At 67.5% G+C, this 54,283-nt stretch carries 59 protein-coding genes (1 of these 59 only partly in view); 31 read left to right on the plus strand and 28 right to left on the minus strand.

Annotated elements, in window-relative coordinates; translation table 11 throughout:
* Window positions 1–120: 120 nt before the first annotated feature.
* Window positions 121–1,536, plus strand: a complete 1,416-nt coding sequence (locus DWG20_RS05220; protein WP_115432815.1) for a DUF2252 domain-containing protein — start codon at window positions 121–123, stop codon at window positions 1,534–1,536.
* A 75-nt stretch (window positions 1,537–1,611) separates the two neighbouring features.
* Here DWG20_RS05220 and prfA read toward each other — a convergent pair whose 3' ends face one another.
* Window positions 1,612–2,688 carry a peptide chain release factor 1 gene (gene prfA / locus DWG20_RS05225; RefSeq protein WP_115432816.1) on the minus strand — a complete coding sequence of 359 codons (1,077 nt, stop codon included), beginning with the start codon at window positions 2,686–2,688 and terminating at the stop codon, window positions 1,612–1,614.
* Between the two features lie 39 nt (window positions 2,689–2,727).
* Complete coding sequence (hemA, locus tag DWG20_RS05230) at window positions 2,728–3,978, minus strand: glutamyl-tRNA reductase (RefSeq protein ID WP_115432817.1); 1,251 nt, start codon at window positions 3,976–3,978, stop codon at window positions 2,728–2,730.
* 137 nt (window positions 3,979–4,115) lie between these two features.
* Between hemA and pdxH the strand changes: the two genes are divergently transcribed.
* Both pdxH and DWG20_RS15905 read left to right on the plus strand, forming a co-directional pair.
* Window positions 4,116–4,757, plus strand: coding sequence for a pyridoxamine 5'-phosphate oxidase (gene pdxH, locus DWG20_RS05235; RefSeq protein ID WP_115432818.1), 642 nt, complete (start codon window positions 4,116–4,118; stop codon window positions 4,755–4,757).
* Between the two features lie 49 nt (window positions 4,758–4,806).
* Window positions 4,807–5,490 (plus strand): hypothetical protein, encoded by a 684-nt coding sequence (locus tag DWG20_RS15905; RefSeq protein ID WP_147289918.1) that lies wholly within the window; start codon window positions 4,807–4,809, stop codon window positions 5,488–5,490.
* A gap of 490 nt (window positions 5,491–5,980) precedes the next feature.
* On the opposite strand, the gene DWG20_RS05245 is transcribed toward DWG20_RS15905, so the two are convergent.
* The 6 genes from DWG20_RS05245 to parC form a co-directional block, all read right to left on the minus strand.
* A complete protein-coding gene (locus DWG20_RS05245) occupies window positions 5,981–6,316 on the minus strand; it encodes a YnfA family protein (RefSeq protein ID WP_115432820.1) in 336 nt (111 codons plus the stop codon).
* A gap of 26 nt (window positions 6,317–6,342) precedes the next feature.
* On the minus strand, window positions 6,343–6,486 hold the full coding sequence (locus DWG20_RS16245) for a hypothetical protein (RefSeq protein WP_220272018.1): 144 nt from the start codon (window positions 6,484–6,486) through the stop codon (window positions 6,343–6,345).
* Between the two features lie 258 nt (window positions 6,487–6,744).
* Window positions 6,745–7,353 (minus strand): nucleotidyltransferase domain-containing protein, encoded by a 609-nt coding sequence (locus DWG20_RS05255; RefSeq protein ID WP_115432821.1) that lies wholly within the window; start codon window positions 7,351–7,353, stop codon window positions 6,745–6,747.
* A gap of 48 nt (window positions 7,354–7,401) precedes the next feature.
* A complete protein-coding gene (locus DWG20_RS05260; protein WP_115432822.1) occupies window positions 7,402–8,733 on the minus strand; it encodes a sigma-54-dependent transcriptional regulator in 1,332 nt (443 codons plus the stop codon).
* Window positions 8,726–10,264, minus strand: a complete 1,539-nt coding sequence (locus tag DWG20_RS05265) for a two-component system sensor histidine kinase NtrB (protein ID WP_115432823.1) — start codon at window positions 10,262–10,264, stop codon at window positions 8,726–8,728. Before DWG20_RS05265 ends, DWG20_RS05260 begins: the two co-directional genes overlap by 8 nt.
* A complete protein-coding gene (gene parC / locus DWG20_RS05270; protein WP_115432824.1) occupies window positions 10,261–12,630 on the minus strand; it encodes a DNA topoisomerase IV subunit A in 2,370 nt (789 codons plus the stop codon). Before parC ends, DWG20_RS05265 begins: the two co-directional genes overlap by 4 nt.
* A 55-nt stretch (window positions 12,631–12,685) precedes the next feature.
* Here parC and DWG20_RS05275 point away from each other — a divergent pair, with 55 nt between their 5' ends.
* Entirely contained in the window at window positions 12,686–13,156 is a 471-nt protein-coding gene (locus DWG20_RS05275) for a GNAT family N-acetyltransferase (protein WP_115432825.1), read from the plus strand.
* 77 nt (window positions 13,157–13,233) lie between these two features.
* Here the strand turns inward: DWG20_RS05275 and DWG20_RS05280 are convergent, their stop codons facing one another.
* On the minus strand, window positions 13,234–14,007 hold the full coding sequence (locus DWG20_RS05280) for a BPSS1780 family membrane protein (RefSeq protein WP_115432826.1): 774 nt from the start codon (window positions 14,005–14,007) through the stop codon (window positions 13,234–13,236).
* 200 nt (window positions 14,008–14,207) lie between these two features.
* On the opposite strand from DWG20_RS05280, the gene tkt reads away from it, so the two are divergent.
* The 5 genes from tkt (at window position 14,208) to fba (ending at window position 20,348) form a co-directional block, all read left to right on the plus strand.
* Complete coding sequence (gene tkt, locus DWG20_RS05285) at window positions 14,208–16,196, plus strand: transketolase (protein WP_115432827.1); 1,989 nt, start codon at window positions 14,208–14,210, stop codon at window positions 16,194–16,196.
* 60 nt (window positions 16,197–16,256) lie between these two features.
* Window positions 16,257–17,270, plus strand: coding sequence for a type I glyceraldehyde-3-phosphate dehydrogenase (gene gap / locus DWG20_RS05290; protein ID WP_115432828.1), 1,014 nt, complete (start codon window positions 16,257–16,259; stop codon window positions 17,268–17,270).
* A gap of 73 nt (window positions 17,271–17,343) precedes the next feature.
* Window positions 17,344–18,522, plus strand: a complete 1,179-nt coding sequence (locus tag DWG20_RS05295; RefSeq protein WP_115432829.1) for a phosphoglycerate kinase — start codon at window positions 17,344–17,346, stop codon at window positions 18,520–18,522.
* Window positions 18,523–18,591: 69 nt separating this feature from the next.
* Window positions 18,592–19,221 (plus strand): LysE family translocator, encoded by a 630-nt coding sequence (locus tag DWG20_RS05300; protein WP_115432830.1) that lies wholly within the window; start codon window positions 18,592–18,594, stop codon window positions 19,219–19,221.
* A 62-nt stretch (window positions 19,222–19,283) separates the two neighbouring features.
* The gene (fba, locus tag DWG20_RS05305) at window positions 19,284–20,348 is read left to right on the plus strand and encodes a class II fructose-bisphosphate aldolase (protein ID WP_115432831.1); all 1,065 of its coding nucleotides are present in this window, start codon (window positions 19,284–19,286) and stop codon (window positions 20,346–20,348) included.
* A 108-nt stretch (window positions 20,349–20,456) separates the two neighbouring features.
* Here fba and DWG20_RS05310 read toward each other — a convergent pair whose 3' ends face one another.
* Window positions 20,457–21,593 (minus strand): HPP family protein, encoded by a 1,137-nt coding sequence (locus DWG20_RS05310; RefSeq protein WP_115432832.1) that lies wholly within the window; start codon window positions 21,591–21,593, stop codon window positions 20,457–20,459.
* Window positions 21,594–21,854: 261 nt separating this feature from the next.
* Here DWG20_RS05310 and moaD point away from each other — a divergent pair, with 261 nt between their 5' ends.
* The 4 genes from moaD to DWG20_RS05330 all read left to right on the plus strand — a co-directional run bounded on the left by moaD (window position 21,855) and on the right by DWG20_RS05330 (window position 24,929).
* Window positions 21,855–22,106 (plus strand): molybdopterin converting factor subunit 1, encoded by a 252-nt coding sequence (gene moaD / locus DWG20_RS05315; protein ID WP_115432833.1) that lies wholly within the window; start codon window positions 21,855–21,857, stop codon window positions 22,104–22,106.
* Between the two features lie 2 nt (window positions 22,107–22,108).
* Window positions 22,109–22,579: a molybdopterin synthase catalytic subunit MoaE gene (gene moaE / locus DWG20_RS05320; protein WP_115432834.1), complete on the plus strand. Its 471-nt coding sequence runs from the start codon at window positions 22,109–22,111 to the stop codon at window positions 22,577–22,579.
* Entirely contained in the window at window positions 22,579–23,160 is a 582-nt protein-coding gene (gene mobA / locus DWG20_RS05325; RefSeq protein WP_115432835.1) for a molybdenum cofactor guanylyltransferase MobA, read from the plus strand. The genes moaE and mobA overlap by 1 nt, the downstream gene beginning before the upstream one ends.
* A gap of 86 nt (window positions 23,161–23,246) precedes the next feature.
* Complete coding sequence (locus DWG20_RS05330; protein WP_115432836.1) at window positions 23,247–24,929, plus strand: bifunctional metallophosphatase/5'-nucleotidase; 1,683 nt, start codon at window positions 23,247–23,249, stop codon at window positions 24,927–24,929.
* A gap of 71 nt (window positions 24,930–25,000) precedes the next feature.
* On the opposite strand, the gene aroG is transcribed toward DWG20_RS05330, so the two are convergent.
* From aroG to DWG20_RS05360, 6 genes are all read right to left on the minus strand, one after another.
* Window positions 25,001–26,062 (minus strand): 3-deoxy-7-phosphoheptulonate synthase AroG, encoded by a 1,062-nt coding sequence (aroG, locus tag DWG20_RS05335; protein WP_115432837.1) that lies wholly within the window; start codon window positions 26,060–26,062, stop codon window positions 25,001–25,003.
* A 196-nt stretch (window positions 26,063–26,258) separates the two neighbouring features.
* On the minus strand, window positions 26,259–26,675 hold the full coding sequence (dksA, locus tag DWG20_RS05340) for an RNA polymerase-binding protein DksA (RefSeq protein ID WP_115432838.1): 417 nt from the start codon (window positions 26,673–26,675) through the stop codon (window positions 26,259–26,261).
* Window positions 26,676–26,854: 179 nt separating this feature from the next.
* Window positions 26,855–27,160: a c-type cytochrome gene (locus DWG20_RS05345; protein WP_115432839.1), complete on the minus strand. Its 306-nt coding sequence runs from the start codon at window positions 27,158–27,160 to the stop codon at window positions 26,855–26,857.
* 135 nt (window positions 27,161–27,295) lie between these two features.
* On the minus strand, window positions 27,296–27,880 hold the full coding sequence (locus DWG20_RS05350; protein ID WP_115432840.1) for a YggT family protein: 585 nt from the start codon (window positions 27,878–27,880) through the stop codon (window positions 27,296–27,298).
* A 1-nt stretch (window position 27,881) separates the two neighbouring features.
* A complete protein-coding gene (proC, locus tag DWG20_RS05355; protein ID WP_115432841.1) occupies window positions 27,882–28,685 on the minus strand; it encodes a pyrroline-5-carboxylate reductase in 804 nt (267 codons plus the stop codon).
* Window positions 28,686–28,705: 20 nt separating this feature from the next.
* Complete coding sequence (locus DWG20_RS05360; protein WP_115432842.1) at window positions 28,706–29,404, minus strand: YggS family pyridoxal phosphate-dependent enzyme; 699 nt, start codon at window positions 29,402–29,404, stop codon at window positions 28,706–28,708.
* Between the two features lie 160 nt (window positions 29,405–29,564).
* Here DWG20_RS05360 and DWG20_RS05365 point away from each other — a divergent pair, with 160 nt between their 5' ends.
* The 3 genes from DWG20_RS05365 to thpR are packed head-to-tail and all read left to right on the plus strand — an operon-like array spanning window position 29,565 to window position 32,368.
* Window positions 29,565–30,602, plus strand: coding sequence for a type IV pilus twitching motility protein PilT (locus tag DWG20_RS05365; RefSeq protein ID WP_115432843.1), 1,038 nt, complete (start codon window positions 29,565–29,567; stop codon window positions 30,600–30,602).
* 24 nt (window positions 30,603–30,626) lie between these two features.
* Complete coding sequence (locus DWG20_RS05370; protein WP_115432844.1) at window positions 30,627–31,763, plus strand: PilT/PilU family type 4a pilus ATPase; 1,137 nt, start codon at window positions 30,627–30,629, stop codon at window positions 31,761–31,763.
* A 44-nt stretch (window positions 31,764–31,807) separates the two neighbouring features.
* A complete protein-coding gene (gene thpR / locus DWG20_RS05375) occupies window positions 31,808–32,368 on the plus strand; it encodes an RNA 2',3'-cyclic phosphodiesterase (RefSeq protein ID WP_115432845.1) in 561 nt (186 codons plus the stop codon).
* A gap of 96 nt (window positions 32,369–32,464) precedes the next feature.
* On the opposite strand, the gene DWG20_RS05380 is transcribed toward thpR, so the two are convergent.
* The 8 genes from DWG20_RS05380 to cyaY form a co-directional block, all read right to left on the minus strand.
* Window positions 32,465–33,193: an amino acid ABC transporter ATP-binding protein gene (locus DWG20_RS05380; protein WP_115434735.1), complete on the minus strand. Its 729-nt coding sequence runs from the start codon at window positions 33,191–33,193 to the stop codon at window positions 32,465–32,467.
* A gap of 5 nt (window positions 33,194–33,198) precedes the next feature.
* Window positions 33,199–33,873 (minus strand): ABC transporter permease subunit, encoded by a 675-nt coding sequence (locus DWG20_RS05385; protein WP_115432846.1) that lies wholly within the window; start codon window positions 33,871–33,873, stop codon window positions 33,199–33,201.
* A complete protein-coding gene (locus DWG20_RS05390) occupies window positions 33,870–34,616 on the minus strand; it encodes an amino acid ABC transporter permease (protein ID WP_115432847.1) in 747 nt (248 codons plus the stop codon). The genes DWG20_RS05385 and DWG20_RS05390 overlap by 4 nt, the downstream gene beginning before the upstream one ends.
* 114 nt (window positions 34,617–34,730) lie before the next feature.
* Entirely contained in the window at window positions 34,731–35,627 is an 897-nt protein-coding gene (locus DWG20_RS05395) for a glutamate/aspartate ABC transporter substrate-binding protein (RefSeq protein WP_115432848.1), read from the minus strand.
* An 84-nt stretch (window positions 35,628–35,711) separates the two neighbouring features.
* Window positions 35,712–36,446, minus strand: coding sequence for an amino acid ABC transporter ATP-binding protein (locus DWG20_RS05400; protein WP_115432849.1), 735 nt, complete (start codon window positions 36,444–36,446; stop codon window positions 35,712–35,714).
* A 119-nt stretch (window positions 36,447–36,565) separates the two neighbouring features.
* Entirely contained in the window at window positions 36,566–37,348 is a 783-nt protein-coding gene (gene rsmA, locus DWG20_RS05405; protein WP_115432850.1) for a 16S rRNA (adenine(1518)-N(6)/adenine(1519)-N(6))-dimethyltransferase RsmA, read from the minus strand.
* Window positions 37,349–37,441: 93 nt separating this feature from the next.
* A complete protein-coding gene (locus tag DWG20_RS05410) occupies window positions 37,442–37,852 on the minus strand; it encodes a YqaA family protein (protein ID WP_245944777.1) in 411 nt (136 codons plus the stop codon).
* Window positions 37,852–38,169: an iron donor protein CyaY gene (gene cyaY, locus DWG20_RS05415; protein ID WP_115432851.1), complete on the minus strand. Its 318-nt coding sequence runs from the start codon at window positions 38,167–38,169 to the stop codon at window positions 37,852–37,854. The genes DWG20_RS05410 and cyaY overlap by 1 nt, the downstream gene beginning before the upstream one ends.
* Window positions 38,170–38,257: 88 nt before the next feature.
* Here cyaY and lptM point away from each other — a divergent pair, with 88 nt between their 5' ends.
* Both lptM and lysA read left to right on the plus strand, forming a co-directional pair.
* Window positions 38,258–38,407, plus strand: coding sequence for an LPS translocon maturation chaperone LptM (gene lptM, locus DWG20_RS05420; RefSeq protein ID WP_115432852.1), 150 nt, complete (start codon window positions 38,258–38,260; stop codon window positions 38,405–38,407).
* Window positions 38,408–38,416: 9 nt separating this feature from the next.
* Window positions 38,417–39,664 (plus strand): diaminopimelate decarboxylase, encoded by a 1,248-nt coding sequence (lysA, locus tag DWG20_RS05425; RefSeq protein WP_115432853.1) that lies wholly within the window; start codon window positions 38,417–38,419, stop codon window positions 39,662–39,664.
* Between the two features lie 294 nt (window positions 39,665–39,958).
* On the opposite strand, the gene DWG20_RS05430 is transcribed toward lysA, so the two are convergent.
* Window positions 39,959–40,762, minus strand: a complete 804-nt coding sequence (locus DWG20_RS05430; RefSeq protein WP_181880977.1) for an alpha/beta fold hydrolase — start codon at window positions 40,760–40,762, stop codon at window positions 39,959–39,961.
* A 230-nt stretch (window positions 40,763–40,992) separates the two neighbouring features.
* On the opposite strand from DWG20_RS05430, the gene DWG20_RS05435 reads away from it, so the two are divergent.
* Genes DWG20_RS05435 through fabG form a run of 13 tightly spaced genes read left to right on the plus strand, consistent with a single transcriptional unit; the run spans window position 40,993 to window position 52,062 of the window.
* Entirely contained in the window at window positions 40,993–41,250 is a 258-nt protein-coding gene (locus tag DWG20_RS05435) for a phosphopantetheine-binding protein (RefSeq protein ID WP_115432855.1), read from the plus strand.
* Entirely contained in the window at window positions 41,250–41,906 is a 657-nt protein-coding gene (locus DWG20_RS05440) for a COG4648 family protein (RefSeq protein ID WP_115432856.1), read from the plus strand. The genes DWG20_RS05435 and DWG20_RS05440 overlap by 1 nt, the downstream gene beginning before the upstream one ends.
* A complete protein-coding gene (locus DWG20_RS05445; protein WP_115432857.1) occupies window positions 41,906–43,255 on the plus strand; it encodes an AMP-binding protein in 1,350 nt (449 codons plus the stop codon). The genes DWG20_RS05440 and DWG20_RS05445 overlap by 1 nt, the downstream gene beginning before the upstream one ends.
* The gene (locus DWG20_RS05450; RefSeq protein WP_115432858.1) at window positions 43,248–43,562 is read left to right on the plus strand and encodes an ApeI family dehydratase; all 315 of its coding nucleotides are present in this window, start codon (window positions 43,248–43,250) and stop codon (window positions 43,560–43,562) included. Before DWG20_RS05445 ends, DWG20_RS05450 begins: the two co-directional genes overlap by 8 nt.
* Window positions 43,559–44,467, plus strand: a complete 909-nt coding sequence (locus DWG20_RS05455; RefSeq protein WP_245944778.1) for a lysophospholipid acyltransferase family protein — start codon at window positions 43,559–43,561, stop codon at window positions 44,465–44,467. Before DWG20_RS05450 ends, DWG20_RS05455 begins: the two co-directional genes overlap by 4 nt.
* Window positions 44,457–45,026 (plus strand): LolA-related protein, encoded by a 570-nt coding sequence (locus DWG20_RS05460; RefSeq protein ID WP_115432859.1) that lies wholly within the window; start codon window positions 44,457–44,459, stop codon window positions 45,024–45,026. The genes DWG20_RS05455 and DWG20_RS05460 overlap by 11 nt, the downstream gene beginning before the upstream one ends.
* Complete coding sequence (locus DWG20_RS05465; RefSeq protein WP_220272019.1) at window positions 45,023–47,362, plus strand: MMPL family transporter; 2,340 nt, start codon at window positions 45,023–45,025, stop codon at window positions 47,360–47,362. The genes DWG20_RS05460 and DWG20_RS05465 overlap by 4 nt, the downstream gene beginning before the upstream one ends.
* A complete protein-coding gene (locus DWG20_RS05470) occupies window positions 47,349–48,053 on the plus strand; it encodes a hypothetical protein (protein WP_115432860.1) in 705 nt (234 codons plus the stop codon). Before DWG20_RS05465 ends, DWG20_RS05470 begins: the two co-directional genes overlap by 14 nt.
* On the plus strand, window positions 48,050–48,874 hold the full coding sequence (locus DWG20_RS05475) for a polysaccharide deacetylase family protein (protein WP_115432861.1): 825 nt from the start codon (window positions 48,050–48,052) through the stop codon (window positions 48,872–48,874). Before DWG20_RS05470 ends, DWG20_RS05475 begins: the two co-directional genes overlap by 4 nt.
* Window positions 48,875–48,888: 14 nt before the next feature.
* The gene (locus tag DWG20_RS05480; protein WP_115432862.1) at window positions 48,889–50,094 is read left to right on the plus strand and encodes a beta-ketoacyl-[acyl-carrier-protein] synthase family protein; all 1,206 of its coding nucleotides are present in this window, start codon (window positions 48,889–48,891) and stop codon (window positions 50,092–50,094) included.
* Window positions 50,091–50,885 carry a beta-ketoacyl synthase chain length factor gene (locus DWG20_RS05485; RefSeq protein WP_115432863.1) on the plus strand — a complete coding sequence of 265 codons (795 nt, stop codon included), beginning with the start codon at window positions 50,091–50,093 and terminating at the stop codon, window positions 50,883–50,885. Before DWG20_RS05480 ends, DWG20_RS05485 begins: the two co-directional genes overlap by 4 nt.
* Window positions 50,876–51,346, plus strand: coding sequence for a hotdog family protein (locus tag DWG20_RS05490; protein ID WP_115432864.1), 471 nt, complete (start codon window positions 50,876–50,878; stop codon window positions 51,344–51,346). Before DWG20_RS05485 ends, DWG20_RS05490 begins: the two co-directional genes overlap by 10 nt.
* Entirely contained in the window at window positions 51,343–52,062 is a 720-nt protein-coding gene (fabG, locus tag DWG20_RS05495) for a 3-oxoacyl-ACP reductase FabG (protein WP_115432865.1), read from the plus strand. The genes DWG20_RS05490 and fabG overlap by 4 nt, the downstream gene beginning before the upstream one ends.
* Here the strand turns inward: fabG and DWG20_RS05500 are convergent.
* The 3 genes in view from DWG20_RS05500 to DWG20_RS05510 are tightly spaced (each overlapping or abutting the next) and all read right to left on the minus strand, a layout consistent with a single transcriptional unit that may run on beyond the window.
* Window positions 52,043–52,810, minus strand: coding sequence for a glycosyltransferase family 2 protein (locus tag DWG20_RS05500; protein WP_115432866.1), 768 nt, complete (start codon window positions 52,808–52,810; stop codon window positions 52,043–52,045). The genes fabG and DWG20_RS05500 overlap by 20 nt on opposite strands.
* A complete protein-coding gene (locus DWG20_RS05505; RefSeq protein WP_115432867.1) occupies window positions 52,807–53,592 on the minus strand; it encodes a lysophospholipid acyltransferase family protein in 786 nt (261 codons plus the stop codon). Before DWG20_RS05505 ends, DWG20_RS05500 begins: the two co-directional genes overlap by 4 nt.
* A protein-coding gene (locus DWG20_RS05510) for a chorismate transformation FkbO/Hyg5 family protein (protein WP_115432868.1) crosses the window boundary here: on the minus strand, window positions 53,589–54,283 show its 3' portion. It continues 307 nt past the right edge of the window; 695 of the gene's 1,002 nt are visible here — the last part of the coding sequence; the start codon falls outside the window, past its right edge; the stop codon is at window positions 53,589–53,591. Before DWG20_RS05510 ends, DWG20_RS05505 begins: the two co-directional genes overlap by 4 nt.

Below are 54,283 nucleotides of genomic sequence, written 5' to 3' on the forward strand. Positions count from 1 at the left end.
GCGCCCGCGGCCGACTCGACCCGATTCTTGCTCGGATGGCGACCGTTTCACGTGAAACGCGCGGCGTTGCCGCCGGCAAGGCCCGACGGCTAGACTGGGGAGGCCCCCCAGGAGAAGCCGATGTCATTCGAAGAAACCGAAGCCTTCCGCACCGCCTACGGCGCCGGCCAGGCGCGACGCGGCGACTGCCCGCGCTCCAGCCACGCCAAGCCGCACACCGCCGATAAGCGCGACGTGGTCGCCTGGCTCGAGGCGAGCAGTGCCGGGCGCGTGCCGGCGCTGGTGCCGATCCGCTACAGCCGCATGGTCGCCAGCCCGTTCGCCTTCTTCCGCGGCGCCGCGCTGATCCAGACCTCCGACCTCGCCGCGTCGCCGCGCTCGGGGCTGTCGTTCCAGATCTGCGGCGACGCGCACCTGATGAACTTCGGCCTGTTCGCGTCGCCCGAGCGCGAACTCTTGTTCGACATCACCGACTTCGACGAAACGCTGCCCGGCCCGTGGGAATGGGACCTCAAGCGGCTGCTGGTCAGCGCGGTGCTCGCCGCGCGCCATCTGGGCTTCAACGAGATCGTCGCGCGGCGCATCGCCGAGGAGGCGGCCGACGCCTACCGCCGCCACGTCAACGAGTACGCGCACATGGGCCGGCTCGACCTGTGGTACAGCCGGCTGTCGGTCGACCAGCTCGCCGCGGCGAGCCCGGACGGGCTGAACGACCATCTGTGGAAGATGATCAACAAGGCCAAGACGCGCACGCACGCGGCGCTGTTGCCCAAGATCACACACGAGGTCGGCGGGCGGCTACACCTGGTCGACAACCCGCCGTCGCTGTTCCACGTCCACCACGAGGACACGCTCTTGCCCGACGACGACGCGTGGCTCGCGACCGGCGACTGGCGCGCGCTGGTCGACCCGATGATGAAGCGCTACCTCGAGACGGTGGAGACCAGCCGCCGCACGCTGTTGTCTGGCTTCGAGCGGGTCGACATGGCGTTCAAGGTGGTCGGCGTCGGCAGCGTCGGCACGCGCTGCCTGGTGCTGTTGATGGAGGACGACTACGACCAGCCGCTGTTCCTGCAGATCAAGGAGGCGCGAGCGTCGGTGCTGACGAGCGTCTTGCCGCCTTCGCAATACAAGCACCAGGGCCGGCGCGTGGTCAGCGGCCAGCGGCTGATGCAGGCGGCGAGCGACCTCTTCCTCGGCTGGACGCAGGGCCCGGCCGGCCGCCACTTCTACGTGCGACAGTTGCGCGACATGAAGGCGTCGGTGACGCTCGAGAGCTTCGACGAGACGGCGCTGTCGGCGTACGGCCGTGCTTGCGCGTGGTCGCTGGCGCGCGCGCACGCCAAGGCGAGCGGCAAGGCGGCCGAAATCGCCGGCTATTTCGGTAACGGCGACGTGCTGGTCAAGGCGCTCGGCGGCTACGCGCTCGGCTACGCCGACCAGGTCGAGGCCGACTACGAGACCTTCCGCCACGCGGTGCAGCAGGGCCGGCTGCCGGTCGAGACCGACGAATTGCGCCAGGATTTCACGCCGTAAGCGTTTTCATGCATGAAAAAAAGCCCGGCCAACGCCGTTAAGGTTGGCCGAGCTTTTTTTCTTACGGAACGGGACTTATTCGGCCAGCGCCGCCAGCAGTTCCGCCTGGTGTTCGGCGGTCAGCGCGCCGGTCAGCTCGGACAGGTCGCCGTCCATCACGTAGTCGAGCTTGTACAAGGTGAGATTGATGCGATGGTCGGTGATCCGGCCCTGCGGAAAATTATAGGTGCGGATGCGCTCGGAGCGGTCGCCCGAACCGATCAGGCTCTTGCGCTCGGCCGCCTCTTTGGCCTGCGCCTCGCGCCGCTGCATGTCGTTGATGCGCGACGCGAGCACCTGCAGCGCGCGCGCCTTGTTCTTGTGCTGAGAGCGGTCGTCCTGACACTCGACGACGATGCCGGTAGGCAGGTGGGTGACGCGCACCGCCGAGTCGGTCTTGTTGATATGCTGACCGCCGGCGCCGGACGCGCGGTAGGTATCGATGCGCAGGTCGGCCGGGTTGATCTCGATCGCTTCGAGCTCGTCGGCCTCGGCCATCACCGCGACGGTGCACGCCGAGGTGTGGATGCGGCCCTGCGTTTCGGTCGCCGGCACGCGCTGCACGCGGTGGCCGCCCGACTCGAACTTCAGCTGCGAGTACGCGCCATAGCCGACGATGCGCGCGATCACCTCCTTGTAGCCGCCGAGGTCCGACTCGGACGCCGACACGATCTCGACCTGCCAGCGGTTGCGCTCGGCGAAGCGCGTGTACATGCGCAGCAGGTCGCCGGCGAACAGCGCCGCCTCGTCGCCGCCGGTGCCGGCGCGCACTTCGAGGAAGATGTTCTTCTCGTCGTTAGGGTCGCGCGGCAAGAGCAGCTTCTGCAGCTCGACTTCGAGCTGTTCGATCTTTGCCTTGCCCTCGTCGATCTCGGCCTCGGCGAACTCCTTCATGTCCAGGTCGGACAACAGTTCCTCGGCGGTGGCGATGTCTTCTTCGGCCTGGCGGAACGCGGCGTACGCCTCGACCACCGGCGTCAGTTCGGCGTGTTCGCGCGTGAGCCTGCGGTACTGGTCCATGTCGGCGGTCACGCCTTCCTGGACCAAGAGCTGGGTGACTTCTTCTAGGCGCTCGGACAGCTGCGCCAGTTTTGCGGCAATCGACGGTTTCATCGGGGCTTATTCACAATCGGCTCGGGAACGCAGGCGCTCCTAAGCATCGGGGTGCAGACGGTAAAGACGCGCGATGGTGCTCACCAGCGCGTCGTGTTCGGGGCCGGCCGCGCGCGCGAGCGCCTGCGTCGGCGCGTGCATCAGCTTGTTGGTCAGCGACTGCGACAGCGCCTCGAGCACCTTGCCGGCGTCGTCGCCGCGCGCAAGCTGCTTCATCGCCGCCTCCAGCGCGTGGCGGCGCGTGCGCTCGGCCTCGTCCCTGAGCGCGCGGATCGTCGGCACCGCGTCGCGGCGCTTCAGCCATTCGAGGAACTCTACGACGCGGCCCTCGATGATGGTCTCGGCCTCGCGCGCCGCGTCCTGGCGCGCCTCGCGGCCGACCTCGACGATGCCGGCGATGTCGTCGACGGTATACAGGAACACGTCGTTCAGCTCGCCGACCTCGGCCTCGACGTCGCGCGGCACCGCGAGGTCGAGCATGAAGACCGGCCGGTGGCGGCGCTGCTTGATCGCGCGCTCGACCATGCCCTTGCCGACGATCGGCAGCTGGCTGGCGGTCGACGTGACGACGACGTCGAACTGAGGCAGCGCGTCGTGCAGCTCGGACAGCAGGATCGCGTTGCCGCCGAAGCGCTCGGCCAACCTCTGGCCGCGCTCGAGCGTGCGGTTGGCGACGGTCAGCTGTTTAGGGTTCCGCGCGGCGAAGTGCGTCGCGACGAGTTCGATCATCTCGCCGGCGCCGATGAACAGCACCTTCAGTTCCGACACCGACGGGAAGATCTGCTCGGCCAGCTTCACCGCCGCCGCCGCCATCGACACCGACGCCGAGCCGACCGCGGTCTTGCTGCGGACCTCCTTGGCGACGGCGAAGGTCTTCTGGAACAGCGCGTTGAGCAGCGTGCCCATCGTGCCGTGCTGTTCGGCGACGCGCACCGCGTCCTTGATCTGGCCGAGGATCTGCGTCTCGCCGAGCACCATCGAATCGAGGCCGGCGGCGACGCGGAACGCGTGGCGCGCCGCGTCGCGCGCGTCGAGCTGATACAGATACGGCGCGAGCTCGCCCATCGGCATGCGGTGGTAGTTCGCTAGCCACAAGAGCGCCGCCTGCGGATCGGGGCTCGCGCAATAGACCTCGGTGCGGTTACAGGTCGACACGATCGCCGCCTCGTTCGCCACGTCAGCCGTCAGGCTCGCCAACGCCTCGGGCAGAACCTCGGCCGGAAAGGCGAGCTTCTCCCGAATCGCGAGCGGAGCGGTGTGATGGTTCAGACCAAAGGCGACCAGATGCATGAAAGCGCTAACAGCTTGGGCAAATTGGTCAATTTTAGCGCAATCGGCCGCCGCCGGGGGCGTCGGCCTCCCGACGGCCCCCGACTCGCCCGCTCGTCATGCCGGCGCTAAGATGACGGCATCAACAGGAGCAAGCCATGACCATCGATCTCGCCGCCATCCGCCAGGACTACGCCAAGCACGAACTGTCGCCCGAGGACTGCCTCGCCGACCCGGTCGCGCAATTTCAAGTCTGGCTCAAGGAAGCGATCACCGCCCAGGTGAACGAGCCGACCGCGATGAACCTCGCCACCATCGACGCCGACGGCCGCCCGAGCGCGCGCATCGTGCTGCTCAAGGGCGTCGAGGACGGCCGCCTCGTGTTCTTCACCAACTATCAGAGCCGCAAAGGCGAAGCGATCGCCGCCCACCCGTACGTCGCGATCACCTTCTTCTGGCCGGAGTTGGAAAGACAGGTGCGGATCGAAGGCAGGGTCGAAAGGTTGGCCGAGGAAGCGTCCGACGCCTACTTCGACAGCCGCCCCTACGGCAGCCGCATCGGCGCGTGGGCGTCCGAACAGAGCCGCGAAATCAGCGGCAAAACCGAAATCGTCAAACGCGCGGCGCTGTTCGGCGTGAAACACCCGCTGAAAGTCCCGCGCCCGCCGCACTGGGGCGGCCTCGCGGTGACGCCGGATCGCGTCGAATTCTGGCAGGGCCGCCCGAGCCGGCTGCACGACCGGGTGGTGTTCAGGAAGGACGAGGGCGGCGAGTGGGGGACGGTGATTTTGGCGCCGTGAGGAAGAGCTATCAACAGCGATTCTAATTAATTAGGGTTTCAACTCAACTATGAAATGGCTTCTGACCATTACCGGCCTTCTCGTCCTAATTGGGGGTTTAGTTGTAGGTTTCCTGGAACATGTCGAGGTAATGACTGCCGCTCTTTTCAGCTTCGTCGCCCTATTAATCACTGCTAATCTAGATCGCATTTCTGAGTTCAAAGCATCGAGTTCTGGAATTGAGGGCAAGACAAGAGAAATCATTGAAAGAGCCGAAAGCACTCTTTTTGAACTTCAGCTATTAGCCAAAAACATTGGCGGGCTAACGCTTTCCCTAGTCAAACGGAGTGGCCGCCTAGGGGGCTATGGCGATGATGAACAAGAGGATATAAAGAATTCCGTACTTGAGGTTCTTCGAAAAATTGGCATCAGGGATTCTGAGTTTCCGAAGATTCTCGCCGACTGGGATATATTCATAGAGTTTGATTATGCTAATGCCATTCTTGGTGGAAGCATGATTCCAGAGGGCGCCGGTGGTGCTGTGTTGGACGAGTGGAAAAGCCTGCGCCACGGCGGGATAGCACGAGTACCTCAACCAGCGGAAATTCGAGCTTTCCTCGATAAGCATGGCTTCATGTCTGACGATCGCGAAGAATACCTCAAAGATTATGAATTCTTTCATACTAATAAGGAGCACAGGCGACCTGAGGTGTGGAGGAACCGGCAGCATTGGGGACCAGTGGGGAACTCCTAGTCAATTATTCATCGTGACCTCGCATAAAGGCATACGCCTGCAACCCAATGGGTTATGTATTGCTCCACCCAACCTACTAATCGACGCACACAACGGCCCCCATCGCCCTTCCGCCGCGCCGACCGGACGACGGCTCGCGAGGTTTTAAGCCGCCGCCTGTCTGAGCGATTCGACGGTAGCGAATCGCGAGTTCGGCGGCGCCTCGCGGGGCGTTGGCCGGGCGGATTCAAGCGGCGGGGGCTCGCCTTTCTTTGCTTACTTTCTTTGGCGAAGCAAAGAAAGTAAGCCGCCCGCCGGGCGGAACCGGCAATCGCCACAAACCACAAAGGTTGGCCGAGCCAGCAACACGGTGGGTTGCGCTACGCCCCACCCACCCTACGAACGGCAAAGCTCGGCCAACATCGGCCGAGCAAAAAAAGCAAAACGGCGCGTCATCACAAAGACGACACGCCGCATCCACCTCGGCCAACCTTAAGACGACCCCACAACGTCACCCCGACGCCGTATGCCCCCACCCGGCCACAATGATCGCCATCCCGCACAAGGCGACGCCGGCGCCGACCCAGTCGTAGGCCGACAACCTCACGCCGTCGACTAACCGCAACCAAACCAGCGCCACCGCCACATACACCCCGCCATACGCCGCATAAACCCGCCCGCTCGCCGCCGGGTGCAAGGTCAGCAGCCACGCGAAGGCCGCGAGGCTCGCCGCCGCCGGCAACAGCAGCCACGCCGAAGCGCCCTGACGCAGCCAGGCGTAGGGCAGGAAGCAGCCGACGATCTCGGCCAGCGCGGTGACGACGAAGAGGAAGAAGGTCTTGAGCATGGGGAAGGTTAAGACAAAGCGTCGGCTCAGTTCCGGATCGGCGGCAATTCGGCCACGCGCCGCTGCAACCATTCGGCGGCCACGATCAGCGCGTCGAGCAAGCCGTCGTCGATCTCGAGAAAGCCTTCGTATTCGGCCAGGTTGCGCTGCTTGTGGCACTTGTCGAGCACACGCCAGACTTCCGGCCCCGCGCCGAGGGTGTGAGGCAGGCACTGGAAGACCAGGAAGCGGTTGTCCGACGGTAACCATGCCAGCGCAGCGCCGCCAGCGACAAGGCATGCGACGCGTTGTAGGCGAGGTCGAAGCGGCTAACCACGGACAGCGTGGCGTTTTGCGCATCGCGCAGGCGCACGTTGGCCGAGTGCACGAGGCCGGCAAATTCCTTGGCGCTAGGCGGCTCTTCCTTGAGCTTGCCCGGCCCGAGCAGATTAGCGAGATTGTTCGAGCTCATGTTCCGATCCGATCAGGAAAATCTTGGCCTGCTGCGCTACCCGCTGTACGAAGGTGTTGCCCTCTTCGAGCTTGCGCCGCCATTCCGGCCAGGAATAGACGGATGGATTCACCGGCCGACCGAGGAGGCTCTCCGCCTCGCCCAGTCGCGTGAAGACATCCGAATACGCCAGATCTTCGCCGATCAGCAGCACGTCGATATCGCTATGGGCGCCCTCGTTGCCCTTGGCGACCGAGCCATAGATGAAGGCGACCCCGATCTTGTCCGAAAGTGGTAACAAGGCCTGCCTGACGATATCGGCCACGCCGAAGGTCTTCACCACCAGCCCGCGCAATTCCTCGAAAACGGGCGATGCAGCATTGGCCTGATAGCGGGTCTGGTTGCCGACCCGGCTCACCGTCAGCAATCCCGCCTGTGCGAGCCGCTTGAGTTCACGGTGCACCGAACCGATCCCGATGCCCGCCAGGCGCACGATTTCGTTGGTATAGAAGCTTTGGTCGGCATGGCCGAACAGGAGGCCGAGCACCTTCTGTTGCGCAGAGGTGAACAGCGCTTCGGCGATCGTGACGCGGTCTTTCGTTCCCATACCGGGAATGATAATTCTCAATATGGGAACGATCAAGGCCGGCGGCGCCTACTTGATGCCGAGCCGCTCGAGCCGGTAGCGCAAGGAGCGGAAGCTCACGCCGAGGTTCTTGGCCGCCTGCGTGCGGTTGAAGCGCGTCGCCTCGAGCGCCCTGACGATCGCCTCGCGTTCCACCCTATCCAGATAGTCCTGCAACGCCTCGCCGCTGGCGAGCGCCGGCGCGACGTCGGGGTCGGCCGAGCTCGTCGCAAGCTGCAGGTCTATAGGCTCGATCAGCGCGCCGCCCGACAGCGCGACCGCGCGCTCGACGATGTTTTCCAGTTCGCGCACGTTGCCGGGGTAGTGGTAGGCCAACAGTGCCTGCACCGCCGCCGGCGACAGCCGCGGACGCTCGCCGCCGGCGGCGAAGCGCTCCAGCAGGTGGCCGATCAGCCGCGGCACGTCTTCGCGCAGTTCGCGCAGCGGCGGCATCTTCAGCGAAATCACGTTGAGCCGGTAGTAGAGGTCCTGCCGGAAAGCGCCGGCGTCGACGAGTTCGTTCAGCTTCTTGTGGCTGGCGCACACGATGCGCACGTCGACCGGCTCCTCGCCGTGGTTGCCGAGGCGACGCACCTTCTTTTCCTGGATCGCGCGCAATAGCTTGACCTGCATCGCGAGCGGCAGGTCGCCGACCTCGTCGAGGAACAGCGTGCCGCCGTCGGCGGCCTGGAAGAAGCCGTCGCGGTCGGCGTCGGCGCCGGTGAACGCGCCCTTCTTGTAGCCGAAGAATTCGGCCTCTACCAGTGTGTCGGGGATCGCGCCGCAGTTGACCGGCACGAAGGGGCCGGCCGCGCGCGCGCTCTCTGAGTGGATCAGCCGCGCGGCGCGCTCCTTGCCGGTGCCCGATTCGCCTTCGATGGTGATGGCGGCCTGGCTCTTCGCGATCTTGGCGATCAGCGCCTTCACCTCCTGCATCGCCGGCGCCTCGCCTATAAGACCATCCGAGGAGGCGGCGGCGGCGACCGGGTCGCCGAGGCTCAGCGCCGAGCGCACCAGGCTCCTGAGATTGGCCAGGCCGACCGGCTTGGCGAGGTAGTCGAACGCGCCGGCCTTCATCGCGGCGACCGCGTTCTCGGCGCTGCCGTAGGCGGTGATCACCGCGACCGGCACGTCGAGCCCGGCGTCGACGATGTGGCGCACGACTTCCAGCCCCTCGCCGTCGGACAGCCGCATGTCGGTCAGCGCGAGGTCGAAGTCGTGCTCGGCCAAGCTTTGCTTCGCGTCGGCGACGCAGCCGGCGGTGGTGACCTCGAGCCCCATCTTGATCAGCGTCAGTTCGACGAGCTCCCTGAGGTCGGGCTCGTCGTCGATCACCAGGACGCGGGGCAGGCGTTTACGCATGGGCTACCTTGCAGGTCAGGCGAAAGCAGCCGCCGGGCGGCCGGTAGTCGAGCGCGCCGCCGTTGGCTTCGGCGAGCTCGCGGGCGATGTAGAGCCCGAGGCCGGTGCCGGTGCTTTCTGAGGTATGGAAGGGTTCGAAAAGGTGGGGCTGGATCGCGGCCGGCACGCCGGCGCCGTCGTCGTGCACGGTAAGCGTGACGCGGCCGGCGCTCTGGCCGACGTCGATGCGCACCGAGCCGGCGGTGCGGCTGCCGTGACGCCACGCGTTGGCGGCGAGGTTCCACAATATCTGCTGCAGGTGGCCGCGGTCGAACGCCACCGCGACGCCGGCCGCGTCGAAGTGCGTCAGCACCTTGCCGGCGGCGTCCGGCTGCGACAGCGCGAACTGCTCGATGAATTCGGCGAGCACCGCCGACAGCGGCAGCGTCTCACTGCGCACGCGGTCGCGCCGGTTCAGCGCGAGCACCTCCTCGACCAGCCGGTCGATGCGGCGCGTATTGTCGCGCACGATGCGCGTCAGCCGGCGCTGTGCGTCGTTGTCGGCCGATTCGGCGATCAGGTCGGCCGCGTGCGAGATCGCCGACAGCGGGTTGCGGATCTCGTGCGCGAGGTTGGCGGTGAGCCGCCCCAGCGCGGCGAGCTTCTCGCGGCGCGCCTCGTCGGCGAGGTCGGCCGAGTCGCGTAGGAACAGCGCCATCGCGCGCGAACGCGTCTGTGCCAGCGGTTCGAGCCGGCCGGTCAGGTGCCGGCCGTGCACCGTCGCCTGCACCGCCGACGGCGCGTCGCCGCGCTCGCGCCAGCGCGCGACGAAGGGCGCCAGCTCGATCAGCATCTTGCCGCGCGCGACGTTCGGAAACAGCCTCCTCGCCTCGCGGTTGAACTGGCGCACGGTGCCGGTATCGTCGACCACCAGCACCGCCTCGCGCAGGTGCTGCAAGGCGAGCGCGTTGAAGCGGTCGAGCCGCTTGAGCTGCGCGGTGCGCGAGCGCACCAGTTGTTCGGATCGGCGCGCGAGCCCCGCCAGACGCCAGGTGACCGCCGACGTGACGAAGCAGGCGAGCACGAGAAAGGCGGTCTGCAGCACGCCGCCGGCGCCGGGGCGCGCCGTGTCGGCGAGTTCTGCGCCGACCAGCAGCACGCTCGCCATCAGCGCGTAAAGCAGCGCGTAACGGCCGGACGCCAAGAGACTGGCGACCGCGAGGAAGGGCAAGAGCAGCATGCCGTAGCCGCTGCCGACGCCGCCGTTGAGCCGCATCAAGAGCACGATCATCACCACGTCGGCGCCGACGCCTAGCGTCAGCTGCACGATGTCGGCGAGCGCCGCGCGCTTGAGCACCGACCACAGCGCGATCAGCACGCCGTAGGCCAGCGCCCAGCCGTAGAACGCCGCGCCGTCGGCCAGAGCTTGGCCGAGGTAGTCGCGCGTCAGCGTCACCAGCACGATGACCGACAGCATTACCGCGCGGAAGGCGTTGAAGAAGCCGAGCGCGCGCTCAGGCGTCAGCGTGGCGGGCAGCGGCAGGCGGATCATCTAGCGCCGGACAGCGCGTTCAGCGTTCCCTTGCGGCCGTGCGGCTTGCCGCGCCGGCCGCGCTTGCCGTCGAAGTCGGCGAGCGGCACCGCCTCGTCGGCGACGCGGCCGCGCGCGCCGGTGAAGGTGGCGGTGATCTTGTCGGTTGCCGCAAGACCCGCCGCGATCAGCGTTTCGCCAGGCTCGAGCTGCATCAGCATCAGGCCGCGGCCCTTGCCCAGTTCTTTCAGTTCCGACAGCGCGAACGCGAGCAGGCGGCCCGACGACGACGCGACGACGAGACGCAGGGTGTCGGCCGAGGCCGGCAGCGGCAACGGCAGCGGCAGCAGCAGCGCCTCGCCGGCCTCGAGCGCGATATACGTCTTGCCGGCCTTGTTGCGGCCGACCATGTCGGCGACCTTGCCGATGAAGCCGTAGCCGCCGGAATGGGACAGCACGAAGCGCGATTCGGCCGGCGCGGCGAGCAGCTGCGCGACCTTGGCGCCGTCCTGCAGTTCGACCAGGCTGCTCACCGGCACGCCGTCGCCGCGGCCGGTCGGCACGTCGGCGGCGTCGAGCGTGTACGCGCGGCCGTTGGTGTCGAGCACGATCACCGGCCACACGGTGCGCGTCTCCACCGCCGTGGCAAGACCGTCGCCGTCCTTGAAAGGGAGCGTGGAGAGGTCGTAGTTATGGCCGCTCCTCGCGCGGATCCAGCCCTTCTGCGACAGGATGATGGTGACCGGCTCGTCGGCGACGGTCTGCGTCAGCGTCGCGCGTTCGGCGGCCTTGATCTCGGTGCGGCGCGCGTCGCCGTATTTCGCGGCGTCGGCCTCGATCTCGTCGATGATCAGCGTGCGCTTGTCGGCCTCGTTGTCCAACAGGTGCCTGAGGCCGTCGCGCTCTTCGCGCAGGCCACCGAGTTCCTTCTCGAGCTTGAAGCCCTCGAGGCGCGCGAGCTGGCGCAGCCGGATCTCGAGGATGTCTTCGGCCTGGATATCGGTCAGGCCGAACGCCTTCATCAGTTCGGGCTTCGGTTCGTCGGCCTCGCGGATCACGCGGATCACTTCCTCGATGTGGATGAAGGCGATCATCCGCCCTTCGAGGATGTGGATACGCTTGTTCACCTCGGAAAGGCGGTGAGTGATGCGGCGGGTGACGGTGTCGACGCGGAAGTCGACCCAATCCTTGAGGATGGACTTCAGGTCTTTCTGCCCCGGGCGACCGTCGAGACCGATCATCACCAGGTTCAGCGACACGTTGCCTTCGAGGCTGGTCTGCGCGAGCAAGAGGTTCATGAAGTCGTCGGCGTCGATGCGGCTCGACTTCGGTTCGAACACCAGCCGCACCGGCTGGGCGCTGTCCGATTCGTCGCGCACGCGGTCGAGCTGCGACAGCATCAGCGCCTTCAGATTTTGCTGCTCTTGCGACAGCGCCTTCTTGCCCGGCTTGATCTTCGGATTGGTCGCCTCCTCGATCTCGGCCAGCACCTTCTGCGCGCTGCTGGAAGGCGGCAGCTCGGTGACGATCACGCGCCACTGACCGCGCGCGAGTGTCTCGACTTCCCACTTGGCGCGCACGCGCACCGAGCCGCGGCCCGATTCGTACGCGGCGCGGATGTCGGCCGCCGGCGTGATGATCTGGCCGCCGCCGGGGAAGTCGGGGCCGGGCATATAGGCGAGGAGGTCGGCGGCAGACAGTTCCGGCTCGCGCATCAGCGCGACGCAGGCGGCGGCGACTTCCTTCAGGTTGTGCGGCGGGATCTCGGTCGCCAGGCCGACGGCGATGCCCGACGCGCCGTTGAGCAGCACCATAGGCAGCCGCGCCGGCAGCAGTCTCGGCTCGTCGAAAGCGCCGTCGTAGTTCGGCACGAAGTCGACCGTGCCCATGTGCAGCTCGGACAGCAACAGGTCGGCAATGGGAGTTAACCGCGCCTCGGTGTAACGCATCGCCGCCGCGCCGTCGCCGTCGCGCGAGCCGAAGTTGCCCTGGCCGTCGATCAACGGGTAGCGCAGCGTGAAGTCCTGCGCCATGCGCACCAGCGCCTCGTACGCCGAGCTGTCGCCGTGCGGGTGATACTTGCCGAGGATCTCGCCGACGACGCGCGCCGACTTGACCGGCTTGGCGCCGGCGGCGAGCCCCATCTCGCGCATCGCGTATAGGATGCGCCGCTGCACCGGCTTCTGGCCGTCGGCGACCTCGGGCAGCGCGCGGCCCTTGACCACGCTCATCGCGTATTCGAGGTAGGCGCGTTCGGCGTAGGTGTCGAGCGCGACCCAGCCGTCGCCGCCGGCGGCTTCGGCCTCGGGCGCGGCAGGGGGCGGCGGCGGCGGGGTGGCGCCGGACGCCTCGTCGGGGGTGTCGGTAAACAGGTCTGGGCTATTCATGGCAGGGACGGCGCCGTGTTAAGGTGGACGCGACAATAATCGCAGGGATTGTACTATGGCGAGCTTTTTGCAGTGGCAGTGCCACCGTTTCGACGGTTTCACCCCCGTCACGCTGTACGGAATGCTGCAGCTCAGAGACCGCGTGTTCGTCGTCGAGCAGCAGTCGATCTACGGCGACATCGACGGCGTCGACCTGTCGGCCTGGCACCTGGCCGGCCGCGACGGCTCGGGCAGGCTGATCGCCTACGCGCGGCTGATCGACCCGGGCGTCAAATATCCGGACGCGGTCGCTATCGGCCGTGTCGTCGTCGCGCCCGAGCAACGCGGTACCGGGCTCGGCAAACAATTGATGGCCGAGGCGGTCACCCGCTGCGAGCGGCTGTTTTCTGCGACACCGATCATGCTGTCGGCGCAGGTCGGCGCGCAGGGGCTGTACCAGGCGTTCGGCTTCGCCGCGGTGTCGGAGGAATACGACGACGGCGGCATCCCGCACGTCGACATGCGACGCGAGGCTCACGGCGCGTAAGCCGGCGCTCCCGTCAAAAAGCTCGGCCAACCTTTGAAGGGTTGGCCGAGCTTTTTCATCGCGGGGACGGGCCCGCGTCAGGCATCGCCGAACACGTCCTTCCACGAGGTGTAGTAGCACACCCACACCACCGGCATCCACAACAGCAGGCCGAGGAACAGCGGCAGGACCGCGAGGAACAGCAGCATCGCGAGCGCGAGCGACGCGACCAGCATCGCCGGCCAGTTGGCGAGCGACGCCTTGAAGCTGAGCTTCATCGCGTCGAGCACGCCGATGTCGCGGGTGATGATCAGCGCCGGCGCGAACCAGTACGCCATGCTCGCCAGCACCACGGCGACCAGGATGGGCAGCGCGACCACCAGCACCAGGCCGAGGGACGCGGCCGGGTCGGCGCCGTCGGCCAGCCCGTCGCCGGTCAAGAGGCCGGTCCCGGCGCCGAACAGGGCCGCGAGCAGCACCGCGCCCAGCAGCGCCACCAGGATCAACAACAGATACGCGGCGCCGAGCACGACGAGCGGGCCGACGCGCGACCTGAAGCCGGCGAACAAGTCGCCGACCTCGAGCTCGCCGCCCTGTTCGGCCTTGATCGCCGCCAAGATAAAGCCGGCGACAAACACCGGCGACAACAGCGAGACCACGGCGTCGCCGACGACCGGCACCAGCCCGGCGACGATGGCGAGCACCAGGTAGGCGAGTGACATCAGCACCCAGGTCAAGGGCTGGGTGCGCACGATGTAGAACGCGTCGACAATCCAGCGCCAGCCGCGGCCGGCGGCGACGCGGCGCGGTTCCAGCGGTCGCAGGACGGGCGTCGGACGCGGCGGGGCAGGGTCGGTGAAAAAGTCGCTCATGGTGTCCTCTTAAGACCAAAAATGAAAATAGCATCGCCAGTCTACAGGGTCGGCCCGCGACAGGCCCGCCGTCAAGCACCGGCACGGCGCCGCTCGGTTGCCGCGTCGCGTCAAAATCGGCGATAATTGCATGATTTAGCGGCGCTTATGCCCCCCGGCGGGCGCTCCCGGTTCACCACCCAGTCGTAAGGTCTCTTTGCATGGTCTCCCGTACCGAGCTCGCCAACGCGATCCGCTTCCTGTCCATGGATGCGGTGGAAAAGGCCAAATCCGGTCACCCCGGCGCCCCGATGGGCATGGCCGACATCGCCGAAGTCCTCTGGCGCGATCATCTCAAGCACAACCCGGCCAACCCGAACTGGCCCAACCGCGACCGTTTCGTGTTGTCGAACGGTCACGGCTCGATGCTGCTGTATAGCCTCTTGCACCTCTCCGGTTACGATCTGTCGATCGACGACCTGAAAGCCTTCCGCCAGATGCACAGCAGGACGCCGGGCCACCCGGAGTACGGCTACGCACCGGGCATCGAAACCACCACCGGCCCGCTCGGCCAGGGCATCAGCAACGCGGTCGGCATGGCGCTGGCCGAGAAGATGCTCGCCGCCGAGTTCAACCGCGGCGGCCTGAACATCGTCGACCACTACACCTGGGCCTTCCTCGGCGACGGCTGCCTGATGGAAGGCATCTCGCACGAAGTCTGTTCGCTGGCCGGCACCTGGGGCCTCGGCAAGCTGATCGCGTTCTGGGACGACAACGGCATCTCGATCGACGGCGACGTCGACGCCTGGTTCACCGACGACACGCCGGCGCGCTTCGAGGCGTACGGCTGGCAGGTGATCAAGAACGTCGACGGCCACGACCCGGTCGAGATCGAGACCGCGATCGAAACCGCGAAGAAATCGACCGATCGCCCGACGCTGATCTGCTGCAAGACCGTCATCGGCTTCGGCGCGCCGAACAAGCAAGGCGGTCACGACGTGCACGGCGCGGCGCTCGGCGCCGCCGAGATCGCCGCCGCGCGCGAGCACCTGAACTGGCCGCACGCGCCGTTCGAAGTCCCGGCCGACATCTACGCCGCCTGGGGCGCGCGCGACAAGGGCGCCGCGGTCGAGACCGGCTGGAACAAGCTGTTCGAACAATACCGCGCCGCGCATCCGGAACTCGCCGCCGAGTTCGAGCGCCGCACCCAGGGCGCACTGCCGGCGAACTGGGCCGAAGCGCGCGCCGAAGCGATCGCCAAGATCGACGCCGCTGCGCAGACCGTCGCGACCCGCAAGGCGAGCCAGATCGCGCTCGAGGCGTTCTCGCCGCTGCTGCCGGAATTCCTCGGCGGCTCGGCCGACCTGACCGGCTCGAACCTGACCAACTGGTCGGGCAGCAAGTGGATCGACAACGAAGGCCACGGCAACTACATCAGCTACGGCGTACGCGAATTCGGCATGGCCGCGATCATCAACGGCGTCACACTGCACGGCGGCCTGCGTCCGTACGGCGGCACCTTCCTGATGTTCAGCGAATACGCGCGCAACGCGCTGCGCATGGCGGCGCTGATGAAGATCAACCCGATCTTCGTGTTCACGCACGATTCGATCGGCCTCGGCGAAGACGGCCCGACCCACCAGCCGGTCGAGCAGACCGCGACGCTGCGCTACATTCCGAACATGGACGTCTGGCGTCCGTGCGACACCACCGAGACGGCCGTCGCCTGGGCGCACGCGATCGAGCAGAAGGACAGGCCGACCAGCCTGATCCTCAGCCGTCAGAACCTGGCCTTCGTTTCACGTGAAACGCAGCAGATCGCCGACATCGAAAAGGGCGGCTACGTGCTCTCCGACGCCGAAGGCGCGCGCGCGGTGCTGATCGCGACCGGCTCCGAAGTCGACCTCGCGCTGAAGGCGCAGGCGAAGTTGGCCGAAGAGGGTATCGCGGTGCGCGTCGTGTCGATGCCGTCGACCAACGTGTTCGACCGCCAGGACAAGGCCTACCAGGCCGCCGTGCTGCCGAAGGGCCTGCCGCGCGTCGCGATCGAAGCCGGCGTGTCCGACTTCTGGCGCAAGTACGTCGGCCTGGACGGCGAAGTGGTCGGCATCGACACCTTCGGCGAATCGGCGCCGGCCCCGGTGCTGTTCGAGCACTTCGGCTTCACCGTCGACAACGTCGTCGCCAAGACCCGGTCCGTCCTGCAATAACACTACCCGCCGCCCGGCCTCACCCGGGCGGCCGTTTTTCGTTCGAGAGAGAGAAACAAGATGACCATCCGTATCGCGATCAACGGCTACGGCCGCATCGGCCGCCAGGCCCTGCGTTCCATCTACGAATACAATCTGCGCGGCGACTTCGAAGTCGTCGCGGTGAACGCTTCCGGCGACCTCGCGACCAACGCGCACCTGACCAAGTTCGACACCGTGCACGGCCGCTTCGCCGCCGAGGTGAGCCACGACGACAAGAACCTGATCGTAGACGGCGACGCGATCCCTTTCTTCTCCACCCGCAACCCGGCCGAACTGCCGTGGCGCGAGCTTGACGTCGACCTGGTGCTCGAGTGCACCGGCGCGTTCACGTCGAAAGAGAAGTGCCAGGCGCACCTGACCGCCGGCGCGAAGAAAGTGCTGATCTCGGCGCCGGGCGGCGATGACGTCGACGCCACCATCGTCTACGGCGTCAACCACGACGTGCTGACCTCCGACATGACCGTGGTGTCCAACGCCTCGTGCACCACCAACTGTCTGGCGCCGGTCGCCAAGGCGCTCAACGACGGCCTCGGCATCGTCAAGGGCCTGATGACGACCATCCACGCGTTCACCAACGACCAGGTGCTGACCGACGTGCGCCACAAGGACCTGCGCCGCGCGCGTTCGGCCACCGACAACCTGATCCCGACCAAGACCGGCGCCGCCAAGGCCGTCGGCCTCGTGCTGCCGGAGCTGCAGGGCAAGCTCGACGGCTTCTCGGTGCGCGTACCGACCATCAACGTGTCGCTGGTCGACCTGACCTTCGAAGCCGGCCGCGACACCTCGGTCGAGGAAGTGAACGCGATCGTGAAGGCCGCCGCCGAAGGCAAGATGAAGGGCACGCTCGGCTACAACACGCTGCCGCTGGTTTCTTCCGACTTCAACCACAGCACCGAAGGCTCGGTGTTCGACGCGACGCTGACCAAGGTATCCAACGGCAACATGGTCAAGGTGCTCGCCTGGTACGACAACGAGTGGGGCTTCTGCCAGCAGATGCTGCGCACCGCCCGCGCGATGTTCGCCGTCAAATAATCGAAGAATCGTCACCCGCGCCGCGCTGGTAGTCTTTAAAGACCGCCGGTGCGGCGTTGCAACGGATAGCGCCATGCAATTCCTCAAACTGACCGAACAAGACCTCGCCGGAAAACGCGTGCTGATCCGCGTCGACATGAACGTGCCGGTGAAGCACGGCGTGCTCGGCGACGACACCCGTATCCGCGCCAGCCTGCCGTCGATCGAACACGCTTTGCGCGCCGGCGCCGGCGTGATCCTGATGAGCCACCTCGGCCGTCCTACCGAGGGCGAGCCCAAGCCCGAAGACAGCCTCGCGCCGGTCGCCGCTCGCCTGTCCGAATGGCTCGGCCAGACCGTGCCGGTCAACGCCAGCTGGCAGGAACGTGAACTTGCCGTCGCGCCGGGCGACGTGGTGATGCTCGAAAACGTCCGTCTGAACCGCGGCGAGAAGAAGAACAACGAAGAGCTCGGCCGCGCTTACGCGAGCCTGTGCGACGTGTTCGTCAACGACGCGTTCGGCACCGCGCACCGCGCCGAGGCGTCGACGCACGCGGTCGCGCAATTCGCGCCGATCGCCTGCGCCGGCATCCTGCTGTCGGCCGAACTCGAAGCGCTGTCGAAGGCGCTCGAGGCGCCGGCGCGCCCGCTGGTCGCCATCGTCGCCGGCTCGAAGGTATCGACCAAGCTGACCATCCTCGAATCGCTGGCCGACAAGGTCGACCAGCTGATCGTCGGCGGCGGCATCGCCAACACCTTCCTGTTGGCCGAGGGCCACGGCATCGGCAAATCCTTGGCCGAGCACGAGCTGGTGGCCGAGGCCAAGAAGGTGATCGCCAAGATCCGCGCGCACGGCGGCGACGTGCCCTTGCCGACCGACGTGGTGGTGGCGGCCGAGTTCTCGGAAAACGCCGACGACACGCTGAAGGACGTCGACGACGTCACCAAGGATGACATGATCCTCGACATCGGCCCGAAATCGGCCGAGGCCTTGGCCGAGATCGTCGCGCAGGCCGGCACCGTCGTGTGGAACGGCCCGGTCGGCGTATTCGAATTCGACCAGTTCGCCGGCGGCACCGAGACGCTGGCGCACGCGATCGCCGAGTCCGATGCGTTCTCGATCGCCGGCGGCGGCGACACGCTGGCGGCGATCGCCAAGTTCGGCGTCACCGACAGAATCTCGTATATTTCCACCGGCGGCGGCGCCTTCCTCGAATTCCTCGAAGGCAAGGAGCTGCCGGCGGTCGCGATCCTGAGCGAACGCGCCCGCTAAAGCCGCGAGGCTCGGCCAAGCCTTACCCAGGGTTGGCCGAGCCCTGAACGATCCCACAAGGAGAGCGCGATGCCGCTCGATACCTGGCTGTTGTTCGTCGTGACGGTGTTCTTCGTGTCCGCGGCGCCCGGCCCGAACATGCTGTTGGCGATGACGCACGGCATCCGCTACGGCGTGCGCTCGACGACGCCGACCATGCTCGGCCTGTTGAGCGCGCTCGGCATCGTGATGGCCGGCTCGGTCGCGGGCCTCGGCGCGCTGTTGGCGACGTCGGAGACGCTGTTCGCCGCGGTCAAGTACGCCGGTGCCGCCTACCTGGTCTGGCTCGGCGTCAAGACCTGGCGCGCCAGGCCCGAGACGCTGACCGCGCCCGCCGAGGCGGCCATCGGCACAACCGCGTGGGCGAAGTTCCGCACCGGCTTTCTGGTCGCGATGAGCAACCCGAAGGCGTTCATCTTCTTCACCGCGCTGTTCCCGCAGTTCATGGACGCGCGCGCGGCGCAGCTGCCGCAGTTGATGACGCTGGCCGCGACCTTCTACGTGATCGAGAGCGGCTGGCAGTTCGTCTACGCGAGCGGCGGCGCGCGTCTCGGCTCGTGGCTGGAAAGCCCTGCACGCCAGCGCTGGGTCAACCGCTTCGCCGGCGGTGCCTTCGTCGGCGCCGGCGTCGCGCTGTCGGGCGTCAGCCGCCACGGTTAACAAGCTCGGCCAACCTTATTTACATCACGCTGCCCGATGGCGGCGTCTCTGGAGAGACACACATGGCACTCGTTTCGATGCGTCAGCTCTTGGACCACGCGGCCGAGTTCGGCTACGGTCTGCCGGCCTTCAACGTCAACAACCTCGAGCAGATGCGCGCGATCATGGAAGCGGCCGACAAGGTCGACGCCCCGGTGATCGTGCAGGCGTCGGCCGGCGCGCGCAAATACGCCGGCGCGCCGTTCCTGCGCCACCTGATCCTCGCCGCGGTCGAAGAATTCCCGCACATCCCGGTGGTGATGCACCAGGACCACGGCACCAGCCCGGACATCTGCCAGCGCTCGATCCAGCTGGGCTTCAGCTCGGTGATGATGGACGGCTCACTCGGTGAGGACGGCAAGACGCCGACCGACTACGAGTACAACGCGCGCGTAACCCGCACCGTCGTCAACTTCGCGCACGCCTGCGGCGTGTCGGTCGAAGGCGAGATCGGCTGCCTGGGTTCGCTCGAGACCGGCATGGCCGGCGAGGAAGACGGCGTCGGCGCCGAGGGCGTGCTCGACCACAGCCAGCTGCTGACCGACCCGGAAGAAGCCGCGCAGTTCGTGAAGGACACCGGCGTCGACGCGCTGGCGATCGCCATTGGCACCAGCCACGGCGCGTACAAGTTCAGCCGTCCGCCGACCGGCGACATCCTCGCGATCGAGCGCATCAAGGAAATCCACGCCCGCCTGCCTAACACCCACCTGGTGATGCACGGCTCCTCGAGCGTGCCGCAGGAATGGCTGGCGATCATCAACGAATTCGGCGGCGCGATCCCGGAGACCTACGGCGTGCCGGTAGAAGAGATCGTCGAAGGCATCAAGTACGGCGTGCGCAAGGTCAACATCGACACCGACCTGCGCCTGGCGTCGACCGGCGCGATCCGTCGCTTCCTCGCGCAGAACCCGTCCGAATTCGACCCGCGCAAGTTCCTGAAGGTCAGCACCGACGCGATGCGCGACATCGTGATCGCGCGCTACGAAGCGTTCGGCGCCGCCGGCCAGGCGAGCAAGATCCGCCCGGTCAGCCTCGACACGATGGCTGGGCGTTACGCGAAAGGCGAACTCGCCGCGGTGGTGAAGTAAGCCTCCCCACTACAAAGTTGGCCGAGCCGTAGCTTTAAGAGGCTCGGCCAAGCTTGAAACAAAAACCCCTGCCTTTTGGCAGGGGTTTTTGTTTGCGCGGCGTTGATCTCAAACGGCAAGTGCGCCTTCATAAAGCGCGCCGATCAGCTCGCTCTGGCTGACGATGCCGGCGAGCCGCCCTGCGGCGTCGACCACCGGCACATGGTGGCGGCCGGCGCCGGTCAGCACCGGGATCAGCTCGGTGACGTGCGCGATGTCGCGCACCGCGTCGACCGTGCTCGCCATCAGCGACGCCACCGTCTGACCGCCGCCGCGTTTCAACCGGCGCGCGAGCCGCGTGCGCAGGCTCGCCGGATCGCGGGCGTCGAGGCGCTGGATAAAGTCGGACAAGGCGAGCATACCGACCACGCGACGATCTGCGTCGAGCACCGGCAGCACGCGCTGCCCCGTCGTTTTCAACAGCTTCCACGCGTCGGCGAGCAGCGTGTCGGGCGTCACCCAGCGCACGTCGCGCGCCATCACGTCGGCGCAGCGGATGTCGCCGAGCCGCCGCCGGTGCGCGTTCAGCTCGGCGAGGTTCACCACGTGCTCGAGGTCGTCCATCGTCACGTCGAGCAGCTCGCGATGATCGCGCAGCGCGGCGGCGATGTCGGCCTCGGTGACCATGCTGCGCGCGCGCGGCGCGGCGGCGTCGCGCGGCTTGGCCGGCGTCGGCAGCGGGCGAGGGTAGGGGTGACGCAGCCAGAAGTTGTTGAGGATCAGCGCGACGAGCAGCATCAAGAGCGCGTTCAGCAACACCGGCGCCAGCACGAAGGAGAAACCCATCGCCTTGATCGCCGGTCCGCCGATCACCGCGTTCAGCGCGATCGCGCCGCCCGGCGGGTGCAGGCAGCGCAGCGTGGCCATCGCAACGATGGACAGACCGACCGCCAGCGCGGCCGCCAGCGTCACGTCCGGGACCAGCCGGGCACAAGCGACGCCGATCGCCGCCGACACCAGATGGCCGCCGACGAAGGACCACGGCTGCGCCAAGGGGCTTGCCGGCAGCACGAACAGGATCACCGACGCGGCGCCCATCGACGCGACCAGGAGCGGCGCGTGGCCGACCGACAGCTGCGTGACGGCGCCGGTCAGCAGGATCGCGAGCAGCGCCGCGACGCCGGCCTTGAACTTTTGAGCGGGACTCAGCGCCAGCGGCTCGGGCCACCAGCGGCGCCAGGCGAACAGACGGGCCACGGCTTGCATCGTGTTGCGACTCCAGACAAGGGGGAGACATTGTAGCGCGCCGCCCGCGCCGGCCCCGGCCGACCACGGGTTTTCCCCGGGTCCGCGCATTGGCCGGCCGCCGCCCCTCGCGTAAACTGCAGGCATGAGCGACCTCTTGTCTCCCCTCGATGTCGTCATCCTCGGCGCCGTCCCCTTGGTCGGCATCGCCTTCCACCTGTGGGTGATGCTGTAAGGGCCGAAAGGCAACGAGGACGAGCCGCCCGCGAACGGAAACGAATCATGACCCTGAAAATCCTGTATTTCGCCCGCCTGAAGGAAAGCTTCGGCCAGGCCGAAGAAACCGTAACCTTCACCGGCCAGACCGTCGCCGGCCTGATCGACGAGCTCGCCGCGCGCGGCGGCGCGTGGTCTGTAGAACTCGCGCCGGGCCGCGTGTTCCGCGTCGCGGTGAACCAGGAACTCGCGCCACCGTCGACCGAACTCAAGACCGGCGACGAAGTCGCGATCTTCCCGCCCGTGACCGGAGGCTGACGATGGAACGCTACACCGTCGCGGTCCAGACCAAAGCCTTCGACGCCGGCGCGGAACTGGCACGCCTGTCGGCGGACCCGGCCGTCGGCGCGCTGGTCAGCTTCACCGGCCTGGTGCGCGACTATGGCGACACGACCGGCGTCGCCGCGCTCGAGCTCGAACACTACCCGGGCATGACCGAAAAGGCGTTGATGGCGATCGTCGACGACGCGCGCGCGCGCTGGCCGCTGTCGGCCGCCACCGTCGTTCACCGCGTCGGCCGGCTGGCGCTGGGCGACGCGATCGTGCTGGTCGTCGTCGCCGCGAGCCACCGCCGCGATGCGTTCGCCGCCGCCGAATACCTGATGGATTATCTGAAGACGCGCGCGCCGTTCTGGAAGAAGGAGATCGGCCGCGACGGCACCGCGCACTGGGTCGAAGCGAAGGCCAGCGACGAGGCCGCCGCCGGACGCTGGACCGGCGAGGAAAGCTGATGACACCGGCGCCGTACCAGGCGCTGGTGCTTGCCGGCGGCAGCGCGCGCCGCTTCGGCGGCGAGGACAAGGGCCTGCAGCGGCTCGACGGCAAACCCTTCGTCGAACACACGCTGGCCGCGCTCGCCGCGCAGACCGCACCGCCCGCCTCGTGCCTGATCTCGGCCAACCGCAACCTCGACGTCTACCGTGCCTTCGGTCACCCGGTGCTTGCCGACTCGCGCTCGGGCTTCCAGGGGCCGCTCGCCGGCATCGCCGAAGGGCTGGCCGCGCTTTCTGAGAACTGGTTATTGGTCGTGCCGTGCGACGTGGTCGCGTTGCCGGCCGACTTTGCCGAGCGCCTGTTCGCCGAGGCCGACCACGCCGACGCGGTGTGCGCGTGCGACGCTGAATCGATGCACCCGGCGCTGCTGCTCGTGAACCGTCGCGTACGCGCGCCGCTCGACGAATTCCTCTTGGGCGACAACCGACGGCTGCGCGACTGGCTGGCCAGCCTCGCGCTGCGCGAGGCGTTCTTCCCCGCGCCGTTTCCGAATCTGAACAGCCCCGAATCGCTGCGGCAATGGCAAAGCCGTTTGTGACTAGTCGTCTAGCTGACATACGCCGATAAGACCAACGTCATGAGCGTTCTATAAGCTGGGTCCTCCTTACTAGGGAGAACCCTTACATGCAACGCTCGCTTCTCGCCGCCTCGCTGGCTGCGCTGTCGCTGACAGCCTGTCTCAGCGACGGCAAGGCCCCCGCCACATCCGCACCCGGCACGCCGCCGGTGCCGGTCCGCCTGATCGCGATCAACGATTTCCACGGCACCCTCGAAACGCCCGGCAGCAAGCTGTCCGTGCCCGACCCAGCCGACCCCAGCAAGACTGCCAGCGTGAGCGCCGGCGGCGTCGACTACCTGTCCGCCGCGATCAAGGCGAGCCGCGCGCAGGTGGCCAACAGCATCGTCGTCTCGGCAGGCGACCTCATCGGCGCGAGCCCGCTGATCTCCGGCCTGTTCCACGACGAACCGGCCGTGGAAGCGATGAACGCGCTGGGCCTCGACATCAACGCGGTCGGCAACCACGAGTTCGACGACGGCCAGGAAGAGCTGCTGCGCATGCAGAACGGCGGCTGCAAGGCCGGCAGCACGGACACCAGCTGCAAACGCACCGGCCGCTTCGACGGCGCCAAGTTCAAGTTCCTCGCCGCCAACGTCGAGAAGGCCGACGGCAAGCCCATCTTCCCGGCTTACGAGATCAGGAAATTCGGCGGCATCCCGGTCGCCGTCATCGGCATGACGCTGAAGGGCACGCCGGAGGTGGTCACGCCGGATGGAATCAAGGGGCTGAGCTTCAAGGACGAGGCGGCCACCGTCAACAAGCTGGTGCCCGAACTGAAGAAGCAGGGTGTCGAGGCGATCGTCGTCGTCGTGCACGAAGGCGGGCTGCAAACCGGCACATACGACGAGTGCAAAGGCATCTCCGGCGCCATCGTCGATATCGTCAAGGGCTTCGACAAGGCGGTCGACATGGTCGTCAGCGGCCACACGCACCAGGCGTACAACTGCGTGATCGACGGCCGCCGCGTGACCAGCGCCAGGAACTACGGCCAGATGTTTACCGAGATCGACTTCAAGCTCGATCCGAAAACGCGCGACGTGCAGCCGGCCTCGGTCAAGGCGGTCAACCGCCCGGTGCTGACCACCGGCCAGCCCGACAGCGTGCTGACGCAGCTCGTCGACGCGTGGCGCGCCTTGGTCGCACCGATCGCCAACCGGCTAAGCGGCTCACTCGCCGGCCCGCTGACGCGCATACCGAGCGCGGCCGGCGAAACCACGATGGGCGCGGTGATCGCCGACGCGATGCTGGCGTCGACGCTCGGCAACGGTGCCGAGGCCGCGTTCATGAACCCGGGCGGCGTGCGCGCCGAGCTGACGCCCGAAGCGGGCGGTAACGTGACTTACAGCCAGATCTTCACCGTCCAGCCGTTCGCCAACACGCTGATGACGCTGACGCTGACCGGCGCACAACTCGACGAACTGCTCGAACTGCAATGGGCCGACCCGACGAGGACGCGCATCCTGCCGGTGTCCACGGGCTTTGCGTACGCCTACAGTAAGTCGGCGCCATACGGCCAGAAGGTCGACATGGCGTCGATCACGCTGAACGGCACGTCTATCGATGCGGCCAAGTCCTACCGCGTCACGGTCAACAGCTTCATGGCCAGCGGCGGAGATGGCCTGACCGTGCTGCCCAAGGGCACGAACCGCACCGGCGGCAAGGTCGACATCGACGCGCTCGAAGACTACCTGAAGGCCAACCCCAAACTGGCGGTGCCGGTACTGAACCGCATCACGGCCTTGCCGTAAGCCGCGTCAGTCAGCCATGAAAAAGCCGCGACCTCGGTCGCGGCTTTTTTGCTGTGCGGCGGTAACGACGCTTACTGCGCCTTCGCGCGGCGCGCCGATACGGCGTCGGCCAAGGTAGCGAGCATGTCTTCGGTGTCGCTCCAGCCGATGCAAGCGTCGGTGATGCTCTGGCCGTAGCTGAGCTGGCAGCCGGGCTTGAGGTCCTGGCGGCCTTCGACCAGGTGGCTTTCGACCATCACGCCGAAGAGGTGGGTGTCGCCGGCGGCGAGCTGGCCTGCGATGTCCTCGGCCACTTCCATCTGGCGCTTGTAGTCCTTGCGGCTGTTCGCGTGGCTGAAGTCGACCATCAGCTTCTGCGGCAGGCCGACCGCGGCGAGCTCGGCGGCGGCGGCGCGCACATGGTCGGCCGAGTAGTTCGGCTCCTTGCCGCCGCGCAGGATCACGTGGCAGTCGGCGTTGCCGCCGGTCGACACGATCGCCGAGTGGCCGGACTTGGTCACCGACAGGAAGTGGTGCGGCTGGCTGGCGGCGCGGATCGCGTCGACGGCGATCCTGAGGTTGCCGTCGGTGCCGTTCTTGAAGCCGACCGGACAGGACAGGCCGGACGCCAGTTCGCGGTGCACCTGGCTCTCGGTGGTGCGCGCGCCGATCGCGCCCCACGAGATCAGGTCGGCAACGTACTGCGGCGTCATCGTGTCGAGGAATTCGGTCGCGGCCGGCATCCCCATATTGTTCACCGACAGCAATAGGCGGCGCGCGATCCTGAGACCGGCGTTGATGTCGTAGCTCTCGTCCAGATGCGGGTCGTTGATCAGGCCTTTCCAGCCGACGGTGGTGCGCGGTTTTTCGAAGTAGACGCGCATCACGACGAGAAGCTCGCGCGCGTGCTTCTGGCGCAGCGCGGACAGCTTCTCGGCGTACTCGATCGCAGCGGACGGGTCGTGGATCGAACAGGGGCCGACAATCACCAGAAGCCGGTCGTCCTCGCCGCGCAAGAGGGCGGCGATCTCGCGGCGGGTGTTGTAGATCAGTTCGGAGGCGACTTCGGAAATCGGGAGCTCGTAGAGGTGGGCGATCGGCGGAAGCAGCTCCTTGATCTCTCTTATTCTGACGTCGTCGGTCTGTCGTTGCATGGGAAAGCCTCGATGCTTGAAAGTGTTGTTGCCTGGCAACAAGACTACCCGCATTTTGCGCACAGCGACAAGCCCTGTCGGGCAGATACGGACCCCGTTCGGCAAGGCCTGGCGGCGGCTTGGCAGCGGGGGGAAAAGACAACGCGCCGGCCCTCAATGGGTGCGGCGCGTCGTGCTCGGCTGCGGTGGCGTGAAATCAGTCGGCGTACTGGCGCTTCATGCGCTCGCGGCGCTCCTGCGCTTCGACCGACAGCGTGGCGGTCGGGCGGGCCAGCAGGCGTTTCAGGCCGATCGCCTCGCCGGTGTCCTCGCAGAAGCCGTAGGAACCGTCCTCGATGTTGCGCAGCGACGACTGGATCTTCTGCAACAGCTTGCGCTCGCGGTCGCGGGTGCGCAGTTCGAGCGCGTATTCTTCTTCCAGCGTCGCGCGGTCGGCCGGATCAGGGGTAGCTTCCTGCTCCTGGAGGTGGCTCGCGGTGGCGTTGGCGTTGTTGAGCAACTCCTGCTGCAGTTGCAGCAGCAGCTCCTTGAAGAACTCCAGGTGGTCGGCGTTCATGTAGTCGTCTTCGCCGCCATTCCAGTTCAGGATGTCTTGTTCGGTCAGCTTGGCCATAAGAGTGCTTCCAACTTAAGTGGGCGAACAGGGTCAGAAGAGTACCTAGGCCCAGATGAATATGCAACCATGTTGGGATTGCGCGCAGCATGGCGTCTTCTTAACCCGTCAATATAGCGTATCGCGCTTTTTTCTCAATAAAAAAGGCGGCTGCCGCCGCCTTTTCCTTCGTGCCGCGCTTATTTGGTCGCGAGCACCCATTTGACCAGGGTTTTCAGGTCGGCGTCGTTGACCTGCGCCTGCGGCGGCATCGGCATCGTGCCCCACACGCCCGAGCCACCCTTCTTGACCTTGGCGGTCAGCTTGGTCTCGGCACTCTTGTCGCCGGCGTACTTCTTGGCGATGTCCTTGAACGCCGGGCCGATCTTCTTCGTGCCGACGTCGTGACAGGCGGTGCAACCGTATTTCTGCGCCATCTGCAGGTTGGCGAAGGCCGGGCTGGCGAGCGTTCCGAGCACGATGGCGGCGATCAGGGCTTTTTTCATTGGGCGAGTCTCCTAGTTATCACGGCGGCCGCATGGGGCCTTAAGCAAACCGAGTCGATTATGCGCTTTTTCGCCACGGCTGCGCATCCGTCTGGACACGGAGGGCCGCCGCGCCACGGTATCGTAGCGGTACCGCTACAAGGCCGGCTTGAGCTGCGACAACAAGCCCCACTCGAGATAGGGCAAGGGCGCCGACAGGATCACCTGGATGATCAACAGCAGGATCAGCGGCGACAGGTCGACGCCGCCGACCTGCGCGCGGCGGAACGGCTTCAGATACGGCCGCGTCAGCGCATCGAGAATCGGCGTCAGCGGGTTGTACGGATTCACCCACGACAGCACCGCCTGCACCAGCACCGCGCCCATCAATAGATAGAGCGACAGCCGGAACAGGTCGAGCACCGCCAACAGCCCGAGCGCGAGCCAGGTTTGCGGCGCGACGAGGTCGTACGCCATCACCGCGTTGAGCAAGAGCGAGGCCACGTTGGCGATCAAGAGCACGACCCAGGCGATGCCGAGCGTCGCGGCGTCGTAGCTCTTCACGCTCGGGATCACGCGGCGCGCCTTGAGCACCAGGAAATTGGTCAGCGCCATCGAGAACTGCGCGAGCGGGTGGTTGAACGGCGCGCGCGCCACCTGCAGGTAGAAGCGCAGCAGCAGCACCAGCGCGAACAGCTCGAACACCGTACGGATCAAAAATTGCAGCGTCTGGTAGATCATGTCAGTCCTGGCTCAACAGTTGGCCGAGCTCGATCGAGCGGGCGCGGCAGTCATCCATGCCGGCGGCGATCGCCGCCTTCACGCCCTCCTGTTCGAAGCGCGCGATCGCGCGTTCGGTGGTGCCGCCCTTGGAGGTGACGTTCTGGCGCAGCGTGGCCACGTCGAGCGGACTCTGGCGCGCCAGCTCTACCGCGCCGTCGAAGGTGCCAAGCACCAGCGCGCGCGCGGTCGCCGCGTCGAAGCCCTGCTTGACCGCGCCGGCTATCATCGCCTCGATGAAGTAGAACACGTAGGCCGGACCGCTGCCCGACACCGCGGTGATGTCGTCGATGCCGGTCTCGGACGGTAGGCTCACCACGTCGCCGACCGCCTGCATCACCGTCGCCGCCGTTTGCGCGTCGGCCTCGGCCAATCCTTGTGGTGCGTAAATGCCCGACACGCCACGACCGACCATCGCCGGCGTGTTCGGCATGATGCGCACGATGCGCGCGTGGCCGCCGAGCCAGCGCGACAGCGCGTCGACTCGCACGCCGGCGGCGATCGACAGCACCAGCGCGCCGTTCAAACGCTCGGCCAAGCCTTCGCAAACGGCTTTCAATTGCTGCGGCTTGACCGCCAGCACCACCACCTCGTCGGCGGCGAACGCCGGTGCCGCGCCGAACGCGGCCACGCCGTAGTCGCGCGCGAGTTGCTCGCGCTTGGCCGCGTCCAGCTCGACCACCTGCAATACATGGCCGCCCTGACGGGCGAGGCCGGCGAGGATGGCGCCGGCCATGTTGCCGCCACCGATAAACGTGATCTTCATTGTTCTTCCTTCGTTCAGGCTTACGGCGCGCCGTAGACGCGCGCGCCGAATATCGCGCTGCCGACGCGCACCAGGGTCGCGCCTTCGGCAATCGCCAGTTCGAGGTCGGCCGACATGCCCATCGACAAGGTGTCGAGCGCCAGCCCCTCGGCGTTGAGTGTTTCGAGCAGCCGGCGCAGCGCGGCGAACTGCTCGGCCAACCTTGCCGTGTCTTCGGTCGGCTCGGGAATGCACATCAGGCCGCGCAGTTTCAGACTCGGTAACGCCGCGACGGCGCGCGCGAGCGCCGGCGCGTCTTCGAGCGCGACGCCGCTCTTCGTCGCCTCGCCCGACACGTTGACCTGCACGCAGACGTTCAGCGGCGGCAGGGCGGCCGGACGCTGCGCCGACAGCCGCTCGGCAATCTTCAGCCGGTCGACGGTGTGCACCCAGTCGGCGCGCTCGGCCACCGGCCGCGTCTTGTTCGACTGCAAGGGGCCGATGAAATGCCATTCGAGCGGCAGCTCGGCCAACGTCGTGGTCTTTTCAACCAGTTCCTGCACGTAGTTTTCGCCGAACGCGGTCACGCCGGCCGCGTGGGCGGCGCGCACGGCGTCGGCGGGAAAGGTCTTGCTGACCGCCAAGAGCGCGACCGAACCGGCCGGGCGGCGCGTGGCGGCGGTGGCGGCATCGAGGCGTTGCTGGACCGACGCGAGCGCGTCGGCAATGGAAAGACTCATGAACGATCCTTGTGCGGCAGGCGCATCGCTGCAACAGTAAGGGCAATCGCCGGGACGGCACGTATCCAGCGCGCAGGGCTAAGCTTTACAATCCCAATGTAATTATTAAGCCGCCGGCATCCAACCGGGGGCCCGCGCTCACGGATGGGGAGAATTATAAATGGAAATTTCCGACCTCTTGGCGTTCACCGTCAAGAACAAGGCCTCGGACCTGCACCTGTCGGCCGGCCTGCCGCCGATGATCCGCGTCAACGGCGACGTGCGCCGCATCAACCTGCCGCCGCTGGCGCACCCCGACGTGCACGACATGGTGTACGACATCATGAACGACTACCAGCGCAAGATCTTCGAAGATCAGTACGAATGCGACTTCTCATTCGAATTGCCCGGCATCGCGCGCTTTCGCGTGAACGCCTTCGTGCAGAACCGCGGCATGGGCGCGGTGTTCCGCGTGATCCCGTCCAAGGTCTTGACGCTCGAGGACCTGGCGGCGCCACGCATCTTCCAGGACATCGCCAGCTACTCGCGCGGCCTGGTGCTGGTGACCGGCCCGACCGGTTCGGGCAAGTCGACCACGCTGGCGGCGATGGTCGACTACGTCAACGAGAACCAGTATTCGCACATCCTCACCATCGAGGACCCGATCGAGTTCGTGCACGAGAGCCGCAAGTGCCTGATCAACCAGCGCGAGCTCGGCCAGCAGACGCACAGCTTCGCCAACGCGCTGAAAAGCGCGCTGCGCGAGGATCCGGACGTGATCCTGGTCGGCGAATTGCGCGACCTCGACACCATCCGCCTCGCGCTGACCGCCGCCGAGACCGGCCACCTGGTGTTCGGCACGCTGCACACCAGCAGTGCCGCCAAGACCGTCGACCGTATCGTCGACGTGTTCCCGGCGGGCGAAAAGGAAATGGTGCGCTCGATGCTGTCCGAAAGCCTACGCGCGGTGATCTCGCAGAGCCTGTTGAAGACGCGCGACGAGACGGGCCGCGTCGCGGCGCACGAGATCCTGATCGGCACGGCGGCGGTGCGCAACCTGATCCGCGAGAACAAGATCGCGCAGATCAACTCGATGCTGCAGACCGGCCAGCAGCACGGCATGCAGACGCTCGACCAGTGCCTGACCGAACTGGTGCGGCGCAACCTGGTGTCGGTCAGCGAGGCGCGCCAGAAAGCGTCCAACAAAGACCTGTTCTAAGACGCCGGATAAGAAAGGATCAACATGGAAAAGGATCAGGCGTCGCGCTTCATCCACGACATCCTCAAGCACGCTACAGGCAAGAACGCGTCCGACGTGTTCATCGCCGCCGACTTCCCGGCCGCGATGAAGATAGACGGCAAGATCACGCCGGTGTCGCAGCAGGTCTTGTCGGCGCAGCATTCGAAGGAACTGGTGCGCGCGGTGATGAACGACAGGCAGACCGAGGAATTCGAGGCGACGCGCGAGGCGAACTTCGCGATCAGCCCGCCCGGCGTCGGCCGTTTCCGCGTCAGCGCCTACCAGGAGCAGGGCCGCGTCGGCATGGTGCTGCGTAAGATCAACACCGAGATCCCGACCGTCGACGGCCTCGGCCTGCCCGAGGTGCTCAAGGACATCGGGATGATCAAGCGCGGGCTGGTGATCTTCGTCGGCGGCACCGGTTCGGGCAAGTCGACGTCGCTCGCGGCGATGGTCGACTGGCGCAACAGCAACGCCGCCGACCACATCATCACCATCGAGGACCCGATCGAGTTCGTGCACGCGCACAAGAAGAGCATCGTCACGCAGCGTGAGATCGGCGTCGACACCGACGGCTGGAACGTCGCGCTGAAGAACACGCTCAGGCAGGCGCCCGACGTGATCCTGATGGGCGAGATCCGCGACAGCGAGACGATGGGCTACGCGCTGCAGTTCGCCGAGACCGGCCACCTGTGCCTGGCGACGCTGCACGCGAACAACGCCAACCAGGCGCTCGACCGCATCCTGAACTTCTTCCCCGAGGAGCGTCACCAGCAGGTGCTGATGGACCTGTCGCTGAACATGCGTTCCATCATCTCGCAACGGCTGGTCCCCAAGCGCGGCGCGCGCGGCCGTGTCGCGGCGGTAGAGATCCTGCTGAACAGCCCGCTGGTCGCCGACATGATCTTCAAGGGCGAGATCGCCGGCCTGAAGGAGGTGATGGGCCGTTCGCGCGAGGGCGGCATGCAGACCTTCGACCAGGCGCTGTTCGACCTGTTCGAGGAAGGCCTGATCGGCTACGAGGACGCGCTGAAGAATGCCGACTCGGTGAACGACCTCAGGCTGAAGATCAAGCTCTACAGCGAGGCCGGCCGCGCGCGCGACCCGCTCGACGGCATCGACCACCTCGACATCCTGTGACGCTTCGCCCCGCTCTGGCGGGGCGTTTTCTTGCTGGACTCGCCATGCGCCTCTTCTTCGCCGTCTGGCCCGACAACGCCGCCCGCGCCGCGCTGGCGCAACACGCCATCGGCCCGTGGCCACACGGCACGCGCCCCATCCGCGACGACGCGCTGCACCTGACGCTCGCCTTCCTCGGCGACGTCGACGAGGCGGTGTTGCCGGCGCTCGAAGCGCTCGGCGCCAGGCTCGGCCAACGTTGTGTCCCGACGCGGATGCGGCTGACGAAGTTCGGCCACTGGAACAACGGCATCGTATGGGCGGCGCCGGAGCGCACGCCCAAGGCCCTCACCGGGCTGGTCGCCGAGCTGCGCCAAGGCCTGGCCGAGCTCGGCGTCGAGTCCGACACGCGCCGCTACAAGCCGCACATCACGCTCGCGCGCCGTGCGTCACACCTGCCGCCGCTCGCACCGGGCGCCATCGTCTATCCGCTCGACCACCTGGCGCTGGTCGCCTCCGAAGCCGGGCCGACAGGCCAGGTGGCCTACCGCACGCTCGCGCGCTGGCCGCTCTCCGGTCGCAAGAAGCGGGCGCGTTCCAAGCCCGAAGCCCCGCCCTTGGGCTGAGCCGAGCTCGGCCGCGCGCAAACAACGCCCCGCAAGCGGGGCGTTGGCGTAAAGCAAGGGCGAACCGGTTTCACGTGAAACCGGATGCGGCCCGGCTCAATGCTGCAGTATCTTCGACAGGAACTGCTGCGCGCGTTCGCCGCGCGGCGCGCCGAAGAAGTCATCCTTGCTGCAGTCCTCGATGATCTGGCCGCGGTCCATGAAGATCACGCGGTCGGCGACGCGGCGCGCGAAGCCCATCTCGTGCGTCACGCACATCATCGTCATGCCCTCGTGCGCAAGCTGCGTCATCACGTCGAGCACCTCGTTGATCATCTCCGGGTCGAGCGCGCTGGTCGGCTCGTCGAACAGCATCGCGATCGGGTCCATCGCCAGCGCGCGCGCGATCGCGACGCGCTGCTGCTGGCCGCCGGACAGCTGGCCCGGATACTTGGCCGCCTGCGCCGTGAGGCCGACGCGCTCGAGCAGCTTCATGCCCTTGTCGCGCGCCTCGTCGGCGCCGCGGCCGAGCACCTTCATCTGCGCGATGGTCAGGTTGTCGGTGATCGTCAGATGCGGAAACAGCTCGAAGTTCTGGAACACCATGCCGATCCGTGCGCGCAACTTGGGCAGGTCGGTCTTCGGGTCGCCGACCGAGATGCCGTCGACGCTGATCGCGCCCTTCTGGAACGGCTCGAGCGCGTTCACGCACTTGATCAGCGTGGACTTGCCCGAGCCGGACGGCCCGCACACGACGACGACATCGCCCTTGTTCACCGCGGTACTGCAGTCGGTCAGCACCTGGAAGTCGCCGTACCACTTGCTGACGTTGTCGATCGAGATCATCGGGTTCATACGGTCAACCTTTGCTGTAAACGCTTCACCAGGCTCGAAGCGCCGAAGCTGATGAGGAAGTACACGAGGCCGGCGAACAGCAGGAATTCATGCGGCAGGCCGACGATGTCGCCCTTGGAGCGGGCGGTGTTGAGAAAGTCCATCAGGCCCACCGCGTACACCAGCGAGGTATCCTGGAACAGGATGATGCTCTGCTGCAGGAGCAAAGGCGTCATCTTGCGGAAGGCCTGCGGCAGCACGACGAGGCGCATCGCCTGGCCATAGCTCATGCCGAGCGCGTAGGCGGCGCTGATCTGGCCGCGCGTGATCGACTGGATGCCGGCGCGCACGATCTCGCTGTAGTACGCCGCCTCGAACAGCATGAAGGCCACCAGACAAGACGTGAACGCGCCGACCGGCGTGTCGCTGCCAGTGATCCAGCGCAACACGAACGGCACCGCGAAATAGAACCAGGTGATCACCAAGAGCAGCGGCACCGAGCGGAAGATGTTCACGTAGCCCTTCGCGAACCCCGACAGCAAGCGATGGCTCGACAGCCGCGCAAGCGCGAGCACGGTGCCGATCGCGACGCCGCCGGCCACCGCGAGCGCCAGCAGTTTCAGCGTCAGCCACATGCCGTCGGCGAGGCCGGGCAGCGACGGGCCGATCTGGGAGAAGTCGAACGCCATCATTTGCCTCCGCTGCCGATGAGGCCGGGCACGCTGACGCGCTTCTCGACCCAGGCCATGCCCTTCATCAGGCTCATGTTCAGCACGAAGTAGATCGCCGTCGCCAGCGTGAACGCCTCGAACAGGTTGGCGGTGAACTCGGCGGTCTGCTTGGTCTGCGCGAGCAGTTCCATCAGGCCGATCAGCGACGCCACCGACGAATTCTTGAAGATGTTCAGGAACTCGGAGGTGAGCGGCGGGATGATGATGCGGAAGGCCTGAGGCAGCAGCACGTGACGGTAGATCTGGGTCAGCGAGAAGCCCATCGCCAGCGCCGCATGGGTCTGCCCGCGCGGCAGCGCCTGGATGCCGGTGCGCACCTGTTCGCACACGCGCGCGGCGGTGAACAGCGCGAGGCACACCACGACCGACAGATAGGCCGACACGGCCGGGTTCAGGTCCTGCTTGAACCAGATCTGCGCGCGCTCGGGCAACAGGTCGGGCACCAGGAAGTACCAGACGAAGAGCTGCACCAGAAGCGGCACGTTACGGAAGAGTTCGACGTAGATCGTCGCGATGCGCGCCACGAGCCTGTTCGGCACGGTGCGCATCACGCCGAGTACCGAGCCCAGCGCCAGCGCGATGATCCAGGCGACCAGCGCGACGGCGACGGTCCAGCCGAGGCCCGCGACGAACCAGTCGAGGTAGATTTCCTGACCGATCCCAGTGGACTTGAAGAAGACGCCCCAGTCCCAGTGGTAATTCATGTGATCCTCCCAAGCGTAGGGTCGCGATCGCTCCCCGCACCCGGCCGCCGGGGCAGGCCGGATCGGGACGACAAGGCGGCGGGGCGGTCTTTCAACCTGGGCCCGCCGCGTACCTTACATCTGCTCGGCCGACTTGTCGGTCGGGTTCTGGATCAGCTTCTTGAGCTCGGCCGACATCGGGAAGTTCAGGTTCAGCCCCTTGGGCGGCACCGGGCTCTGGAACCATCTCTTGTAGATCTTGTTGATCTCGCCGGACTTGTAGAGCGCGACGATCGCGTCGTCGACCGCCTTCTTGAACGCCGGGTCGCCCTTGCGCATCATGCAGCCATAGACTTCGAACGACTGCGGCTTGCCGGTCACCACCCACTCGGCCGGGTTCTTGGCCTTAGCCATCTCGCCGGCCAAGAGCGCGTCGTCCATCATGAACGCGACCGCGCGGCCCGATTCGAGCATCAGGAACGATTCGCCGTGGTCCTTGGCGCTGATGATGTTCATGCCGAGGTTCTTGTCGGCGTTCATCGCCTTGATCAGCCGCTCGGACGTGGTGCCGGCGGTGGTCACGACGTTCTTGCCCTTCAGGTCGGGGAAGTCCTTCACGCCCGACGTCTTCTTCGTCAACAGGCGCGTGCCGATCTCGAAGATGCCGACCGAGAAGTCGACCTGCTTCTGGCGCTCGACGTTGTTGGTCGTCGAGCCGCACTCGAGGTCGACCGTGCCGTTCTGCACCAGCGGGATGCGCGTCTGCGACGTCACCAGGTTGTACCTGACCTGCAGCTTCGGCAGTTTCAGGTCTTTTTTCAGCTTGTCGACGACTTTGTTCGCGATGTCCATCGAGTAGCCGACCGGCTTCTGGTCGTTGTCGAGGTAGGAGAAGGGGATCGACGCGTCGCGGTGGCCGAGGGTAATCGTGCCGGACTGCTTGACCTTGTCGAGCGTGCCTTCGGCAAAAGCGGGGGCGGCGATGAGGCCGCCCATCAGGGCGGTAGCGATCAGTTTCTTGTGAAAACGCATGCTTTTCTCCTTTGTTGTCTTGCAACGTCGTGCCTGTGTCGCTGGAATCAGCGTTGAAACACCCCGTGGCCGCTTTTTTTCTTTCTAGCGCATCGGGGTCAGAACCTGCTTGAGAAACTGCTGGGCGCGTTCGGTCTGCGGCGCGCCGAAAAAGTCCGCCGGCGCGGCCGATTCGAGGATCCGGCCTTGGTCGATAAACACGACGCGGTCGGCCACTTCGCGCGCGAAGCCCATTTCGTGGGTGACCACCATCATCGTCATGCCCGACAGCGCCAGATCCTTCATCACCTTCAAGACTTCGCCGATCATTTCCGGGTCGAGCGCCGAGGTCGGCTCGTCGAACAGCATCACGCGCGGGTCCATCGCGAGACCGCGCGCGATCGCGACGCGCTGTTGCTGGCCGCCCGACAACTGCGCCGGAAATGCGTCTTTCTTGTGCGCGAGGTCGACGCGCTCCAGGAGCTGGACGGCGCGTGCCTCGGCGGCGGCCTTGTCCATCTTCTTCACCTGGATCGGCGACAGCGTGATGTTCTCGATGACCGACAGGTGCGGGTAGAGGTTGAAGTGCTGGAACACGAAGCCGACCTCGGCGCGCAAGGCGTTGAGGTCGGACTTCGGGTCGGCGACGTTCACTCCGTCGACCCAGATCTCGCCCTTGTCGATGGTTTCGAGCTGGTTGACGGTGCGGATCAGCGTCGACTTGCCCGAACCCGACGGCCCGCAGACGACGACGACTTCGCCGGCCTTGATTTCGAGCTCGATGTCGTTGAGCACATGCAGGTCCTTGAACCACTTGTGCACGCCGTTGAATCGGATCATGGATGGCGCCCTGAAAACAAAAGTGCCAGCGGTATCTGGCACGAATCCGCCCAGCCTGATCTTAAGTCTGGGCGCGAGCTTGAGTCACGACAACTGGGAGTTACCTGTAGCCGCGTTATTTATCCGGCCTGCGCAGCCAGGTGGTTGGCGAGCCGCACGTAGTCGGCCACCGCCAGCGCCTCGGGCCGCAGCGTCGGGTCGATGCCGAGCTCGGCCAAGGTGTCGTCGCCGACCACGCCCTTGAGATTGTTGCGCAAGGTCTTGCGGCGCTGGGCGAAGGCCTTGCCGACCAGGCTTTCGAGCACGGCCATGTCGGCGACGTCGCCGTGTGCGCCCGTCTGCGGGATCATGCGCACCACCGCCGAATCGACCTTGGGCGGCGGCCAGAACGCGTCCGGCGGTACGTCGAGCACGTTTTCCATGTGGAAGCGCACCTGCAGCATCACCGTCAGCCGGCCGTAGTCGGTGGTGCCCGGCTCGGCGACCATGCGGTCGACGACTTCCTTTTGCAGCATGAAGTGCATCTCGTCGACCTGGCTCGAGTATTCGGCCAGATGGAACAGCAGCGGCGTCGAGATGTTGTACGGCAGGTTGCCGACGATCTTCATCTTCGGCCCGACGGTGCCGAAGTCGAAGGCGAGGGCGTCGCCCTCGTGGATGGTCAGCTTTTCCGGCGGGAACTCCTTTTTCAGCCGCGCGATGATGTCGCGGTCGATCTCGGCGACGTGCAGGTGGCCGAGCCGCTCGAGCAGCGGGCGCGTCAGCGCGCCCAGGCCCGGGCCGATCTCGATCACCGTCTCGCCGGGCAGCGGACGGATCGCGTTGACGATGTCCTCGATCACGCGGTTGTCTTGCAGGAAGTTCTGGCCGAAACGCTTGCGGGGGATGTGACTTCTGGACATTCGGCTTCTCTGGGTGATCTTTGTCTTTAAGACTTTAGCTCAGGGTGAAGGCACTCACCGGCTAGGGCATGAATGGGCGGAGGGCTGTCGGCGTCAGACAAAACGCATCGCCAGCCCGATCGCCGCGTAGCGCAGGAACTTGCCGACACAGATCCACGCGAGGCAGGGCAGGACGGGCAGGCGCAGCCAGCCGGCCGCCAGCGGCAACGCGTCGCCGACGAAGGGCACCCAGGCCGCGACGAGCGCCGCCGGGCCGAAGCGGTCGAACCCGCGCACCACGCGCGGCGACAACTCCTTGCGCGGCGCCAGTCTGCCCAGCCACAGGCTGGTGGCGCTGCCCACGCTGTTGGCTACCGTCGCAATAAAGAGCGCCGGCCACAGCCAGTCGGGCCACTTGTAGAGGAAAGCCGTGAGCGCGATCTCGGAGTTGCCCGGCACGATGGTCGCCGACAGGAAGGCCGACGCGGCGACGCCGGCGAGCGACCAGCCTGCGGCGAGGTCCATCAGGCTTGAAGCGCGAACGGCTCGCCGGCCGCTTCGCTGACGACGCGCGACAGCGTCGCGTAAAACTCGCTGCCGTCGCGCGCACTGGTCCACTCGCCGCCCTTGAGCGCGTAGTGGAAGCCGCCGCTCTTGGCGGCGATCCACATTTCCTGGTTCGGCGCGTGGCGGTTGACGACGATCTTGGCGCCGGAATCGAAGGCGATCTCCAGCACGCCGCCGTTGCGGACGAAGTCGGCGTCTAGGCCGGCGTCGTCGATGGCGTTTTCGATGCGCTCGAGCAGCGCGTCGGTCAGGTCGAGGAATTCGCTTTCGTTCATGGTGTTTTATCCACACGCGGCGCCCTCGGGTGGGCGCTGTTAACAGGCTTTGCTACTATCGACATTTTGCCACACAAGGCCGACCCGTATGCGTACCGTGCTCGCCCTCGCGCTCTCGTCGCTGCTCCTTGCCGGCTGCGGCTACAAGGGCCCGCTCTATCTGCCCGACGCGAAACCGGCCAAGTCCCCATCCCAGCAGGCACCCGCAGCTAAGGTGCAGGCCTCGGAAGCTAAATAAGTACACAAGATGATCGACTACCAGAACCAGACCCTCGCCGTCGACGGCGTGCCGCTGACAAAAATCGCCGCCGAGTTCGGCACCCCTTGCTACGTGTACTCCGAGGCCGCGCTGACCGCCGCGTTCGAGGACTACCGCGCGTCGTTCGCCAGCCTCGACCCGCTGATCTGCTTTGCCGTGAAGGCGAACTCCAACCTGTCGATCCTGCAGCACTTCGCGCGGCTCGGCGCCGGCTTCGACATCGTGTCGGGCGGCGAACTCGCGCGCGTGCTCGCCGCCGGCAGCCCGGCCGACAAGGTGGTGTTCTCCGGCGTCGGCAAGTCGGAAGCCGAGATCGAGATGGCGCTGACGGCCGGCATCCACTGCTTCAACGTCGAATCGGTGAACGAGCTGGCGCGCCTTGACGCCGTCGCCGGGCGCCTTAACAAGGTCGCGCCGGTCAGCCTGCGCGTGAATCCGGACGTCGACGCCAAGACCCATCCTTATATCTCGACGGGCCTGAAGGACAACAAGTTCGGCATCGCCTTCGACCAGGCGCGCGCGACCTACCACGCGGCGGCCTCGCTCGCTCACCTGAAGGTGGTCGGCATCGACTGCCACATCGGCTCGCAGCTGACCGACGTCACGCCGCTCATCGACGCGCTCGACCGGCTGTTGGCGCTGATCGACGAGCTCGCCTCCGACGGCATCGTGCTCGAACACGTCGACATCGGCGGCGGCCTCGGCATCCGCTACACCGACGAGACGCCGCCCGACATCGCCGCCTACGCGGCGAAGGTCGCCGAGCGCCTCGCCGGCCGCAAGCTCAAGCTGGTCATGGAACCGGGCCGCTCGCTGGTCGGCAACGCCGGCGTGCTCCTGACCCGGATCGAGTACCTGAAGCTCGGCGAACAGAAGCACTTCGCGGTGGTCGACGCGGCGATGAACGACCTGATGCGCCCGTCGCTGTACGACGCCTACCACGGCATCGTGCCGGTCGAACAGAAGGCCGGCGTGGCCACGCTGACGGTCGACGTGGTCGGCCCGATCTGCGAGTCCAGCGACTTCCTCGGCAAGAACCGCGACCTAGCGATCGAGCAGGGCGACCTGTTGGCGGTGCTGTCGGCCGGCGCTTACGGCTCGACGATGTCGAGCAACTACAACACGCGTTCGCGCGCCGCCGAGGTGCTGGTCGAAAACGGCCAGACGCGCCTGATCCGCCGCCGCGAGACGCTGGACGAGCTGCTCGCGAACGAACGCGAACTGCTGGCGGACTGAGGTTCCCCTCTCCATCCGCCTCATCGACCCGCGCCGCGCCGCGTGCAAGGTGCACGCTGAAGGTTGGCCGAGGCCTGTACCGGAGCGTCGGCTATACCTTGTCCGGGCTCGGCGATCAGGCCTACCTGATGATGGAGCGGTAGCCCAGCGTTTCACGTGAAACGGCAGCGCAAGACAGAAAACGCCCCGGCAAACCGGGGCGTTTTGCTTTTCAGCGGCGGCAGCGCCGATGGCTCCCGCCGGCCAAGCGCGACGGCCGCCTTGTCGAATGCCCGCAAAACCCGCTTTCCGCCATTATTCAAGAGCCGCCGCCTGCCGCGTACCGGGCGTGAGCACGGGAGGAGAGACCTGCTGGCTGCCGAGGACTTGTCCGAGCGGGCCTTGCAGCAAGCTGCGCCACAGATGCCGCCAGGTGGCCCAGTCGTGCTCGCCGTCCCGGTCGATCACCAGCGTGGGGGTGCCGATCCGCGCGAGCAATCGATAGTCGGCCGCGTAGCGGTCCTGCCTGCCGTAGGCGAGGTAGAGGGCCGGTTGAGCGCTGCCGGCACGGTAGGCGATCCATTGCCACGCTTCGCGGCTTCCCCGGTCGATAGAGAGCAGCGGTGGCGGGCTCGCCAGCCAGTCCTGCAGTCCCCGTTCGCGCAATGCCTGCAGCTGGTCGTCGCGCCCCAGAAACGGGGCGATCAGCACGATGCCGCTCAGTTGCTGCGGATGCTCGCGTGCATACAGCATGCAGCCCATGCCGCCCATCGAAATGCCGACCAGCCAGATACTCCGGTAACCCTGGCTGCGCGCAGGAAGAACGATGTCATCGTGGAGGCGTTCGACCAGTTCGCCGCTGAAGTAATAGCCGGCATGGCTGGCGACGCTGATCACGTCGGCCTGGATCGCATGCCGCCTGAGCACGCCGATGAAACCCTCGCGGTCGAAGTCGCCCATTCGGTCGCGAATGCCGGGCAGCATCACCAACAGCGTGTCGCTGCGCTCGGCGGCCTGGCCGCTGTAGTGACTGCTCGGGATCGGCCTTTGCAGCCGCCCGTAGCATCCGCTCAGGACGAGAATGGCGAACAGCAGCGGGGCGAGACGGGCCAGTGGCATGGCATGTCCTCGGTGGCGACGTCTTCCCGATATAGCAAAGCTCCGCATCGGGCGCGCAGCCGGCCTGGCCGGCGCGGGAAGTCGCCGCGCCCGGGGCCTTCGCCTCGGCGACCGCAACGCGCTGCCGGGCTTGCCGCCGCGTGCATTGCTTGAATACCGTTAAATCTCTTAAAATCAACGGTTTTGCCGCCGAGCGGGTTCGGCGGCGTTCGTTTTTTGGAGCAAGCGTGATGTCTGAACTTGAACTGGAAGTGGCCGGCCTGATCGTCGAGGCCCTGAATCTGGAAACGGCCGCGGCACAAATCGACCCGGCCGCGCCACTCTACGGCGAGGGCCTGGGGCTCGACTCGATCGACATTCTCGAAATCGCGCTGGTGGTGTCCAAGCGCTACGGCTTCCAGCTGCGCTCGGACAGCGAAGACAATGTGCGCATCTTCGCGTCGCTGGCCAACCTGTCCGCGCATATCGCCGCCCACCGCACCTGCTGATGAACTGGCGTGTGCCCGTGCTGGCGGGGGGCTTCGCCGGCTACCTGGGGCTCTCGCACTGGGTGCTGGGCGCCCCCGAACAGCAAGCGCTGCTCGGCGTGCTGCTGGCCCTCGTGCCGCCGCTCGCCGCGCTGGTCCTGCTCTGTCTGGCCGCCGGGCGGCGGCGCCTGGCGCTGGCCGTGCCGCTGCTGGCCGCCGCGCTGGTCTGGATGCGGCTAGCCTGGTTCACCGGGCACTTCCCGTGGCTGTATTTCCTGCAGGACGCCGGTACCCAGTTCGCGCTGGCGCTGATGTTCGGGCGTACGCTGCTGCCCGGCCAAACGCCGCTGTGCAGCCAGATCGCGAGGCTGATCCACGGTGAACTGGACGCGGCGCTCACCCGCTACACCCGTAGAGTGACGCAGGCCTGGACACTGTTCTTCGTGGCGATGACCTCGGTATCGACGCTGCTGTTTTTCACGGCGACGCTTACGACCTGGTCGTTCTTCAGCAATCTGCTGGTCTTCCCGCTCACCGGGCTGATGTTCGTCGTCGAATTCGCGCTGCGCCTGAAGGCGCTGCCGCAATGGCGCGACCAGCTGCGCTTTACCGACACCTTCCGCGCCTACCGCCTCCTCAACCGCGGCGGCTCGGCCGACGTTGGCCGAGAATCCTGATGGAAACAGCTATCCTCTACCCGCTGATCGCGCACGACGACGCGGCCCGGCCGCTGGCGCGCTTTGCCGGCCGGGAGCGCAGCGCCGGCCGCTTCCTCGCCGATGTGGCCGAGTTGGCCGAGCGACTGCCCGAGCGTGACGCGCTGCTCAACGCCTGCCAGAACCGCTACCTGTTCGCGGTGGTGCTCTACGCCTGCGCGCTGCGCGGCAAGCTCTGCCTGCTGCCGGCCTCGCACAGCCCGGAAACCATTCACCAGCTCGCCGCGGATTACCCGGCGCTCGGCTGCCTGAGCGACCGGCCGGACGGCGGCATCGCGCTACCCACGCTGCTGATCGACGAGAGCCTCTTGGCCGCTCCGGGCGCCCGCCACTGGCCGCCGCCGAGCCTGCCGGCCGGGCAGCGGATCGCCCGGGTCTTCACCTCGGGCTCCACCGGGCGTCCCCAGGGGCACGACAAGTATTGGGGCGCGCTGGTGGAAACCACCCGCGCCGGCATGGAGAGCCTCGGGCTGGCGTCCGGTTTCGCGCTGCTCGGCACGGTGCCGGCCCAGCATATGTACGGGCTGGAATCGACGCTGCTGCTGCCGCTGCTGGGCGGCGGTCTGCTCAGCGACGAGCGCCCCTTCTATCCGGCCGACGTCCAGGCCGCGCTGGCCGGCCTGCCGGCGCCGCGCGTGCTGGTCTCCACGCCCTTTCACCTGCGCACGCTGCTAGAGAGCGGTCTGGCGGTGCCGGAGCTGACGCTGCTCACCAGCGCGACCGCGCCGCTGTCGGGAGAACTCGCCGGCCAGTTGGAGGGCCATTTCGGGGCGCCGCTGCTGGAAATCTACGGCTGCACCGAAACCGGCCAGCTGGCCACCCGGCGCAGTGCTTTGACCGAAGAGTGGGAGTGCATGCCGGGGGTCGAGCTGCGGCCGGACGGAGCCGAGCGCGCCGTCGCCCATGGCGGCCATGTGTGGCAGGCCCAGCCGCTCAACGACCGGGTGGAACTGTACGGTGCGCGGCGCTTCCGCCTGCTCGGACGCACCGCCGACCTGGTCAACGTCGCCGGCAAGCGCAGCTCGCTCGCCTATCTCACCCAGCAACTGTTGGCGATCCCCGGCGTGGCGGACGGCGTGTTCTTCCTGCCCGAGGAAGAGAGCGCGGGCGCCGTGGTGCGCCTCGCCGCGCTGGTGGTCGCGCCTAAACTTACGCGCACGACGCTGCTGGCGGCGCTGCGCCAACGTATCGACGCGGCCTTCCTGCCGCGCCCGCTGAAATTCGCGGCGGCGCTGCCGCGCAATACCACCGGCAAGCTGCCGCTGACCGCGCTGCGCGCCGCCTTGCACGAGCCTGCTACCGATGACTGACAGCCTGACGCTGACGCTTGCCATTCCGGCCGATCATCCGGCCTTTCCCGGCCATTTCCCGGCGCGGCCTATCCTGCCCGGCGCCGCGCTGCTCGACCTTGTCGTGCTGGCGCTCGAAGAAGCGCTGGCACTGGAACCCGGCGCGCTGCAACTGGTCTCCGGTAAATTCCTCGCGCCAATCGGGCCGGGCAGCGTACTGCAACTCTACGCCACGCCTGGGCGGGCGGGCGGCTGGCGCTGCACGCTGAGTGACGCGGCCGGGCAGACCGTCGCGCAGTGCGAAGTGCGCTTCGGGGTGTCGGCGTGAAAGCGGCTGACGCCGAGTGGGCGAGTCGCACCGAGCGCGGTTCGACCTTCTGGCTGTCCGTGATGCGCCATCTGGCGCTGCGCCTCGGGCGCGCGCCGGCGCGTCTCTTGCTCTACCCGATCACGCTGTATTTCCTGCTGTTCGCCGGCCAGGCCGGCGCGGCCTCGCGCGATTATCTGACCCGGCTGTTCGGCCGCCCGCCGCGCCTCGTCGAGCGCTGGCGGCATTTCTTCAGCTTCGCGGCTACCGTGCTCGACCGGCTCTACCTGCTGAACGACCGCGACGAGCTGTTCGAGATCGAGATCGAAGGGCGCGAGCTGGTCGAGGCGGCGATGGCGCGCGGCGACGGCGTGTTCCTGCTCGGCTCCCACCTGGGCAGTTTCGAGGCGTTGCGCGCCGCCGGGCGCTGGTATTCCGGGCTGCGCGTGACGCTGGTGATGTACCCGGACAACGCTCGGCAGATCCATGCCGCGCTCGCCGCGATCAACCCGGCCTTGCAGAGTACGATCGTGCCGCTCGGCCAACTCGATTCGATGCTGGCGGTCCAAGCCAGGCTGGAAGCCGGCGACCTGGTCGGCATGCTCGGCGACCGCAGCCCGCGCCAGGAAGCGATGGCGCGCCGACCCTTGCTCGGCGGCGACGCGGCATTCCCGCTCGGGCCGCTGCGGCTGGCCGCGCTGATGCGCCGCCCGGTGCTGTTCATGTGCGGACTCTATCTGGGCGGCAACCGCTACCGTCTGCACTTTTCCGAGCTCGCCGATTTTGCCGCGCTGGAGCGCGGCTCTCGCGAGGCGGTGGTGCAGGCGGCGCTGTCCGACTACGTGGCGCGGCTCGAACAACAATGCCGCGCGGCGCCGTACAACTGGTTCAATTTCTACGATTTCTGGGCTGACCATGCTGACTAAACTGCGTTTCCTGGCCGTCCTACTGCTGCTGCCGCTGGTGGGCCAGGCGGCCGAGTTCGACCTTAACCAACTGCTAGTCCAACTGGCGCAGACCCGGTCGGCGCGCGCCACCTTTACCGAGAAACAGTACATCGGCCTCATCGACAAGCCGCTGGAATCGTCCGGCGAGCTGGCCTACGCGGCTCCCGGCCGTCTGGAAAAACGCACGCTGCAGCCGAAGGCCGAGGCGCTGCTGCTCGACGGCGGCACGCTCACCGTCGAGCGCGGCAATCGCCGCCACGTGCTGAAGCTGCAGGACTACCCTGAGGCGGCCGCCTTCATCGACAGCATCCGCGCGACGCTGGCCGGCGATCGCCGCGCACTGGAAACGGCCTACCGCACCGAGCTGGACGGCCGCTTCGAGCGCTGGACGCTGCAGCTCACCCCGCTGTCGAACAAGATGCTCGCCAAGGTCAGCCGGGTGCGCATCAACGGGGCGCGCACCGATCTGCGCCAGATCGAGATCGTCCAGACCGACGGCGACCGTTCGGTGATGAGCATCGACAAGGCAGCACAGTGAAATCGCAGCGCACGCTGATCATCGGGCTGTGGCTGCTCGCGCTGGTGGTCGGCGCGCTGCTGCTGGCGCGCGCCCGTTTCAGCGCCGACATGTCGGCCTTCCTGCCGGCGGCACCGAGCGCCGAACAGCAGATCCTGGTCGACCAGCTCAAGGACGGCACGGTGTCGCGGCTGATGCTGGTCGGCATCGAGGGGAGCAGCGGCGAGGCGCGCGCAGCGCTGTCGCAAGGTCTGGCCTCAAGGCTGCGCGCCCGTGCCGAATTTGCCGCGGTCAGCAACGGCGAGGCCGGCAGCTTCGAGCGCGAGCGGGCCTTGCTGTTCGGCTCGCGCTATCTGCTGAGCCCCGCGGTGACACCGGCGCGCTTTTCCGAAGCCGGGCTCAACGCCGCGATCGGCGACAGTATCGCCGCGCTGGCGCTGCCTTCCGGCGCTTGGCTGAAGACGCTGCTGCCGGCCGACCCGAGCGGCGAAACGCTGCAACTGTTCGAGGTGCTGGCCAGCCAGGAGAGCGCATCGCTCAACGAAGGCGTGTGGGCGTCGCGCGACGGAAAGCGCGCGCTCTTGATGGTCTACACCCGCGCCGCCGGATCGGACACCGACGCGCAGGAGGCGGCGATCGGACTGTTGCGGGACGATTTCGGCGCAACCCGCGCGTCGCTCGCCGGGCGCTATCCGGCGTTGGCCGAGAGCCGCCTGCTGCTGTCCGGCCCCGGCGTGTTCGGCGTGGAGGCGCGCGAGCGCATCCGCGACGAGGCGATGCGCTTTTCGCTGCTCGGCACGCTGATCATCGTCGGCCTGTTGTGGGCGGTTTACCGCTCGGCGCGCGCGCTGCTCTTGGGCCTCGTGCCGGTGGCGAGCGGCGCGCTGGCCGGCGTGGTCGCGGTGAGTCTGGGCTTCGGCGTGGTGCACGGCATCACGCTGGGCTTCGGCATCACGCTGATCGGCGAGGCGGTCGACTATTCGATCTATCTGTTCATCCAGTCCGGCTCGGCCGGCGCGGCGGGAGACGGCGAGTGGCGGCGACGTTTCTGGCCGACCGTCCGGCTCGGCGTGATGACCTCGGTGTGCGGTTTCGCCGCGCTGCTGTTTTCCGGCTTTCCCGGCCTGGCCCAACTCGGCCTGTATTCGATCGCCGGCCTCGTGGTGGCCGCGGGGGTGACCCGTTTCGTGCTGCCGCTGTTGTTGCCGAGCGGCTTTGCCGTGCGCGACCTGAGCACGCTCGGCGAGCGTCTGGAAAGCGTGGTGCTGCGTCCCTTGCGCCGCTTGCGCCTCTTGGTGCCGCTACTCGCGCTATCGGCGTTGGCGATTCTGCTTTGGAATCACGAGAACCTCTGGAACCGCGATCTGGCCGCGCTCAGCCCGGTGCCGGCTCAGCAGCAGGCGCTCGACGCCGCCTTGCGCGCCGACCTTGGCGCTCCGGATGTGCGCTACCTGGCCGTGCTCGGCGGGCCGGATCGAGAAGCGGTGCTGCGCCAGGCCGAACGATTGACGCCCCGGCTGGACGGCCTGGTGGCGCAGGGGCTGCTGGCCGGTTACGAGAGCCCGAGCCGCTACCTGCCTAGCCGCGCCACCCAAGAGGCCCGCCGCGCCAGCCTGCCCGATGCCGCCACCCTGCGCGCCCGCCTGCAGGCGGCGCTGGTCGGCCTGCCGATCCAGCCGGCGCGTCTCGAGCCCTTTGTCGCGGCGGTGGACGCCGCGCGCCGCGCCCCCTTGCTCACGCCGGCGAGTTACAAGGGCACGTCGCTGGCCCTGCTGCTCGACGGCCTGCTGATCGACCGTCCCGGCCAGAGCCTGGCGCTGCTGCCGCTGCGCGCGCCTCAGAGCGGCATCGACGCCGCCGCGCTCGACAAGGCGCTGGCCGGCCAGCCGGTGCGTCTGGTGGACCTGAAAACCGCGTCCAACCGGCTGTACGCTGCCTATCTGGACGAGGCGCTCGAGCTGGTGGCCTGGGGCATGCTGGCCATCGTGCTGCTGCTGGCGCTGGTGCTGCGTTCGCCGGCGCGGCTGCTGCGCGTGCTGCTGCCGCTCTTGGCGGCGGGGCTGGTGGTCGTCGCCGGCCATGTGCTGGCGGGCGTGGCGCTCAGCCTCTTGCATCTGGTCGGCCTCTTGCTGCTGGTGGCGATCGGCTCGAACTACGCGCTGTTCTTTGTCGGCAGCGAGCGTACGCCGAGCCTGCTGCTCTCGCTGCTGGTGGCCAACGCCACCGCGCTGGCCGGTTTCGGCCTGCTGGCCTTCTCCAGCGTGCCGGTGCTCGCCGCGCTGGGCGGGACGGCCGGGCCGGGCGCGCTCCTGGCCTTGTTGTTCTCCGTGATGCTGGATCGCCATGAGCCCGCCTGACTGGCCGCTGCCGCCGCCGGCGGACGAGGCGCTGTTCTTCGCCGCCGCCGAGCCTCGCCCCGACAGCCCGCTCGTGGTGCTGCTGCCGGGCGCCTACGGCCGGCCGCAGGACCTCGTCGAGCGGGGTTTCGCCACCGAACTGCGAGAGCGCCATCCGCAGGCGGCTCTGTTGCTGTTGCCCATCGACCCGCTCGCGGTGACCCAGGGCGTGGCGCTGGCGCGGCTGGAGGCCGCACTCGCGCCATGGCGGGCGCGCTTTGCGCGGATCTGGCTGGCGGGCATTTCGCTGGGCGCCTTGCTGATGCTGGCCCATCTGGCCGAAGCGCCCGGCGGGGTCGAAAGCGCGCTGGCGATGGCGCCCTATCTGGGCACCCGCGCGCTGGAGAAAGAGATCGGCGAGGCCGGCTCGCCGGCCGCCTGGGCGGCGGCGCAGACCGCGTGCCGGGACGCGCGCGAGCTGGAAAAGCGCGTCTGGCGCTGGTTGGCCGAGGGCGGCGCACAGCGGCTGCCGCTGAGCCTGGGCCTGGCCCGCGAAGACCGTTTTTATTCGAGCCAGACGTTGGCCGAGACCTGCTGGCCGGCCGAGCGCTGTTTCAAGCTGTCTGGGGAGCACGACTGGCCCGCCTGGCGCGCGCTCTGGACATTGTGGCTGGAGAGGGTGAACTTTAGCGATAACGAGGGCAATCGATGAACAAGACCTGGCGACCGACGCCGCTGATCGCCGCCTCGCTGGCTTTGCACGCCGGCGCGGCGGGCGCCTTGCTGTGGCAACCCGGCGCCTGGCCGTGGTGGCTGGGCTCGCTAGTGGCCGACCACGCGCTCTTGACCGCGGCCGGCTTGTGGCCGAGGAGCCGCCTGCTAGGCCCGAACTGGACGCGCCTGCCCGAGGCCGCCGCCGCACGCTCCGAGGTGGCGGTCACCATCGACGACGGCCCCGACCCCGAGGCCACCCCGCGCGTGCTCGACCTGCTCGACCAAGCCGGCGCGCGCGCGACCTTCTTCTGCATCGGCCAACAGGCGCGGCGCTACCCGGCGCTGTGCCGCGAGATCGTCGCGCGCGGCCACGCGGTGGAAAACCACAGCCAGCATCATCACCACAGCTTCTCGCTGCGCGGCCCGCGGGCGCTCGCGCGCGAGGTGGACGCCGCCCAGCAGACGTTGGCCGAGATCACCGGGGTGAAGCCGCGCTTTTTCCGCGCGCCGGCCGGCCTGCGCAACCCCTTTCTCGAACCGGTGCTGCACCGCCGCGATCTCACGTTGGCGAGCTGGACGCGGCGCGCCTTCGACACCCGTCAGCGCGACCCGGCGCGCGTGCTGGCCATCCTGAGCCGCGACCTGGCCGGCGGCGACATCCTGCTGCTGCACGATGCCCATGCGGCGCGCACCCTGTCGGGGCAGCCGGTGATTCTCGACGTGCTGCCCGGCCTGCTCGACGCGATTCGCCGCCAGGGCCTCAACACCGTGACGCTGGCCGAAGCGCTGGACGGCGCCGCTAACCGTATTCAATCTTGATGGAAGGAAGAGCCATGCAAGCCTTGCATCTCTCCTGTTTTACCGCAGTGAGCTGTCTGGGGACGGGCCTCGAGCCCACCCTGGCCGCGCTCGCCGCCAATCGCAGCGGCCTCGCGCGCTGCGCGTTCGAAACCGCCGAGCTCGCCACCCATATCGGGGCCGTGGCGGGCGTGGACGACTACCGCCTGCCGGCCGAACTCGCCGCCTACGACTGCCGCAACAACCGCCTGGCGGTGCTGGCGCTCGAAGAGGACGGCTTTGCCGAAGCGGTACGCGCCGCGGCACAACGCTACGGCGCCGCGCGCGTCGGCGTGTTCCTCGGCACCAGTACCGCCGGCATCCTCGAGACCGAGCAGGCCTACCGCCGGCTCGACGAGGCCGGCGCCTTCGTGGCGCCGCCGGTCTACGAAGGCAGTCACACGCCCTACGCCTTGGCCGACGTGGTCGCGCGTCATCTGGGCCTGTCCGGCCCGGCCTTCGTCGTGTCGACCGCCTGTTCGTCGGGCGCCAAGGTGTTCGCGAGCGCGGCGCGACTGATCGGGGCCGGCCTGATCGACGCGGCGGTGGTCGGCGGGGTGGACAGCCTGTGCCTGACGACGCTGTACGGCTTCAATTCGCTCGAACTGGTGTCGGCCGAGCCGTGCCGCCCTTACGACTCGGAACGCAAGGGCATCTCGATCGGCGAGGCGGCGGCCTTCGCGCTGCTGGAACGCCCGGCGGGCACGCTGCCGCCCGAGGCGGTGCTCTTGGCCGGCGTCGGCGAATCGAGCGACGCCTACCACATGTCTTCGCCGCACCCCGAGGGGCGCGGCGCCTACGCCGCGATGCGTGCGGCGCTCGAGAGCGCCGGCCTCTGCGCGGGCGACGTCGATTACCTCAACCTGCACGGCACCGCGACGCCGAGCAACGACGCCGCCGAGGGTCAGGCGGTGATGCGCCTCTTCGGCCGCGACGTGCCGGCCAGCTCGACCAAGGGCGCGACCGGCCACACGCTCGGCGCGGCAGGCGCCTTGGAGCTCGTGATCGCCGCGCTGACGCTGCAGCACGGGCTGATCCCGGGCAGCCCAGGCAGCCACGAACTCGATCCGGCGCTCGATCTCGACTATGTGTTCACCCCGCGCCGGCAGGCGCTAGGGGTGGTGATGAGCAATTCCTTCGGCTTCGGCGGCAGCAACGCCAGCGTGGTACTGCGCCGTGCCGATGCAAAGGGGCACGCATGAGCAAGCTGACGGCGTACCTGGACGGGGTCGGCGCGCTCGGCCCCGGTTTCGACAACTGGACCCAGCTCGCCGCCCGGCTGCGCGGCGAAGAGCCTTGGCGGCCGGCGCCGACCGTGCTGCCGGCGCCGCAGGCGCTGCCGCCGGCCGAGCGGCGCCGCGTCGGCAAGCCGGTGCGGCTCGCGCTGGCGCTCGGCTTCGAGGCCGCAGCGATGGCCGGGTCTGATACCACGAAGCTCGCGACGGTGTTCACCGCCTCGGGCGGCGACGGCGACAATATGCACGCGCTGTGCACGACCTTGGCCGAGCCCGAGCGGCTGGTGTCGCCGACCCGCTTCACCAACTCGGTGCACAACGGACCGGCCGGTTACTGGGGCATCGCGGCCGCTGCCTCCGCGCCGTGCAATGTGCTGAGCGCCTTCGACTCCAGCTTCGCCATGGGCCTCTTGGAGGCGCTCGGCCAACTGCAGGACGAGCAGCGTAAGGTGCTGCTGATCGCTTACGACACGCCTTATCCGGGACCGCTCGCCAGCCTGCGCCCGCTGCCCGATTCGTGCGGCGTCGCGCTCTTGCTCAGTCCGCAGCGCTCCGAGCGTTCCCTCGCGCGCATCGCTGTGACTGTCGATGCCGCACCTTGCGGCAGCACAGGGTTGGCCGAGCTCGACGCGCTGGGCCAGTCGGCCCCGGCGCTGCGTGCGCTGCCGCTGTTGGCCGCGCTGGCGAACGGACAGGCTGTGCGCTGTGCGCTGGAAGCGCCGCTCCCGCTTGCCGTGGAGCTGCAGCCATGCGTCTGAAGCCGATCGGGAAGGCCGACATCGCCCGGCTCATTCCGCACCAGGGGGCGATGTGCCTGCTCGCCGGGGTGAGCCACTGGGACGAAGACCGCATCGGCTGCCATGCCGACAGCCATCGCGATCCGGACAACCCGCTGCGCCAGCAGGGGCGGCTCGGCGCCGCCTGCGCGATCGAGTACGCCGCGCAGGCGATGGCGCTGCACGGCGCGCTTCTGGCAGGCTATGAAGAAGCACCGCGTGCCGGCTACCTGACCAGCGTGCGCGAGGTGCGGCTTGCGGTGGCGACACTGGACGAAGTGGCGGCCGACCTGGAAATCGAAGTCGAACGGCTGATGGGCGACGAGAACAACGTGATGTACCGCTTCACGGTCAGTGCGGCGGGGCAGGAGCTGGCTTGCGGCCGCGCCGCGGTGCGGCTGGACGCCGCGCGTCATCTGGACGACGAGGGAGCACAAGCATGAAACGCGCACTGGTAACCGGGGGCAGCGGCGGCATCGGCGCGGCGATCTGTAGAAGGTTGGCCGAGCAGGGCCACGAGGTGCTGATCCACGCCAACCGCAGCCTCGACAAGGCCGAAGCGCTCGCCGCCAGCCTGCGCGAAGAGGGCTATGTGGCCCGCGCGCTGGCCTTCGACGTCACTTCGCCCGAAGAAAGCGCGGCGGCGCTCGAAGCGCTGCTGGAAGAGGGGCCGATCCAGATCCTGGTGAACAACGCCGGCGTGCACGACGACGCGGTGCTGCCGGGCATGCGCGCCGAGCAGTGGCACCGCGTGCTGGACGTGTCGCTGAACGGCTTCTTCCACGTCACCCAGCCGCTGCTGCTGCCGATGATCCGCACCCGCTGGGGGCGCATCGTCAATATCAGCTCGGTCGCGGGCCTGGCCGGCAACCGCGGCCAGGTCAACTACGCGGCGGCCAAGGCCGGCCTGCACGGCGCGACCAAGGCGCTGGCGCTGGAAGTGGCCAGCCGCGGCATCACGGTGAACGCGGTCGCGCCGGGCCTGATCGATACCGGAATGACGGAGGGGGCGTTCGATCCGGACTTCATCCGCGAGATGATCCCGATGCAGCGCGCCGGCCGTCCCGAGGAAGTGGCGGCGCTGGTGGGTTTTCTGTGTTCCGACGACGCCGGCTACATTTCCGGCCAGGTGATGTCGGTCAACGGCGCGTTTTACTAGCGAGCCGGCGCGCCACGAGCAGCGGCAGGCGCAGCAGAAAGCCCGCGAACAGCCGGCTGTGCATGCCGGTGAGCAAGAGGTTGTCGCGCAGATAATTGAAGTGCGACACGCCGCCCTCGTCGGCGTCGAAGTAGCGGACCGGGCAGGGCAGGTTGACCGGGCGCACGCCATGCCAGCACAGCCGCACGGCGGCTTCCGGATCGAAATCGAAGCGGCGCATCCAGCGCTGCTTTTTCATCACCGCGATCAGCGGCGCCACCGGGTAGACGCGAAAGCCGAACAGCGAATCGCCGATGCCCATCCACAGCGTTTCCAGATTCGCCCAGCCATTCGACACTTTGCGCCCGCGCACGCGCAGTTTGGGCGCGTTCGCGTCGAACTGCGGCACGCCCAGCACCATCGCATCCGGTTCGGCGATCGAGCGCGCCATGAAGGCGGGAATCGCCGCGGCCGGATGCTGGCCGTCCGAGTCCATCGTCAGCGCGTGCGTGAAACCGGCAGCCTCGGCCAACGTCAGGCCATAGAGCACCGCCGCGCCCTTGCCGCGGTTCTGGGGCAACACCTCGACGCGCAGGCCCGGGTCCTCGGCGGCCATCGCCATGAGACCCTGGGCGCTGCCGTCGCTGCTGCCGTCGACGATCACCCACACCGGGTTCCATTGTTCGCGCGCGGCGCGCACCGTGTCGTAGACCTTGGGGCCGGGGTTGTAGCTGGGGATCAGCACCAGATGGCTGGAAGAGGGCGTCATGCAAGGCTTTCGGCTGCGGCCGGCTGCGGGGTCAGCGCGCCGACGATGTGCTGCTCGATCGCGCGGGTCAGTTCGCGGGTGTCGGTTTCGGGCTCGAAGCGTTCGCCCAGCCTTACCCGGAAGCGTATCGGCAGCAAAGGAGTTTTCAGGGCCGGCCAGCCCTTGGACAGGTAGGGCGAGTCGGTTTCGATGATCAGCGTCTGCACCGCCACGCCGGCGCGCCGCGCGATCAGCGCGGCGGTCGGCGCGAAAGGGCTCACCGGGTGGTGGCGGCTGCGTCCGCCCTCGGGAAACAGCAGGAGCTGGCCGCCGCTCTGCAGCTCGCGGCTGGCGGCGAGCACCATAGACAGCGGCGCGTCGTTGCGGATATAGCCGGCCAGCCGCGCGGCCGCGCCGAACAGCGGGTTGTCGAGCAGGCTGGCCTTCATGATGCACGCGACGTTCGGCAGCCGGGAGATCAACAGCGGCGCGTCGAGCAGGCCGGGGTGGTTGGCGACCAGCACCAGCGGGCCGGCGTCTCGCAGGCTGTCGAGCTCGTCCAGCTCGAAACGGCAGGCGCCGAGCGCAGAAAGCCCCCAGAGATACAGCCGGAAACTGCGCATCGCCGCCCGGCGGCCGAGCGGCCGGCCGCGCCGGGCGGTCAGCACCAGGCGCAGCGGCAGCGCGATCACGCCCCACGACAGGCAGATCAGCGCCAGGAACAGCCAGCCTAGCGCCAGCCGCAGCACGTCGTGCGGGCGTCGCAGCAGGTCGGGCAAGGGCAGAGGCAGACGGCGGATCATGGCGCGACACGCAGCGGGTGGCCGGCCGACGCCTCGATCTCCACCAGGAGATCGGCGCGGCAGACGTCGGCCTTGAGATAAACGGCGTTGAGCTTGGCGCCGACTTCGGCCCCGAGCAGTTCGGCCACCAGAGGCTGGTGTTCGGGGTGGCGCAGGTAGACGGTGTAGTGCAGCGCCGCGAGCGGGAAATCGGCCTCGGGCAGCCGGCGGCGCGTTTCTTCCAGCACTGTGCGGATATTGCGCAGCGTCTCGCGGGTCTGCTCGGCGACATCGCCTGCGTGCAGCGTGCGGTGGCCGACGATGCTGGCGGTGCCGGACAGCCACAGCTGCGGCCGGCCTTCCAGCCACGAGACGCTGGCGCGCGCGAAGGTCGGTGCGCGCGGGCCGTAGTCGCTCGGATAGTCGTAGGCGCTGACCTGGCGCGGGTTCTCAATCGCGAGCGCCGGCTCGCGCCCGGCCAGCACCGCCACCACCAGCGGCCCGCTCTGGCTGCCCAGCGCGCAGGCGGCCGGCACCGCGGCGTTCACGCTGCGCCCGGCGTCGGCAAACGCCTGCTGGCGTCCGTAGTTGAACTGGCGGTAGCGCTCCAGCCCGTTCTCGTCGCCGTGGATATCGGCCAGATAGTTCCAGAACCGCCAAGGCGCCGAATAGCCCTCTTTTTCCAGCACATCGAACAGCGCATGGTAGGCGA

The sequence above is a fragment of the Crenobacter cavernae genome (genome assembly GCF_003355495.1).
In the GTDB taxonomy this organism is placed as follows: Bacteria; Pseudomonadota; Gammaproteobacteria; order Burkholderiales; family Chromobacteriaceae; genus Crenobacter; species Crenobacter cavernae.

Bases quoted from the DNA above. Each gene is read 5' to 3' on its own strand.
- DWG20_RS15905 (WP_147289918.1), top strand. From the start codon at position 4,807: ATGAAATGGCTTCTGACCATTACCGGCCTTCTCGTCCTAATTGGGGGT.
- DWG20_RS05345 (WP_115432839.1), bottom strand. From the start codon at position 27,160: ATGAAAAAAGCCCTGATCGCCGCCATCGTGCTCGGAACGCTCGCCAGC.
- hemA (WP_115432817.1), bottom strand. From the start codon at position 3,978: ATGCATCTGGTCGCCTTTGGTCTGAACCATCACACCGCTCCGCTCGCG.
- DWG20_RS05370 (WP_115432844.1), top strand. From the start codon at position 30,627: ATGGAAAAGGATCAGGCGTCGCGCTTCATCCACGACATCCTCAAGCAC.
- DWG20_RS05400 (WP_115432849.1), bottom strand. From the start codon at position 36,446: ATGATCCGATTCAACGGCGTGCACAAGTGGTTCAAGGACCTGCATGTG.
- DWG20_RS05360 (WP_115432842.1), bottom strand. From the start codon at position 29,404: ATGAGTCTTTCCATTGCCGACGCGCTCGCGTCGGTCCAGCAACGCCTC.
- DWG20_RS05460 (WP_115432859.1), top strand. From the start codon at position 44,457: ATGCTGACTAAACTGCGTTTCCTGGCCGTCCTACTGCTGCTGCCGCTG.
- DWG20_RS05385 (WP_115432846.1), bottom strand. From the start codon at position 33,873: ATGATGGCGTTCGACTTCTCCCAGATCGGCCCGTCGCTGCCCGGCCTC.
- DWG20_RS05310 (WP_115432832.1), bottom strand. From the start codon at position 21,593: ATGCAAGCCGTGGCCCGTCTGTTCGCCTGGCGCCGCTGGTGGCCCGAG.
- dksA (WP_115432838.1), bottom strand. From the start codon at position 26,675: ATGGCCAAGCTGACCGAACAAGACATCCTGAACTGGAATGGCGGCGAA.
- mobA (WP_115432835.1), top strand. From the start codon at position 22,579: ATGACACCGGCGCCGTACCAGGCGCTGGTGCTTGCCGGCGGCAGCGCG.
- DWG20_RS05380 (WP_115434735.1), bottom strand. From the start codon at position 33,193: ATGATCTCGATCGACAACGTCAGCAAGTGGTACGGCGACTTCCAGGTG.
- DWG20_RS05430 (WP_181880977.1), bottom strand. From the start codon at position 40,762: ATGCCACTGGCCCGTCTCGCCCCGCTGCTGTTCGCCATTCTCGTCCTG.
- DWG20_RS05295 (WP_115432829.1), top strand. From the start codon at position 17,344: ATGCAATTCCTCAAACTGACCGAACAAGACCTCGCCGGAAAACGCGTG.
- DWG20_RS05220 (WP_115432815.1), top strand. From the start codon at position 121: ATGTCATTCGAAGAAACCGAAGCCTTCCGCACCGCCTACGGCGCCGGC.
- gap (WP_115432828.1), top strand. From the start codon at position 16,257: ATGACCATCCGTATCGCGATCAACGGCTACGGCCGCATCGGCCGCCAG.
- DWG20_RS05275 (WP_115432825.1), top strand. From the start codon at position 12,686: ATGGCGAGCTTTTTGCAGTGGCAGTGCCACCGTTTCGACGGTTTCACC.
- DWG20_RS05280 (WP_115432826.1), bottom strand. From the start codon at position 14,007: ATGAGCGACTTTTTCACCGACCCTGCCCCGCCGCGTCCGACGCCCGTC.
- DWG20_RS05365 (WP_115432843.1), top strand. From the start codon at position 29,565: ATGGAAATTTCCGACCTCTTGGCGTTCACCGTCAAGAACAAGGCCTCG.
- DWG20_RS05265 (WP_115432823.1), bottom strand. From the start codon at position 10,264: ATGATCCGCCTGCCGCTGCCCGCCACGCTGACGCCTGAGCGCGCGCTC.
- lysA (WP_115432853.1), top strand. From the start codon at position 38,417: ATGATCGACTACCAGAACCAGACCCTCGCCGTCGACGGCGTGCCGCTG.
- proC (WP_115432841.1), bottom strand. From the start codon at position 28,685: ATGAAGATCACGTTTATCGGTGGCGGCAACATGGCCGGCGCCATCCTC.
- DWG20_RS05440 (WP_115432856.1), top strand. From the start codon at position 41,250: ATGAACTGGCGTGTGCCCGTGCTGGCGGGGGGCTTCGCCGGCTACCTG.
- DWG20_RS05450 (WP_115432858.1), top strand. From the start codon at position 43,248: ATGACTGACAGCCTGACGCTGACGCTTGCCATTCCGGCCGATCATCCG.
- moaE (WP_115432834.1), top strand. From the start codon at position 22,109: ATGGAACGCTACACCGTCGCGGTCCAGACCAAAGCCTTCGACGCCGGC.
- DWG20_RS05260 (WP_115432822.1), bottom strand. From the start codon at position 8,733: ATGCGTAAACGCCTGCCCCGCGTCCTGGTGATCGACGACGAGCCCGAC.
- DWG20_RS05300 (WP_115432830.1), top strand. From the start codon at position 18,592: ATGCCGCTCGATACCTGGCTGTTGTTCGTCGTGACGGTGTTCTTCGTG.
- DWG20_RS05480 (WP_115432862.1), top strand. From the start codon at position 48,889: ATGCAAGCCTTGCATCTCTCCTGTTTTACCGCAGTGAGCTGTCTGGGG.
- DWG20_RS05505 (WP_115432867.1), bottom strand. From the start codon at position 53,592: ATGATCCGCCGTCTGCCTCTGCCCTTGCCCGACCTGCTGCGACGCCCG.
- DWG20_RS05390 (WP_115432847.1), bottom strand. From the start codon at position 34,616: ATGAATTACCACTGGGACTGGGGCGTCTTCTTCAAGTCCACTGGGATC.
- rsmA (WP_115432850.1), bottom strand. From the start codon at position 37,348: ATGTCCAGAAGTCACATCCCCCGCAAGCGTTTCGGCCAGAACTTCCTG.
- DWG20_RS05245 (WP_115432820.1), bottom strand. From the start codon at position 6,316: ATGCTCAAGACCTTCTTCCTCTTCGTCGTCACCGCGCTGGCCGAGATC.
- thpR (WP_115432845.1), top strand. From the start codon at position 31,808: ATGCGCCTCTTCTTCGCCGTCTGGCCCGACAACGCCGCCCGCGCCGCG.
- DWG20_RS05475 (WP_115432861.1), top strand. From the start codon at position 48,050: ATGAACAAGACCTGGCGACCGACGCCGCTGATCGCCGCCTCGCTGGCT.
- DWG20_RS05490 (WP_115432864.1), top strand. From the start codon at position 50,876: ATGCGTCTGAAGCCGATCGGGAAGGCCGACATCGCCCGGCTCATTCCG.
- prfA (WP_115432816.1), bottom strand. From the start codon at position 2,688: ATGAAACCGTCGATTGCCGCAAAACTGGCGCAGCTGTCCGAGCGCCTA.
- pdxH (WP_115432818.1), top strand. From the start codon at position 4,116: ATGACCATCGATCTCGCCGCCATCCGCCAGGACTACGCCAAGCACGAA.
- DWG20_RS05445 (WP_115432857.1), top strand. From the start codon at position 41,906: ATGGAAACAGCTATCCTCTACCCGCTGATCGCGCACGACGACGCGGCC.
- DWG20_RS05395 (WP_115432848.1), bottom strand. From the start codon at position 35,627: ATGCGTTTTCACAAGAAACTGATCGCTACCGCCCTGATGGGCGGCCTC.
- fabG (WP_115432865.1), top strand. From the start codon at position 51,343: ATGAAACGCGCACTGGTAACCGGGGGCAGCGGCGGCATCGGCGCGGCG.
- aroG (WP_115432837.1), bottom strand. From the start codon at position 26,062: ATGCAACGACAGACCGACGACGTCAGAATAAGAGAGATCAAGGAGCTG.
- DWG20_RS05410 (WP_245944777.1), bottom strand. From the start codon at position 37,852: ATGGACCTCGCCGCAGGCTGGTCGCTCGCCGGCGTCGCCGCGTCGGCC.
- DWG20_RS05500 (WP_115432866.1), bottom strand. From the start codon at position 52,810: ATGACGCCCTCTTCCAGCCATCTGGTGCTGATCCCCAGCTACAACCCC.
- DWG20_RS05435 (WP_115432855.1), top strand. From the start codon at position 40,993: ATGTCTGAACTTGAACTGGAAGTGGCCGGCCTGATCGTCGAGGCCCTG.
- DWG20_RS05470 (WP_115432860.1), top strand. From the start codon at position 47,349: ATGAGCCCGCCTGACTGGCCGCTGCCGCCGCCGGCGGACGAGGCGCTG.
- DWG20_RS05255 (WP_115432821.1), bottom strand. From the start codon at position 7,353: ATGGGAACGAAAGACCGCGTCACGATCGCCGAAGCGCTGTTCACCTCT.
- moaD (WP_115432833.1), top strand. From the start codon at position 21,855: ATGACCCTGAAAATCCTGTATTTCGCCCGCCTGAAGGAAAGCTTCGGC.
- DWG20_RS05485 (WP_115432863.1), top strand. From the start codon at position 50,091: ATGAGCAAGCTGACGGCGTACCTGGACGGGGTCGGCGCGCTCGGCCCC.
- parC (WP_115432824.1), bottom strand. From the start codon at position 12,630: ATGAATAGCCCAGACCTGTTTACCGACACCCCCGACGAGGCGTCCGGC.
- DWG20_RS05330 (WP_115432836.1), top strand. From the start codon at position 23,247: ATGCAACGCTCGCTTCTCGCCGCCTCGCTGGCTGCGCTGTCGCTGACA.
- lptM (WP_115432852.1), top strand. From the start codon at position 38,258: ATGCGTACCGTGCTCGCCCTCGCGCTCTCGTCGCTGCTCCTTGCCGGC.
- cyaY (WP_115432851.1), bottom strand. From the start codon at position 38,169: ATGAACGAAAGCGAATTCCTCGACCTGACCGACGCGCTGCTCGAGCGC.
- tkt (WP_115432827.1), top strand. From the start codon at position 14,208: ATGGTCTCCCGTACCGAGCTCGCCAACGCGATCCGCTTCCTGTCCATG.
- DWG20_RS05350 (WP_115432840.1), bottom strand. From the start codon at position 27,880: ATGATCTACCAGACGCTGCAATTTTTGATCCGTACGGTGTTCGAGCTG.
- fba (WP_115432831.1), top strand. From the start codon at position 19,284: ATGGCACTCGTTTCGATGCGTCAGCTCTTGGACCACGCGGCCGAGTTC.